Genomic DNA, 57,671 nt, shown 5'->3' with positions numbered 1-57,671 from the left:
CAACGGGCATTGCTGTATACGACATGTCGCCAAATAAACATTTAAAAGAGGAGTCTGAAAAATGAATGAAGCAGACGTAGTAAAACAAGCATTTGCCATGCCACTTACCAGTCCGTGTTATCCTCGTGGCCCTTACCGTTTCATTAATAGGGAATTTTTAATAATTACCTATGAAACCGATATCGAGTTACTACGCGAAGTGGTCCCTGAACCCTTAGAAGTAGTAGAACCAATAGTCAAATTTGAATTTATTCGCATGCCAGACTCAACAGGATTTGGGGACTATACCGAATCAGGTCAAGTCATCCCAGTATCCTATAAAGGTAAAAAGGGAAATTACACGCATGCTATGTTTTTAGATGATCTTCCTCCTATTGCGGGCGGACGAGAAATTTGGGGCTTTCCTAAAAAGCTGGCTCAGCCCAAACTGGAAGTAGTTCATGAAACCTTCTTGGGTACTCTAGAATATGGACCCATTAGAGTTGCCACAGCAACTATGGGTTATAAATACGAAGCGCTTGATGTAAAAAAAGTAGCTGAATCACTTGCTACCCCTAATTACTTACTTAAGATAATTCCTCATGTGGATGGCAGCGTTCGAGTTTGTGAGCTGGTTGAATATTATCTTGATAATGTAATCATCAAAGGTGCTTGGAATGGACCAGCCTCTTTAGAAATGAAACATCATGCATTAGCTCCTGTAGCAAATTTGCCCGTAAAGCGCATTGTAAATGGGGTACATTTATTAACGGATCTCACATTACCTTATGGTCGTGTTGTGCACGATTATTTAAAATAAAGACGATGCAAAGTTTTAAAAGGAATTTGGAGATCGTTTAAAAATGTTAATTTTAATTGGCTATGTTGTCATACTTCTCTGTGTTTTTGGGGGATTCGCTTTGGGTGGAGGCCACCTTGCTGCGGTCTTTCAACCCATTGAGTTGCTTATTATAGGTGGAGCGGCCATAGGCTCCTTGATTGTTGGGAATAGTGGTTCGGTATTAAAATCATTGTTGAAAGCGCTACCTAAGGTTTTTCGTGGGGAAAAATCCATTAAGGATACTTCCAGTAATCTATTAAGTCTGTTATACACGCTGCTAAATAAGGCACGCCAACAAGGACTTATGTCTTTAGAAACGGATATTGAAGCCCCTAAAGAAAGCGCTATTTTCAATGCCTATCCTTCAATTATGAAAAACCACCATATTATTGAGTTCATTTGTGATTACTTAAGATTAATCATCACATCAAACCTCCAACCTTTTCAACTGGAGGCTTTAATCGATATGGAAATTGAATCGCATCATGAGGAGGAAATGATTCCTGCTAATGCTTTATCCAAACTCGCTGATGCCATGCCCGCCTTTGGTATTGTTGCGGCAGTTCTTGGGGTAGTGCATACCATGGAATCGATCAATCTACCTCCACCAGAATTAGGCGTTCTCATTGCACATGCCCTGGTAGGTACCTTTTTGGGTATTTTAATCGGCTATGGGTTTGTTGGTCCTGTAGCTTCAGCAATGGAACAGCACGCCAATCAGGAGCAATTATTGCTGCAATGCATAAAGGCTACAATTTTGGCGAGTTTACACAATAACCCCCCTATTATTGCCGTTGAATTTGGACGCAAAGTATTGTTTTCCGCACAACGTCCCTCCTTTACCCAGCTCAATGAAGAAATCAAAAATTTCAAGCCGGGCGCATCCTCATCCAACTCAGAAGAAGGTTCTTCTGCGGAACCCACTCCGAGTTAATGAGGTTACAACATGAATGACAACAGCAATAAAGGAAAATCTGGCGCAACCCCGATTATTCGAAAAATAAAGAAAAATCAGCATAAGCATCATGGTGGATCATGGAAAATCGCTTTTGCTGATTTTGTAACCGCAATGATGGCCTTTTTCTTGCTAATGTGGTTGATTGCTTCTCTCAATAAAGCTCAAAAAGATGGGATCTCCGAGTATTTTAAACAACCAATGAAAATCACCTTTTTTGGTGGAGAAAATGTAGGTAATCAACAAATTAATCTTAAAGGCGGCGGACCTCAAATAAAAGACACTAATGGTCAAGTTTCAACAACAGATCACCCATCGGCTCCAAATAAAAAAGCCCAAGACATTCAAGTAATCCAATCAACTGAAGATGAAACCCAAAAACTTGAAGAATTAAAGTCCAAGATTAATTTAAGTATTAAAGAAGATCCTTCTCTTGCTGGTTTAAAAAATCAATTAATGATGGAAGTAGTAAAAAATGGATTGCGCATTCAATTAATCGACAATCAAAATAAACCGATGTTTGATGTAGGTTCAGACAAACTTAATCCGGACATGGAGCATGTCTTTGTCCAAATCGCAAAACTACTTAAGAACGTCCCCAATAAAATTACCATTGAAGGGCACACCGATGCTCATCCTTACCATAATCCTGATGAATTAGAATACACTAACTGGGAATTATCGGCCCAAAGAGCCAATGCCGCCCGTCGTGCATTGGTTAAGGCGGGTTTGGATCCCGATAGAGTCGTTCGTGTATCTGGTTTTTCATCAACTGTGCCTCTTAATCTAAAAGATCCATACAGTCCTGAAAACAGACGCATCAGCATCATTGTCATGAAGAAAAGCGCCGAAAAAGAAATGATTAAGAAGAAGTAAACAGATATAACCTGGGCTTACCCAGGTTAGGAGATGTATAAACCAAAGTTAAGAAATAGAAGCGTTCAACATCCAGCGTGCTTTTTCATGAGCCCCAATACGCTCACTAAGCAACGCAATTGTCCCTTCATCATCATGTTCTTGTGCGAGTTTAACCGCGGCGTTTAAATCTTTAACTAAACTCCCATTATCTTGAGCAAGCTCACTCACCATATGATTCGCATCAACATTGGAATCACCGTCTTTGATTGTTTTTAATTGATTCAATGCGGTAAAAGTAGCAGGAGCTTTATGCCCAAGAATTAAAATTCGTTCTGCAATTTCATCGATCGCTTCTGCCAATGCTGTATATTGCATTTCAAATAATTCATGCAAACTTTTAAACTGCGCTCCCTTAACATGCCAGTGATAATTTTGAGTTTTAAGATACAATGCGTACGTATCTGCTAAAACTACTTCTAACTTTTTAATCATTGCTCCCATCATGACTCCTGACTTTATTATTCCTCATCATTTTGGATGATACACGGCAAAAATTCCATTATTTTCAAATAAAAAACCCGCCATTAAGGCGGGTTTTTAAAGAAATAGGGATAGAGAGGGGCTTACATCATGCCGCCCATGCCTCCCATACCACCCATTCCACCCATGCCACCCATATCAGCAGCAGCTTCATCTTTCTTTGGTAAATCAGCAACCATACACTCAGTAGTCAGCATTAAACTTGCTACAGAAGCAGCATTTTGTAATGCCATACGAGTTACTTTAGTTGGATCCAAAATACCCATGTCAACCATGTCACCAAAATCACCAGTAGCAGCATTGAAACCATAGTTGTCTTTGTTTTCAGACACTTTGTTTACAACTACTGAAGCTTCATAACCAGCGTTTGATACGATCTGGCGCATTGGTGCTTCAATAGCACGACGTAGGATGTTGATACCCATGTTTTGATCGTCATTGTCGCCTTTTAAAGAATCCAGAGCTTTTTGTGCACGGATTAAAGCAACACCACCACCAGCTACGATACCTTCTTCTACAGCAGCACGAGTAGCGTGTAATGCATCTTCAACACGAGCTTTTTTCTCTTTCATTTCTACTTCAGTAGCAGCACCAACTTTGATAACTGCAACACCGCCAGAAAGTTTAGCAACACGCTCTTGTAATTTCTCACGATCGTAATCAGAAGTAGTTTCTTCGATTTGAGCGCGAATTTGACCAATACGTGCATTGATTTCAGCAGCTTTACCTTCACCATCAATAATTGTAGTGTTTTCTTTGGTAACTACAATACGTTTTGCAGTACCTAAGTCTTCTAAAGTAGCAGCTTCTAAGCTCTTACCAATTTCTTCAGAAATTACTTCACCATGAGTCAGAATTGCGATGTCTTGCAACATTGCTTTACGACGATCACCGAAGCCAGGAGCTTTAACAGCACATACTTTAACAATACCACGCATGTTGTTAACAACGAGAGTTGCTAATGCTTCACCTTCAACATCTTCAGCAATGATCAACAATGGACGGCCTGATTTTGCAACACCTTCCAATACAGACAACATGTCACGAATACTGGAGATTTTCTTGTCAACCAACAGAATGAATGGATGCTCAAGCTCACAAGTCATGTTTTGTTGATTGTTGATGAAGTATGGAGAAATATAACCACGATCAAACTGCATTCCCTCAACAACAGATAATTCATTTTCAAGACTGTTACCGTCTTCAACAGTGATAACACCTTCTTTACCTACTTTATCCATTGCACTCGCAATAATAGCGCCAATTGCTTCATCAGAGTTAGCAGAAATAGTTCCTACTTGAGCAATTGCTTTGTTGTCTTTGCAAGGCTTAGACATTGCTTGCAATTTTTTAGTAATTGCTGTAACTGCTTTGTCAATTCCGCGCTTCAGATCCATAGGATTCATGCCAGCAGCAATTGCTTTATAACCTTCAACTACAATCGCACGAGCCAATACAGTAGCTGTAGTAGTACCATCTCCAGCAGTATCAGAAGTTTTAGAAGCAACTTCTTTAACCATTTGTGCGCCCATGTTCATGAAGCGTTGATCAAATTCGATTTCTTTAGCAACAGATACACCGTCTTTAGTTACAGTTGGGGCACCATAAGCTTTTTCTAATACAACATTACGACCACGTGGGCCCATAGTTACTTGCACTGCATCAGCTAATGCATTAACACCAGCGAGCATTTGTAAACGCGCATCGTCACCAAAACGTAATTCTTTAGCCATTATCTCTCTCTCCTAATGAAACGATTACTTCTCAATTACACCCATGATGTCGTCTTCACGCATCACAACTAGTTCTTTACCGTCGATTTTCACTTCGGTACCTGAGTATTTGCCGAACAGGACAATATCACCCACTTTTACTGCTAACGCACGAACATCACCGTTGTCTAGGATTTTACCAACACCCACAGCAATGATTTCACCACGCATTGGTTTTTCAGTGGCGCTATCTGGAATAACAATACCACCAGCTGTGGTACGTTCCTCTTCCATACGACGAACAACAACTCGATCGTGTAAAGGACGAATTTTCATGCTTCTATCTCCTGATTAATTAAACTTTAAAGTCAAATTGCAATGTCACTGAATGCCATATGGGGACAAGAAAATGAGTTTCAAGGGTTAAAATAAAAAAAATTTTAGTGTTTAATTTTATTCACACTCCATGATGTTCTGATATAGTTACATATATGTATTTTAAGCTCCGCATAATAAAGGTTTTCAGAATGAGAAAATGGTTTTTATTGTTATTTAGCTGCATAACTACATTTGCTCTACATGCAAACCCACTTCCGGCTGCTCAAGTATTTCATGTGAATGTAAACAAGGTTGATCCTAATACATTTGCGATTAATTTCCAGATAAAACCCCATTATTTTCTTTATAGCGACCGTATTAAATTAACCACGAAAAAGAATGGCACATTTCATTTAGGAACTCTGCGGTTCCCTCCCTCAGAGAAAAAAGTAGATAAATTAGGACATGAGTTTTCTGTCTACCGTAATCAAGTCTCTATTCCCGTTGGAATTTTAGGGAATAACCCGGGGGATGCTTTAATTGATTTACATTATCAGGGCTGTTCTGATGATGGCTTTTGCTATGCTCCTGAGACTAAGACAATTCAATTGTCCATAGACAACGATTTGGCTTTAACACAGGCGAATCTGGAGCAATCCCCAAATACCCAGTCCGCAGTTATTGAAGAATCACAAAATGATGGGGTGACTAAAATCTTTTTGAGCAACGATTGGTTATTAATTCTCTTCTCATTTTATGGCTTTGGCTTACTTTTATCGTTCACTCCATGCATTCTACCAATGGTTCCCGTTTTATCAGGAATTATCGTGGGGCATGGGAAAGAAATTACGACCAGGAAAGCATTTTTCCTCTCGTTAAGCTACGTGCTTAGTATGTCGATTACCTATTCAATCATTGGGGCTGTAGTAGCTTTGCTTGGAGCCAATCTACAAATTAGCATGCAATCACCTTGGGCTGTGGGAGTATTTAGCCTGATTTTTATTCTGTTAGCTATCTCCATGTTTGGATTTTATGAATTTAAACTACCTCATTCTTGGCAAGCGAAAATACACGGTTCCAGTAATCAAAGAGGCGGACACTATCTTGGGGCCGCAATTATGGGGTGTTTATCCACTCTAATTCTCTCACCTTGTGTTACTGCGCCACTCATTGGAGTATTAACTTATATTGCCCAATCTGGGAATGTTCTTCTAGGCTGTCTGACTTTATTTGTCTTAAGTTTGGGGATGGGTACACCTCTTTTACTCATCGGTACTTCTGCTGGTAAATGGTTACCTGAAACAGGCAACTGGATGAATACCATCAAGTCCCTGTTTGGCATTATTTTTATTGCCGTTGCAATTACCCTTATCGCTCGAATAGCTCCCCCATTGGTCAGCATGCTCTTATGGGCAAGTTTACTTATTTTTTCAGGGATTTATAGTGGTGCCCTGACCTACTCTGTAACTCATCGTGAAAAATTCAATCAAGGAATAGGACTCATTCTTCTCGGCTATGGGTTTTTGATTTTGGTTGGCGCCAGTATGGGAGCAACCAATCCCTTGCAACCCTTAACCATACAATCAGCAAGCGCTGCACCAATTAAAATACAACAGCAACAGAGCTTGAGTACAATAAAACAAGCGATAGCGGATGCTCATGGTAAACCGGTGATGCTTGATTTTTATGCTGATTGGTGCACCTCCTGTAAAGTAATGGAAGCGACTACATTTAAAGACCCTCAGGTACAAGAGGCCTTAGCGCGATTTGTTGTAATTAAAATAGATGTCACAGAAAATAATGCAGAAAATAAAGCTCTGCTTAGTTACTTTCATGTGGTGGCGCCACCAACTTTTATCTTTCTAGATGCCCAAGGAAAAGAGCTCAATCATCTCAAACTGGTTGGGGAAATTTCCGCAAATAAATTTTTAAAAACCTTAAATCAAATAGAATAACCTTAAGGACCTACCTTAATTTCAACAAATAAAAATGCATTATCTCAAAGTTATTTTGCCTCAAATTGGGTCCTTCTTTCCCGCTATCCTAAACGGATCTTTATCAAGTTTTTTGAACCCCTAATTAAAATTATTTTTTATTCAACTGCCCCCAATATAATGGAAAACATTGGTCATTATGGTTATTGCTTGATTTTGTGATTATTATTTGACCGTCTTTTTTTATGAACTATAGTTAAATAGGCAATAAGAAACCTGAAGGGCGAAAACTCCGTCTAAGGAATAGATTATGGATAATCAACTGGTTGTAAAAAAAGAAGTTTCTGCAGCAATTCCTTCAAAATATGGGGCTTTTGAGCTTTCATTATTTACGACAAATCAAGATGATAAAGAGCACCTTTTACTCACCTATGGTGCGGTACATAATGGAGATGATATTTTAGTTCGAATTCATTCGGAATGTATGACCGGCGATATTTTAGGCTCTTTACGCTGTGATTGTGGCGAGCAATTACAAATAAGCATGAGTCAAATTGCTATTGAGGGTCGCGGGATTATTATTTATCTTCGTCAAGAAGGACGAGGAATTGGATTAATTGATAAATTACGCACTTATAATTTGCAAGATCAAGGGAAAGATACAGTCGATGCGAATTTAGCATTAGGTCATGGCGGCGATGAGCGTACTTATGAAGTAGCGGCCCATATCTTAAAAGAATTACAAATTAAATCGCTTCGTTTACTTACCAACAATCCTAAAAAGATAGAAGCGCTCAATCAGTACCAATTAAATGTTACCTCCAGAGTCCCTATAAAAGGCTCTATTCATCCTCATAATGCATTTTATTTGTTGACTAAAAACCAAAAAATGGATCATGTATTTGAAGAAGAAGATCTTAAAGAGTTATATGAAAAATGCTCTTCTTTCTTAAAAAAGAAGAAACCGGTGGTGACCCTGGCTTATGCTCAAAGCTTAGATGGATCCATTTCATTTCACCGCAAAAAAAGACTTATGTTAAGTTCTCAAGAATCGCTGGTAATGACGCACAAATTACGCTCTGAAAATGATGCCATATTGGTTGGAGTCGGTACTATTATTGCAGATGACCCTCTTCTAACAGTGCGACATTATAAAGGAAACAATCCACAAGTTGTTATTTTAGACAGCAAACTGCGCATTCCTTTAACCGCACGAGTTTTGAAAAACGCTAAGCCGCCTATAATTTTCACTACCGATCAAGCTGATCCTGAAAAACAAAAATTACTTACTGAAATGAATGCCACGATCGTCCGAGTTGACGCAACAGATGAAGGCCGGACTGATTTAAGCAAAACTTTAGAGAAATTATTTATTTTGGGCATTAAAACAGTAATGGTTGAGGGTGGAAGAGGCATTATCACCAATTTTATTAATGAAGATCATGTCGATAAAGTAATCATCACAGTAGCTCCAATTTTTGTGGGCGGAGTCTCTGTACTATCGAGGGAAATAAAGGAAAGCTTAGGTTTTCCTCAATTAAAAAATGTACTTCAGTATAAGCTCGGGAAGGATATTATTATCATGGCTGACATTGAAAGGAATCTACCTTGAAAAATCATGTACTGTATTTTAATAAACCCAACCAAGTTTCTGTCTTGGAAGAATTGGTTCCCAGACCAAAAACAGATGAAGTATTAGTGCAAAATGTCATTTCGGGAATCAGTGCAGGGACGGAAATGCTTTTTTATCGGGGTTTAATGCCCACGGCTCTCTGCATGGATGCAAGCATTCCTTCATTAAGGCACAAACTGAATTATCCATTCAAATATGGTTATTGTTCTGTGGGTAAAGTCATTGAAACAGGCAATAAAAAATTAAACCATTTATTAAACCAATGGGTTTTCGTATTCAATCCGCATGAAAGTTATTTTTGTGCAAAGGAACACCACCTAATCCTGTTACCCGAGCATATATCGCCTTATGATGCTTTGTTCTTACCCAATATGGAAACAGCAATTAACTTAACATTAGATGGGGCTCCTCTAATTGGAGAAAATGTGCTTATTTTAGGACTAGGTGTTGTAGGCATTCTTACCACTGCCTTACTGCAACAATTCCCGTTAACTACTCTTCTAGGAATCGATTTATATGAAAAAAGAAGAAACTTATGCAGGGAGTTAGGAGCAGAACATGTCTTTGATGCATCCCAATCCGATCTTCATATGCAATTAAACCAATACCTGGAACAGGCACAACAGAGCACGATTGATCTTATTTATGAATTAACCGGTAATCCTGATGCACTCAACACGGCAATTGAGTTTGCAGCTTATGAAGGACGCATCGTTCTAGGGTCGTGGTATGGCAGAAAATCGTGCTCTATCGATTTAGGGGGTAGATTTCATCGAAATCGAATTAAAGTCATTGCCAGTCAGGTCAGTACTATTGCTTCTGAACTTCAAGGCAGATGGACTAAAGCGCGACGCTTTGACGTTGCATTTAAAATGTTGGAAAAAATAAAACCCTCTCGTTTTATTTCGCATAACATTCATATTACGGAGGCGGATGCAGCGTATCAATTATTAGCTTCTAATCCTAATGATACTCTATTTATCACTTTAACTTATGAGGTGTAATAATGCATTGTCTAATGTTAAGAAAGAATTTCATTGCCCAACACTTCTTAATTGGAAAAGACTTTGGGGCAGAAAATAAATGTCACTCTCACCACTATAGTTTTGAGCTGGAAATTGAAGATACAAAACTGGATTCATACAATTTTCTTATTGATATTGTTGAAGTCAAAGCACGTATTGAACAATTAATATCCTATTTCCAGGATAAAACATTAAATGAGCTTCCAGAGTTCAAAGAGCAAAATCCAAGTCTTGAACTTTTTTCTAAAATCCTCTGGCAAAAATTTAATACTTATTTTGACCTCCCTCCCAGCAGCCAAATTACAGTGCGATTATGGGAAGATGAGATTGCTCAAGCCAGCTATCGAGAAGCAAAATGCGCGTAGGATTAATCGTATATGGCCCCTTAAGTACCACTACAGGTGGCTATATTTATGATTTCAAGTTAATCGAATATTTACGTGCTCAAGGAGTAATCGTTAAGATTTTTTCACAGCAAAAAAAAGGTTTTTTGCGATTAATAAGGGATAACTTTTCGAAAACACTTCTAAATGAAGTAATTGAGTTTTCTCCTGATGTTCTTTTAGAAGATGAGATGAATTTCAGTTCGTTATTTATTCTGAATAAAAAACTAAAAAAAATGGGGAGTTTCCCCATTATAAGTATTGTGCATTTGTTACAGGCAAACGTCTTACACCATTTTTGGAATAAATGGATAACTAAAAAAATCGAAGGCCTATACCTTAAATCAGTCGATGGTTTTATCTTCAATAGCATTTCTACAGAACGCTCCATTTTCAAAATTATTGGAACACACAAAAATTCATTGATTGCTTATCCTGGGAAAGATCGGCTGCGATTGGATCCTAAAAAAAATAATATTAGGTTTAAATGCCAAAACAATAAATTCATGATTATTTTTGTTGGTAATTTATTATATAACAAAGGGTTGCATCTATTACTGCAGGCTTTATCAGAAATAGATTATAACTCTTGGCAATTATCCATCGTCGGTAATTTCTATTTTGATTTAAAATACACCCAAAAAATATTCACGATGATTCGCACTTTAAAATTGGAGGCAAATATCAAAATACATGGCTTACTGGATATTGAACAATTAAAAAAAGAACTGCTCTCAAAGCATGTATTGATTGTTCCTTCATATTTTGAAAGTTATGGAATTGTTTATACCGAAGCAATGGGAGCTGGTATTCCCGTTATTGCAAGCAACATTGGAGGAGTACCAGAAATTGTCAATGATACGATTAATGGGTTCCTAATCGAGCCAGGGGATAGCACCATGCTTCGAAATTACATTCTCAAATTAATTAAAAATCGAGACCTGCTAATCAACATGAGTTTTTCTTCTCTTTCTACTTATCAGAACTTCCCATCATGGAATGAAACCATGGCCAATGTATATGCATTTTTAAACCAAAATAACCAGCTAAGTACCACAATCAAAAAATCATTTAAATCAAAGAATCTTGTCGACAATAAGACGCATTAAGAGGTATAATTCGTTCACTTTTTTTACAGTTAGAGTTTTATGAATCATAAAGTAGGTTTTGTTAGCCTGGGTTGTCCCAAAGCATTGGTCGATTCAGAACGCATCATTACCCAGCTGCGTGCTCAAGGATATGAATTGGTATCCAGTTATCAAGATGCAGGTGTGGTAGTCATTAATACCTGTGGGTTTATTGATAGCGCGGTCAAAGAATCATTGGATACTATAAAAGAAGCAATGGCAGAAAATGGACGAGTTATTGTCACTGGTTGCTTAGGTGCTAAAGCAGAGATCATTAAAGAAGCATGTCCCGATGTCCTGCATATTAGCGGCGCACATGCCTATGAAGAGGTAATTAATGCAGTTCACCAGCACTTGCCTCCGCCTGCAGATCCATTCACACAACTTATTCCTCCTCAAGGAATTAAATTAACTCCTCGCCATTATGCCTACTTGAAAATATCTGAGGGATGCAATCAAAAATGTACTTTTTGCATTATTCCTACCATGCGTGGAAAATTACAAAGTTACCCAATGACCCAGGTTTTAACTGAAGCCCAAAAATTAAAAGACGCTGGTGTTAACGAAATCTTGGTGATTTCTCAAGATACAAGTGCATATGGGGTAGATACACGCTATCAACCAATCACCTGGAAAGACAAAACAATTAACACGCGCTTTTATGATTTGTGCGAACAATTAGGTGAGTTAGGCATTTGGATTCGCCTGCATTATGTTTATCCTTATCCGCATGTGGATGAGATTATTCCTTTGATGCGCGATGGATTGATTCTTCCCTATTTAGATATTCCATTACAACATGCTAATTCGCGAATACTTAAAGCGATGAAACGCCCAGCTAGTAGTGAAAATACCTTATTACGCATTGCTTCTTGGCGAGAAATTTGCCCTGATATTACACTGCGTTCGACCTTTATTGTTGGTTTTCCTGGGGAAACAGAAGAAGAATTTGAAGAACTGCTCGACTTTCTCGAAGAAGCACAGTTGGATAGAGTGGGTTGTTTCAAATACTCTCCGGTTGAAGGGGCCAAAGCGAATGAATTAAGTGACCCCGTTCCAGAAGAAATAAAAGAAGAACGCTATCATCGCTTCATGCAATTACAAGCAGAAATTAGCCGCAATAAGCTGGAAAATAAGATAGGTAGCGTCCAAACTGTATTAATTGATGAAGTAAATGAAGAGCAGATTATCGCACGCAGCCAAAGTGATGCCCCGGAAATTGATGGTCTTGTTATCCTACCACCAACTCCTGGTATTAAAGTGGGATCTTTTGCGGAGGTTATGATTACAGATAGTGATGATTACGACCTTTATGCCGAATTCAACAAATAGCTTGCGGTGAAGCATCACGATTCGTTATCCTGAGGAGTTTACAACGAAGGATCTCCTGATTTTACTCTCCCCTTCTTCTGGAGATCCCTCACTACATTCGGGATGACAAATAGTGGTTCGGTATGACATATCCTACCGCTATGCTCCACCCAGGTTACAGGGAGCGATTATAAATTTCTTTGCACATTGCCAATATCTCATCCTGCATGCTTTTATTCTTTACAGCGCCTGGACGCAGTAAATTTTGATGCAACAACTGATGGTGTTTCTTATATGCTTTTTTAAAAAAAGTATACTGCTCTTTACTTAAAGCACCCACTAAAAACAAATGATCTAATTGGCTCAAGGTATTGGTGTACCGAGCAGAAGAAGACTCCCCTAGATGAAGCATTAAAAACTGGACTAAAAACTCCAAATCCAACAAACCACCAGATATAGAATTTCGATCTTGATACTGTTCCATTTTGGATCTCATCGCCAATACATCTTGCAGCAAAGTAGGTTTATCTCGGGTCAATAACAATACCGATTTTTTCAATTGTAAAAAGGTGTGTCGGATCCTTGCATTCCCTGTCAAAACACGTGCTTTTAATAATGCTTGATGTTCCCAAGTCCATGCCTGATTTTTTTGATACGCCACAAAAGCATCTACATGACTCACCAACAACCCCGCGGCACCAGAAGGCCTAAGACGTGTATCTACTGTATAAAGCACTCCTGACTGGGAACGAGTAGTCAACATGTGCAAAATTTTTTGCGTTAAACGAGTAATCAATGCCTCTTCAGAGTGTTTTGCCGAATGTAAAAATACCAAATCCAAATCCGAGGCATAATTCATTTCGCGACTTCCTAACTTCCCGTAGGCAATAATTACAAAATGTGATTTTGCTTGTTCCATTTCCGGATGTCGTAAATACAATTGCTCGCTTGCGATTACTAAAACCTGATTTACAATCACTTGCGCCACATCAGACAAAAATTGCCCAATACGCACCGCATTACAGAAACCATAAAGTTCGGCACGGGCAGCCATTAACCAGTTGGTCAGTTTAAATTGACGCAATAGTTCTTCTTGCACTTCAACATCAGGATGATGAGCCAGTTTTTCTACTAATTGTCTTTGTAATTGATGCAAGGATTGAGGTCGCCATTCTTCTCCTTGATCCAACAATACTTCCAACAAGAAAGGTTGGTTCACTAATAAGGAAGTAATAAATGGACTTTGGGCAAACCAAAACAACAACTCGGTTAAAACCTGCGGATTCTCGGTTAATAAAGCAAGATATGCGCTACGCCCCACAATATTTTCCAGCAAGTGCATTACTTGTAATAAAACTTCATCCGTTTTTTCAACATGAGTCAGTTCAGCAAGCAACATAACCATAAATCGGTCCAGACGCATGCGTGCCCCTTGTGTTAACCGACGACAACGAGGGCTATGACGGAAGGAATGAATCATTTGATAGCAATGGGTTGCATCTACAAAACCTAAACTCGTTAACAAATTAATTGCCATACTTGTTTCAACATGTCCTTGCCAAAGACTGGCTAATTGATTCGCTAATAATCTTTTCTCATCTTCATAATCTTTCACTGTACCAAGTACTGAATGGAACGCATAACTGATAATCCGTTGATATTGATGTAATTTATTAATTAAATCCTCCCAAGAAAGATATCCCATAGCGAGAGTAATTTGTGTTTGTTTCACCAAATCTTCAGGCAATGAGTGCGTCTGTTGATCATTTAAACTCTGGAGGATGTTTTCGAGTTTACGTAAAAAAAGATAAGCTTGTTTTAAAGCATCGGTATGAGGTAATAATTTCTCCTGTTTTAACACAGCAAGTGCCGTCAAAGCATTTTGCTCTTGTAATTGCGGCAAGCGACCGCCACGTATTAACTGAAAATTCTGAATAACAAACTCTACTTCCCTAATCCCACCTCGGCCCCGTTTTATATCATCCAATCGTGGATTTAATTGGACTTCTCGCTCAATCATGGCCTTCATACTACGCAATGATTCAATGACACTAAAATCTACGTAGCGGCGATATACAAAAGGAACGATTAAACGCTCAAACCAGGGTTGGACTTCATCCACCTTCTCAGTAATTACCCGCGTCTTAACCATGGCATAACGTTCCCAATCACGACCTTGCTCTTGGTAATAAGTTTCCATTGCAGCCAAGCTGGAAACCAGTGGACCGCTATCTCCATTTGGTCGTAATCTTAAATCGACTCGAAATACGAATCCATCCGCAGTTACATTTTGTAATGTCTGCACAAGTTGTTGAACCAAGCGACTAAAATAATGCTGATTATCAATGCACTCCTCGCCGTCCGTTTCTCCTACAACCGTATAAGCAAAAATAAGATCCACATCAGAAGAGTAATTTAGTTCCCTCCCCCCTAACTTCCCCATTGCCAACGTATATAACTCAACTTCATTGCCAGCGTCATCACGCGGAATGCCATAACGTACTGACAATTCTTGTTTGCAGTAATCAATTGAATGCAAAATCAGCGCATCAGCGCAATCAGACCATGAACGCATAATCTGTTCTGTATTGGCAATACCGGATAGCTCAAGAAGAAGTAAGCGTAAAAATTGAGTATTACGAAATTGACGCAAGGCTCGCAAATAAGTGGCTTGAGGCAGATGGAAGGACACACTCTTCAAAGTATGAAAGTACTCTTCACGTGACAGCAAGGAACAGCACTCATCTTCCATAAGTAATGTTTTTAATAATTGAATCTGTCGCGATGCATAATCACTAATAAGAAGTAACTTGATGGCACTTTCACGCAAAGGGTGGTGCAAATCGGATAGATGTTTTTCAATGAACCATGTTTTTGCTTGTAATAACTCAGGAATTTCTATTTGCATAAATTTCTTATTTTTCATTCCCAAAATTAATACTCTCGTTATATTATAATCTATAAAAGTCAATAACAATTCTATAGATTCAAAATGATTCGATTAATTCTGATTACATTTATTTGTTTCTCTTCTTCGCTCTTTGCTGAGGGTGAACCTTTAAATGTAGGGATTGAAAGTTTTGATCCCCCATTCGTCATGCAAGGAAGTCATAATGAAGCCTATGGTTTCGATGTTGATATGATGAACAGTCTATGCAAAATCATGAATAGAAAATGTGCCTTTCATGTGATGCGTTTTGCTCAATTAATTGATGCCGTTGCGAACAAAAAACTAGATGCGGCGGTCAGTTCGATAACGATTACGAGCGATCGCGCTAAACAAGTCAATTTCAGTTTACCTTATCTACTCAGTTATTCACGGTTTTTAGAGAGAAAAACCCTTTCCAAAGAACCTTTTAACCTGGATTTGTTAAATACTAAAACAATAGGACTGGAATCGGGGACCGTATTTTTAGACCAACTTTCACAGATGGGAGTAAAAAATCCCAATATTAAGGAATATCCTGGCATTGAAGACCAACTCTCGGCATTAGGTAGAGGCGATGTAGATATTATTCTGCTGGATAATGCAACTGCTGTTTATTGGGCATCTAATTCTGGAGACACATTTAAATTAATAGGTCCACCATACATGTACGGTAATGGCTATGGTATAGCCATTAATCCAGCGGATCAAGACTTATTAACAAAACTAAACCAAGCCCTCGTCCAATTCCAAAATTCAGAGGATTTTAAAGTAAATTATAATAAATATCTGTTTGAATTCTAAGCGTACCGGTGAATAAGTACAACTTGAGAAGTTTATTTTCTTAATGTAGAAAGCCTGTTCTCAGGCTTCTTGAGAAAATCATATTAATGTAATGTTTGTCCTTGAGTAAGGCAACGTGTAATGACTTGTCGCGTTACAAAATCGCCCTGACTTACCCCATACATTGAATTAAAATGTTTTGCTAAAGTGACAACCCATTCGGATAAACGGAAACTCATTTTTTTTTCTGTTTGGTCCACAACAATTTCAAAAAGACCTAATGAGTCACTTTCACGTTCACTCGCATATTCTTCCATAATCACACGGGCAGCTTGCAAATCTCTGTCTCTGGTAGGCCAGTTTTGACTCATATTATTCTCCCTAAAAAGCATGATTAGGTCTCTGTAATCTTGCATTATCTTGAGATAATTTTCAAAAATTACAAGAGCAGAAATAGAGTCATATTGTCTCATATTTTGACCAAATTTTCAAGATGCAAGGAGGCTTATAATGGGCTTGTTGGGTTCGGTGAGCACAATAAAATACAACACTATTGATACAACATCGTAGAATGTTTTCTCAAGACAGCATATGATATAGTACTTATCCAAATTAAAAAAACTACTCCTATGGCTTATCATATTTTACCTTCGATTTTATCTGCGGATCTCACGTGTCTGGGCAATGAAGTAGAATCCGTAATGAATGCGGGAGCAGATTTTATTCATTTCGATGTCATGGATAATCATTATGTACCCAATTTAACATTTGGACCGGCATTCTGTGAGGCTTTTCTCAAACGTTTTCCGAAACTCCCCATCGATGTCCATCTAATGGTTGAACCTGTTGATGCACTCATTGAATCATTCGCAAAAGCAGGAGCAAAGCGAATTAGTATTCATCCAGATGCCACCATACACCTAGATCGCAGTTTAAATCTTATTAAAGATTTAGGATGTGAAGCAGGTCTTGTATTAAATCCATCAACACCCATTGAGGTTTTGAGCTGGTGCGCTTATAAACTCGACTTTGTCCTGATCATGACCGTAAATCCCGGCTTTGGGGGACAAAAGATGATTACTGAAATTATTGATAAAATCCCACAAATTCGCAAACTCTATCCTAAACTTGATCTGTGTGTCGATGGAGGAGTAACCATAGATAATATTGCTACGTTGGCGCGCGCGGGTGCAAACCAATTTGTAGCCGGTGCGGCGGTTTTCAAGAGCAAAAATTATAAAGAAACAATTGATGCCATGCGAAAAGAATTAGCAAATATTCAAGAAAATTAAATAAGAATAGTTATGAAAAAAGTTATTTTACTCATATGTGGACTTATTAGTTCCCAGGTTTGCCTTGCCCTCTCGGGGGAAGCCTACATGGAACGTTTTAATACCTATCTATCCTTTACCCAAAATCTTCCATCAGCTGCAACACCCAGCGCAACTTTTTTGGATTTTATTAATGGTACAACTCCTTTATCTACAAAATTGCGTGAAAAGTGGCTGTATGAATTGGCTAAAAATAGAGATTGGACTCACTTCAGTCAATATTATCAGCCCTCTAATGATTTGAACCTCGTTTGCTATGAACAAATTGCAAACTACAATACAGGCAAAGAACAAGAGGCATTAAAAGCATCTATTCCATTATGGCTAAGCGGTGATTCAAGACCTCCTTCTTGCAACAGTTTGTTTGATTTGCTTCTTAAAGATAATAACTTTGATCAAAATTTAATTACTCAACGAATTGACTTAGCTTTGGAGCAACGCAATATCCAATTAGCGCGTTATTTATTAAAACAATATAAAACACCTCATACAGCTGAGTTAAATAATTTAAATGCCGTTCATCAAAATCCAGAGAACATCATTAAGTTATCTCCGGGTGGATTAAATAGCAGCATCTACCTTTATGGTCTCAAGCGTATGGTTTCGATTAATATGATTAAAGCGCTTAAGTTATGGCAACAAAGCAAAACGCAAAAAATGCTGAATCCAGCTCAGCAACAAGCATTTTTAGCTCATATTGCCCTTTATAAAGCCATGCGCAATCATGAGGATGCCTTACAATGGTTCAATAAAGTGAAACCACAGTACTACAATGATGTATTATTGGATTGGCAAATCCGCTTTGCTTTAAAAAGAAAAAACTGGACACAAGTCACTGAATTAATTAATGATTCGAAACGTAAAGATGAGCCCTGTTGGCAATACTGGCTTGCACGTTCCTTAGAGGAGCAAGGAAAAACAGCAGAAGCGCGAGCAATCTATGAGCCTTTAGCAAAAAATAGACAGTATTATGGATTTCTGGCCAGCCTTCACCTTAATAAAAAGCCCAGTTTTAGCAATGAAATACCCACAACAAACTTGGATGTATTGAACCCCTATCAAACATTTATTGATCAAATCCAAGCCCTCTACATGAGCAAACAAACGCTTCAAGCATCACGCTTGCTCAATGATTTCATTAGTGAATTACCTAAAGATGAGGCAAGCGCATTAGTCTACTGGATCGATCAAAAATTGCAATGGCATGGTAAATCGGTCTATTTAAGTAATAATGAAACCTTAAATAATCAACTTTCATTAAGGTTTCCGTTAGCTTATAAAGACAGTATTTCACTGTACTCTAAAAAATATGCTGTTGCGCCAGAATTTATATACGCCATTATTCGTCAGGAAAGTGGCTTTAGAGATGATGCTACTTCTTCGGTAGGAGCTCGAGGTCTAATGCAAGTCATGCCTTATACCGCGAGAGTGGTCTCAAAAGCAGACAAGATTCCCTATAATGATCAAAAGCAGTTGTTTCTATCTCAAAAGAACATCAATATTGGAGTGGCTTATTTAAAACAGCTTGCAAAGCGATTCGGCAATCACCCTATACTCATTGCTGCAGCCTATAATGCTGGGCCAAAACAAGTTGTTTATTGGTTAAAAACCCACCCACCTAAAGAAATTGATGTGTGGATAGAGACCTTGCCCTGGCAAGAAACCCGTAATTATTTAAAAAATATTATGGCGTTTTATATCGTATATCAATATCGCTTAGGGCAAAAACCTAATCTGGGGAATTTTTTAGAACCATTATAACTGAGCCTGGCACAATGCAGCGGAATCTAGATCCTTTTGCAGTAATTCCGACTGTAACGCTTCCAATTTACCTTAAGTTTTCTTGGCAGCCATTGAGCCTCCGTGCTGCTACTCGATCGCAGCATCCAGGAAAAAGGAGCTTAGCGCCTCAAATCCTTGGATCCCGCGGAAAAGCCGCGGGACGTGGGTATTGGTTATAAGCCAAAAAAAACTTAAGGTGAATTGTAAGGTGTAATGAGGGCTCTCCCACTGGGACTCTATCTTATGATAGGAGCTCCCTCGTTACTCTCGGAATGATGTGCTCAAATGCACTTTCACGGCTACAATGCTAAATAACTAAACGAATAATAAATTCATAGTCTGGGTACACACAAATAGAACTTAGGTTATTCAAATTATCAGAAAAAGCCAAACCTCAGCCCATCCACGTATAAAGCTAATCGCACAAATTCTAGACTAATTGATCTATAATTATACAAGTTCAAGCAAAAAGCTAATTCAACTTATGCTTTAAGGGCGATGTCTTATGATCAAGGAAACCCGCGCTGTTTGTCTCTTGGGAATGACGTTTATTCTCATTGGCTGTGCTCCGACAGCTTATGTGGTTGGAACAACAAATCAACCCATCCAATATACTTATGCCCCTGGGTATAATCCGCCACAAGTTGCTTATCCAGACGTGCCCGTAGATGCTGATACATCTATAGACAGCCCTGAAGTTATCCAGCAAGAACAAGAAATCAATGCTATCAATGATGCTCTTGCTATAAAAGAAAAACAAGATGAAGCTGCACGACAACAAGCAATTCAGTTGCAACTGAATGCTTTGCCAACACTTCAGTACCAGAGAAATTAAATGATTTCTCATGTGGTTAATAATTTGTTTAAATAACTTGAAGAATTAGTCCAACTTTTTAAACGTACTTCAATCAAGAAGAAGTACGTTGTATTTTTTTAAAAATTAGATTTGGAAAGGAAAGCAAACAGCGAATCTGTTTGCTCATTTATAACTTGCAGAAGGCGCGCAAATATTAGCAATAAAATGTTCCTCCAAAATTTCATTGAAGAGCTCAATATCTTCCTTGGAAACTGTATCGTTATCCAATAACTCTAACATTCGTTCCAGTTCTTCGTTTTCGAATTTCGTAATCAAAGGAAGACTGATCAATCTTTGGACAACTGCATCTTGCTCTAATATATTATTGGGCTGACAGATTTTTTCAATATTCTTAACATTTAACATACCTGCTAGTTGTAAATGTTTCATGAAATGAAATGCCCCAACACCTAACTTGCTTACCATGGATAAATCATCAGCACTATCAAGATCGACGAGTGATGCCTGGTGTAATAATAAAATATTTTTCGCAAAAACATTAGCATTTTGAGGGTTGTTCTCAACCAGCTCAAAATAGCTACACAAAGGGTAATGTTCTGCTACAAGCTTTTTAGCCCCTTCATAAATTTTGCTGATATATTTTTCTTGTCTTAAAAAAATGTCAATTGCATTAGTATAGTAGCTATCATTTTCCAGCATTAAATTTAGCAAATCGAGCGTAGCACCCATATGCTTTTTAGAAATTGAACTAGCCCAAAGTCTCTCGACAAGACTTTCAACATTGTAGGCATGTTCTTGAAGATTAATAAGCAATCGGGAAATTTCAAGAGATTGTTCTGGATAATCAAGCAGCAATTCAAAAGTAGCTAAATCAAGTACACGTTGTTGATGTAATTCGCGCGCACTTTGGGCTACGTTTGCATCAAATCGCGAAGCTTCAAATAAACGGTCTAATGAAATTGCTTGGGAATCAATATCTAATTCTTTTATCAATCCTAACAAATTGACGGCCCCACCGACACAGCTAATATTGTTGGAAATAATTAACTCAAGCTCACTAGTCATTGGAATTTTGACTGCTTTCAGCATCTTGAATAATGAAATTAGACGGTTACCATAATCAGGGTGGTCTGAAAGAAGTCTTATCATGCGCTCATCCACTCCCAAATTTAACCTTTTTAAACGGTTAACAAATTCAGTGGTTGACGCTGATGCTTTTGAATCGTTGGATAAAGCTTGCATCATCGATTGAGTGCTGTTATTTTCCACTGGCCCAGAATCTTGGCAATTAGTAGTGTCAGCCATAACTGTCCTTAAATTGTTCTCTAAGGCCAAAATATAACACAAAATGACAGCACTAAGCAAAAAATTTCATTATTTAGAGATTTGGTTTACTGCTGAATTGATGTTTTTGGATCATATCAATGAATTCATCTAAATAAATATCTGCACTTGTTTCTTTAGTAATTAAAGACAACATTTTTTCTAATTCTTCTCTATGGAATTCCTCAAATAAAGGAAGACTGGTAAACAATTCAATAACTTCAGGATGGGTAAGAATAGGATTGCTATATCGACAAACCTTTTTATAATTTTCAGCATCTAACATATCTGCTTGCTGCAAATGGGTCAAAAAATGAAACTCCCCTATTCCTAATTTGCTTGCTATTAATACATCTTCTGTTTTTTGATAATCAATTAATGATGCGTGATTTAATAACAAAATAATATTGGCAAGAATATTGGCATTTTTTGGATTCTTCTCAATAACCTCGAAATAACTTGGTGCAAGTTTCTCTTGCGCAACAAGCTTTTTAGCGCCCTCATAAATTTTATGTATATATTCTTGTTGCCTTAAAAAAATATCGAAACATTCAAAATAATAGAGGTTTTTACTTAAAAGCATCGTAAAGAGCTCGATTACTGTACTCATATTTTTGACGGAAAATTGATGGAGCTTTTTAATGATCTCCGCCGTTGGATAAGCGTGTTTTTGAAAATTAACGATTAAATCAGCAATTAATAAAGAGTCCTGAGGATAGGCGAACATAAGATTCAAACTTGCTAAATCAAGTGAATCATGAGTTTTCAGAATTTGCATCCCTTGTTTTAGAGTTGTTTCAGATTTTGCACTCGCCAATAAACGTTCTAGAGAAATAAATGCAGGATCGACCCCTTCTTCGTGCATAAATTCTAACAAGTCAACCACGGCTCCAGCATAAGCCACATTACTTGCAATGGCATTATGAAGCGTATCATTCAATTCAATCTTATATTTCTTTAATATACTGAATAAGGAAGTGAGACGATTGAGGTATTGGGGGTTCTCTTCAAGAGTTTTCATCATTCGAGCTTCAGGTTCTAGACCTAAATTAAATAGACGATTATTAATTTTATTTTGTGTTCCACCATTGAATTTAAGATATGCCATTTGCCGCCCTCGCTCTTACTATCCTGTGTTCATCTTATCTTTTTTTCTCAAACAAAAGACCAATAAAATTTATTGTGACCAAAAAAAGAGTCATCTAGCCACAAATATTAACAAAGAAAAGAAATTTAAAATACAATAAATAATAAAAATACAAATCCATCTTTTCTTCACTGTCATTGTATTATTAATTATACCCCCAAATGAACAATTTATTTTCAATGGAATCACTTAATAGTCACTTAATGTTTTTTTTGTATAATCCCTTCTATTAGGTAAATTGTGACCCACATTATCAAATAAGACTCACAATGACCTAACTTAAACTAATGTAAAAAAAGCATTCTTAAGGGGAGAATCATATGGGCGCAGAAAGTAAAATTGTTGGAAAACAAATTGACGATCTTAAAGATTACACCGATACCGTTGCAGCCGTTCACTTATTAAAAGAAGTTGTTACAAATGGAGCAGTAATTACAGTAGGCTCAGCGAAGAAACTTATTGATGTAGAAAACTCAAAGAAAGAACCAAAAATTGGAAATATCGTTAAAGCGATTTTAGCACAAGCAGGCAAACCCGGAGAGTCAAAAAGTCAATGGGTAGAAGAAGACAGCAAGTTACATCTTGAAGCCGCAATTACTATTGGTGGCGCTGTTTATACTGTTGATATGATTTATGATGGGCTCCATGACGATAAACAAGAATATACTGTAAATATCACCAGTAAATTAAATGCAGAAGTTAGCCGAGGAAAATTATTTTTTGACCCAACTCAGGCCGCATCTGTTAAATTAATTTACGACAAAGAAGGCGATCTTCATGCGGTAACTAAGAAAGGGCTATCCGTAGAAACCAAATCGTTTATTCCACATGCTTATCAAACTGAAATATTAGCCAAATTTTGCAACAGTCTGAAAAAAGGGGAAGAACAACGGCTCGCAGTTATGGGAACAGGTTCAGGTAAAAGTATTGTTATGGCAGGTATTGCTCAAGCTGTTGGACGCACAGTCATGATTGTTCCGGATAAAACCTTGGTTGATCAACAATCACTTGAAACACAAAAGATGCTTGGAGCAGGTGTCGTCAACGGTAATACGCATACGCCTAACGTTTTCACTTTAGAAACTCTTAAACGAAATGTCGACGTTGATTGGGATAGTCCGTTGACCGAATTGGATATTCAATCAATCAAAGAATATTTCGCAAAAGTGATTGCCGATGATTCTTCCGTGGAGCATTTTGATCAAATAATTTTACAGGCCGAGCATCCTTTATTCAAGTTTATTGCCGGTGAAATTAAAGATTCCATGGTGTTAATCGATGAAAGTCATCGTCATACATTTAATGAGGAAGATGCTCAAATTTTGCAAGGGTTAAAGGAACGCAATTCAATTCTTGCATTAACAGCGACACCGACTTCCAAATTGTATGATCTTTTCTCAGGCGAGCCTTTGGATGATTTAAGTCTTGGAGCTGCAATTGAGTTAGGAACCATTCGTCCAATTCATCCCGAAGTAGCTTATTTAGCAGAGAAAGATTTAGTTACCGAAGCGGTACTCCATTACTTTGATGATTATTATCTCACAGAAGGAATGAATGGTTATACTGATCCTGTTGAATTAAAAGAACAGATCAAGAAAAAGCATACAGGAATTGGAGATAATCTTGCTGAAGAAATGGCTATAGAGCAAGCGTTGGAAATGAACCGTATCCGTTGTCAACGCAATATGGCCTTTTCTGATGACAAAGCAACTCGTGAGAAAGTAGCTGCAACGTATCAGAAAATTGCAAACGGAGATGGAGCTACCATTGAACAATACCAAGCTAAAGTTGCTGAACTCAGAAGAGATTCTGAAATTGAAGCTAAACTGCAATTGGCTAAAAAATTCAATGGCGCGATTGCCAAGACAACAATAGAACAAGGAGTCCCTGTACGCGCAGTGGATTTAAAAATGGATATCGATAAAGAACAGCAAAAAGATATTCAAAGAACAATCAATAGCTTTGCACTTGCCCTTGTCTTTAATGAAAAGCCTACAGATCTTGCGGAGAAGGACCGAACTCATAAACTGGAAGAATATGTAAAAGACTGGGATCAACATATTGTGAAATATAAGATAAAAAATGACGATATCCATGAGATGTTTTTATCTAAGCTGCAAGGGTGTGAAGGAAAAAGCAGAATAAAATTAAATGAAGCGCTGAGCAAACTGGGAGCACCCATTTCCAAATTACCAGCAGAACAAAAGGATGCCATTACCAAATTGATTTTGGATAGAGCAGAAGAAATAGTGGCTAACATCAAAACCTCACAACCTATAGCGGATATTGTGGCTAAAGCTGCTCCAGTTGACTTAAAGGCATTAAAAGCAACTGAGAATTATGCCAGTGCCATTGATATGGGTACAAAGCAATCTTCAATTGATGACCAACTGGCTCAGATTGAAGTAGGTCTAAGAACGCATATCGTAGCGGACCAGGTCATTGCAACAGGAGTAAGTATCAGAGATATCTTAAACGTGCAAATTATAAATACTAATTCGCCAGTTATTGAATCTGATATAAATGTGATTAACGGAATTCTTTCAGGACCGCAGGCAACGGGTCGTTGTGTAAGAAACAAAGACGTTTCAGCTCGCGCTCAACAATACATTGATCAACGATATGAAGGTAAAGGTCTAATTCTTACTGTAGAAGAGATCATTCATCCTAAAGATTCGGCAGCAAAAACAAGAACAGTGATGTTGAACCGAGAAAAACAGGCAAAATTAGAAGAACAAGCCATTATTCGGATACAAAGTGTAGTAAGAGGCTATCAAGCTTCTAGGCTGTTTCAACAATATAAACCGTTACCTCAGGATATTGAGAAACTCAAGGAAGACTTGGATATAGCCAAAGGCACATTTAATGATACGCAAAAGGCCTTAGAAATCAAAGGAAAAATAAAAGACAAGCTCGTAGAGTTTGTTGAGGCAGAAAAAGAGTTATCACTTATTCCCGGAAGAAAAGTAGGAGGTAGTCTTCCACCGGAATTTGGTAGAAACCCATATTTCTATCTTCAGTGGGTAAGAGAAACTCTTTTGAGACCAACACTGGGAGTAGAAGAAGGTAAGACGTCGAAAGAGGCGATCGAGGGAATAGAACAACACATAGACGTAATAGACAAGGAAATAGAACAACTAAAAGTTAAGAATAGTGAGCTTGAAAAACTAATCCAACAAGGAAGCTTGTCATTGAAAAAAATGCAAGAAACAGCAGCGCAGTTGGAAGACAAACTTGGAATAAAACAAGAGATCACTTATTAATTAATGTTCTTTTACTTGATTAAACCTCCGCCTCGGCGGGGGTTTTTTTATATTTAGGATTAAAACCTGCTATAACTCAACCTAAAAAAATTCAAGACCAGAAGGACTCATTAATATATTATTGTCCCGTGGTATTTCTCACAAAGCGAAACAACACATGATCGGTGCGCATCGCAGATTCCTGCAGCGCTTCCTTTGGACTCAGAAGACCTGCAAACATTGCCTCTAAGACTTCATCGTTAATGCCACGAATCTGATTTTGTGGACCAAAACGTTGTAACGGTTGTTCATGTAATTCACCTGATAAATCCGTACGTGCCATTAATAAAGTAGGATGGGTACTGCTTTGCAAAATATCAGCATAGATCCCTTGTAAACCTATGGGAAGATAACCTGTATGCTCATGCCATCGCTTTTGTGTTTCAGGTTTTGCAATAAACGCAAAAAATTGCGCTATTCCTTTATAATGTTCTTTCGATTGCCCCGCTACGGCCCATAATGCAGCACCTCCTGCAACATTAGCGTGCCTTATCGGACTTACTGCAGTATCCAAAGGCATACTGGCGATGCCTAAACGGAAGGGTACCAAGGAGGATAAACTGTTATAAGCCCCAGAAGATTGACTAAATAATGGACAAGCACCACTCGTAAATAAAATGGTGGCATCATCCACCCTCCCTGCATATTTAAAATAATGCAGTGAATGCCAACGCTGCAAACGTTCAAAATGACTGGCTAATTGTGGTGTTGCATAAGCAGCACGTACAGGATTATCCTGTGTTAATGGTAATCCATGAATCGCCAAAAAGGATTCAAAAAGCACCCAGCCCGGATACGCGGTGGTATAAGTGCAATCATAACCCGCTTTTTTTAATTTTTTTGCCAACACCTCCATATCAGACCAAGTGCGGGGAAAATTAGCTTGGGAATAACCTACTTTGGCAAGAATATCTAAGTTGTAATACAAGGTAGCAACTGAGAGGTTAAAAGGCAAAGCCATCAATTGTCCATTTTTACTATAAAACTCGCGGACCGACGGGATAAAATCCTCTTTGGGTAAGCTCATTCCTTGTTCCCGCATCAATTCGTCTACCGGTTTGATTACTCCATTAGGTGACTCCATTATTGCAGTACCAACTTCAAAAATCTGCACGATTGCCGGCGAATGATGGGCTCTAAATGCGGCAGCAAAACTTGTTAGGGTTTCTACATAATTTCCTTTATAAACAGGTTTAATCAAGTATTCACTTTGACTTTGATTAAAATCATCAGCAAGTAATCTAACTTCATCACCCAAATGCCCTGCCATTCCATGCCAAAATACCAACTCAACCCGTTTTGCCTGGGCCGAGAAAGTTGAAAAGATAATGAATAAAAAAAGAAATAATTTTTTCATGCGAGTAAGTCAGGATAATCACTAAAAACCGCATCCACGCCCCAGCCAAATAACTTGTTAGCCAAACGTCTGCGATTCACTGTATAAGCACATAGAATATAACCCGCAGCTTTGATTGCCTTTACCCGCTGCTCAGTTAACACTCTCCGATTAAAATGAATAGAAAAACAATCTAATTGCTTTGCTTTTTGTAACCATTGCTCATCCCATTCATGCAGTAGCAAACCCAAGGGCATTTCCGGAGCAATACTTCGACATAACAAAAGAGCATCCCAGGAAAAACTTGACACTAAAGGTAACTCTTTACCTTGTGGCCAATAACGTTGAATATGACTCATCACCGCAACGGCTGTTTGTTCTTCTGCTCCTGGATAGGGTTTAATTTCTACATTGGCCTGTACGCCTGCAAAAGACAACCATTTCAATACTTCTTTAAAATGAGGAATAGACTCGCCTTTAAATTGCCGTGAAAACCATGAGCCTGCATCCAAAGATTGCAAATAACTAGCTTCAACCATGCCTACTTCGCCACGTCCGTTAGTGGTTCTTTTTAAATTATCGTCATGAATAACAAAAGGCTCTCCATCGGCACTACACATTACATCAAACTCAATGAAACGACATCCTAAAGTCAACGCTTTGTCAAATGAAGCCAATGTATTTTCAGGAGCATAAGCTGCAGCGCCTCGATGCCCAATAATTTTTTCAACAACCAACAAATTAATTCCCCTTGTTTAAATACTTGTTTTTTATATCAAGCTTGCCATTAGGTCTAACTACTAATCTTTTACGTTTCGCGGCTTGTCCGCGGGAGGTAGAAAGAACTTCAAATCAATGACAGTGCACTCATTGTCTATTGCTTGCGATTCGAAGCAACCTCAACCATCGCTGTTAATATCAACTCGTTACTGACGGTTAATGCTGGTGCTGAAGCTGATTCTCCTGCCATCATAGTATTCATTGTCTTAGCTTGATAAGGACGGGGTATAGAAGGATTATTTCCTTCAGCAAAATTTAAACTACTAAGGCTGTAATTTTGCCCTGGATAGGCTTTATTAATACGAGCAAGCTCATCATTCACTTGTTGATACAACCGCTCTCGAACTTGACTTAACACAGCCTGTGTTTCATCAAAACTTGGTTTAAAATCAACACTGGCTATTTCATATTTTGCCCCTGGTAAGCTTACATCTTTGGCATTTTTATAAATATCAGTTAATACGCTTTGGCTTACTCGTGCTTGTGCTTGTACAAACAACTTTTCAAGACCAGAGTTATCTTGTGAGCGATCGAATTCGGTCAAATGCCACTCCCCTTTTGCTATTTTATTCAATCGCTCCATAATGTCAGCTCGCGCCTTCACCAAATCAGCACTGCTTAACGTCACATTGATATTGACTCCTAATAAAGCAGTTTGAGTTGTCACCCACTGCTTTGCTGAAAGTTGAAAATCTATTTTATCAAGGACCAATTGAGGCCGTGGAATAGGTGGCGGTATAATCCCTTCAGCAAAGGCAAACGGCGTAACTAGCATTAAAGTCAGCATTCTAACAAATACTTGGCGCATAACACTCTCCAGTTTGATGAATAATCAAATAAGTGTATACCAGCATACCTAAAGACACCAAATTATTAACTGTACCATTGATTTAATCAAAAAATAGGAATATAACTTCTGCAAAATATTTGCAAGAGGAGCAAAAGCAATGATTTCTGTGGACAATATATCAAATACTAACCAAATAATAGCCGATGATGATTTCCTCGATTACGCCCTCTCTCATGGTTTTGGTGACTTACATTTCAAAGTAGATCCCATAACTGGAATGAAAGCAATAATCGCCATTCACAATACCAAATTAGGTCCTGCTTTAGGTGGTTGTCGTTTTATTGAATATCCTAGTACCTACGCTGCGATTCAAGATGCAATGCGCCTTGCCCGAGGAATGAGTTTCAAAGCAGCATCAGTGAATTTGCCTTTAGGCGGCGGTAAATCAGTCATTATAAAACCTAAGGGCCCATTTGACCGTGCTCAGTACATGCATCAATTTGGTCGGTTTGTTAACGAATTAAATGGCCGCTACATTACTGCTCTTGACAGCGGTACTGAATTACCAGATATGGACATCATTGCAGAACATACTCCTTATGTAGCCAGCTTATCTAAGTATGATGGCGATCCATCCCCTTCTACTGCTCGAGGTATTCTTCGCGGCATTCAAGCAGCAGTTGCGTTCAAACTAGGAAAAGAAAGCCTGAATGGAATTCATGTAGCCATCCAGGGCTTAGGACATGTTGGATTTTTACTGGCCAGACACTTACATGAATTAGGGGCTACTCTAACAGTTGCAGATGTATCTGCAGCCGCTGTCGAGCGCGCTGTAACCGAGTTGGGTGCTAAATCAGTAAGTACGGATCAAATTCACAAAGTTCCTTGTGATGTATTCGCTCCTTGTGCATTAGGTGCGATTATCAATGACATCACCATTTCTCAATTGCAAACTACAATTATCGCTGGTGCAGCCAATAACCAGTTAGCTCATACCTATCATGGAAAAAGATTACATGATAAAGGCATTTTGTTTGCAGTGGACTATGTCATTAATGCTGGAGGATTAATTTTTGCTGCATCTAAATACCTCCATACTCCCGAAGAACAAATTAACCAACAGATTGATGCGATTTATAGCCATCTAACTGAAATCTTCGCTTTGTCTGTTAAGGAAAATCTACCTACTAGCGAAATTGCAGATAATTTGGCAAAAGAGAAATTATCTTAAAAGAACGAACGATATGAAACACTTAAGCCTAACTTCTGAACTTTATGAGTACATGCTGGATAAATCTTTGCGTGAACACCCTTCCCTAACCGGGCTACGCAAAGTGACATCCACCATGGACCTGGCAAACATGCAAGTTGCACCGGAACAAGCACAATTTATGCAATTGCTTTTACGCTTAGTCCGCGCAAAAAATGTTTTGGAGTTAGGAACATTTACTGGTTATAGTGCTTTGGCCATGTCTTTAATGCTTCCTGATGATGGGAAACTGATTACCTGTGACATCAGCGCAGAATGGACAAGCAAGGCACATCCTTTCTGGAAAGAAGCCAAGCAAGATCATAAAATTGAATTACGACTTGGTCGAGCATTAGACACATTACATGCATTAATCGCTGAAGGTTGGGAGCAAAAATTCGATTTTATTTTTATAGACGCCGATAAAACCAATTACGTGAATTATTATGAACTGGCATTAAAACTGATTCAACCTCAGGGATTAATTGCTATTGATAATATATTCTGGGATGGTAAGGTAATCGATGAAAATGAAACGGGTGGACAAACCAGAGAAATCAGAAAACTTAATGAATTGATTAAAAATGATCCACGCGTATTTATTAGTTTGTTACCTATAGCTGATGGATTATTTTTAGTACAGCCATCTTAAAGACATAAGGTAGCCCGGGTGAAGTGCAACGAAACCCAGGTTTTCAAAATTCCTGGGCCTGCAGTGCAGCACCCAGGCTACGTGTCATGTTTTTCCCCTCTCTTGAGGAAAGGATTTTTATAAGTACCGAATACTTTTAAAGGAGCAATAAACAATGCAAACAAACAACAACCCTTGTGGATTAGATGGTTTTGCTTTCCTAGAATTTTCAGGTCCAGATAAAAAATGCCTACATCAACAATTCACCGATATGGGTTTCCAAGCAACTGCACTCCATAAAAACCAAGACATCACCTTATTTCAGCAAGGTGAGATTCAATTTATCGTCAATGCAGCAACAAATTGCCAAGCTGAAACACACAGCAAGACTCATGGATCGGGTGCCTGCGCCATGGGATTTAAAGTAAAAAATGCTAAAGCAGCTTTTGAATATGCACTACAACATGGAGCGATAGCCTTTGAAGATTGCACACACGCACATCATGGTTTACTTGGAATTCAAGCAATCGGCGGGAGTGTGATTTATTTTGTTGATGATCAACATCAACCCTTCTCCGGCCATTGGGAACACCAAGGTAATAAAAAGGTTGAGGGTAATGGTTTAGTGATGATCGATCATTTAACCCATAATGTATTCCGGGGCAATATGGATAAATGGGCTCAGTTCTACGAATCCATTTTTAACTTCCAGGAAATTCGTTATTTTAATATTAAAGGGAAAATGACTGGCTTGTTAAGTCGCGCCTTAGGTAGTCCTTGTGGAAAAATTAAAATCCCTTTAAATGAATCGAAAGATGATTTGTCACAAATTGAAGAGTTTCTTCATGAATACAAAGGCGAAGGCATCCAACATATCGCATTAACTACTGAAAATATTTACGATACGGTACATTCATTAAGAGAACAAGGCGTTAAATTCCTCGATGTTCCCGATACCTATTACGAAATGTTGCATGATCGTCTTCCTTGGCATCACGAACCAGTCAAGCAACTTCAAGAAGAAAAAATCTTGATCGATGGTGAGCAGGATCCGAAACATGGATTATTACTGCAGATCTTTACTGAAAATATTTTTGGTCCTGTATTTTTTGAAATTATTCATCGCAAAGGGAATCAAGGATTCGGTGAAGGTAATTTTCAGGCACTGTTTGAGGCTATTGAACGTGATCAGATCCGACGCGGTACCTTGAAAGAAACATCTGTTTAAGAAATGTGACCTGAAATACTTTGTAGCCTGGGTACAGCAAAATGCCACTACCCTTAAGTTAAGAACTTTATCATTCCCTCGAAGGCGGGAATGATAACCTCGCCTACACATGGACTTAATTTAAAGAAAGTGGCCCAAAACTCAACCTATGGTCAAAATTCGCATACATTTCACTGCCCCAAACACAACTACTAAAGAGGAGCTTATGAAACTTGCCAGTTTAAAATCAACATCATCCCGAGATGGAGAATTATGCCTAGTCAATCAAGCATTAACTCTTGCAATACGTGTTCCCCAGATTGCGCCCAACTTACAGTATGCTCTAGATCATTGGGATACAGTAAAGGAACAGTTACAAAATGTCTCACAACAACTTAATGAAGGCCATTTGCAAAACACCTTCAATTTTGATCCGCAACAATGCACATCGCCCTTACCGCGTGCGTATCAATGGGCGGATGGCAGCGCCTACGTGAACCACGTCGAACTCGTACGCAAAGCCCGAGGTGCAGTATTACCAGAGAATTTCTGGACCGATCCATTAATGTATCAAGGAGGTTCCGATTCGTTCCTGGGACCTAGAGATCCCATATTAGTTGCAGATGAGGCATTTGGCATCGACTTTGAAGCAGAGGTTGCAGTAATTACTGATGATGTCCCCATGGGGATAAACCATAAAAATGCAGCGCAACATATTAAACTGTTAATGCTGGTCAATGATGTTTCATTACGTAATTTGATACCGGATGAATTAGCAAAAGGTTTTGGTTTTTTCCATTCTAAACCTTCAAGTAGTTTTTCTCCCGTAGCAATTACCCCCGATGAATTAAGTACGGCTTGGGACGGACAACGAGTGCATTTACCTTTGTTGAGTCATCTGAACGGACAATTGTTTGGTCAACCCAATGCTGGAATTGACATGACGTTTTCTTTTCCAGAGTTGATTCAACATGCAGCAAAAACTAGAGTGCTAAGTGCAGGAACTATTATTGGTTCAGGTACTGTTTCGAATCTCGATCGCAGCAAAGGCTCTTCTTGTATTGCCGAAAGACGAATGCTGGAAATCATAGAACAAGGCCAAGCAAAAACCTCTTTTATGCATTTTGGAGATAGAATTCGTATCGAAATGCTCGACAAACAAGGGAAAAGCTTGTTTGGAGCCATTGATCAAGTTGTTAAACAGGTATAAGCCATGAAACTTTATGATTATTTTCGCTCCACAGCCTGTTATCGGGTGCGTATTGCTCTGAACCTAAAGGATATAACTTATGAAAAAATTGACATTCATTTAGTGAATCATGGTGGTGAGCAGCATAGTGCAGAGTACAAAGCAGTAAATCCGCAAGAATTAGTCCCTAGTTTAGAAATTAACGAACAGATTATTAGTCAATCACTTGCAATCATCGATTATCTTGATGAAACGTACCCAACCCCTGCATTATTGCCTCAAAATCCTTTGGATAAGGCAACGGTACGATCGCTAGCTTTAATCGTAGCATGTGATATGCACCCTCTGAATAATTTAAGAGTATTAAATCGTTTAAAAGAGCAGTTTCAAGCCAGTGAAACTCAAGTTACTGAATGGTATCACCACTGGCTTAAAGCTGGATTTGATGCTTTTGAAGCGAAGTTAATGAACCTCAAACGCAGCCAACCCTTTTGTTTTGGTGATGCTGTAACTTTAGCTGATCTTTGTCTTATACCTCAGGTCTATAATGCACACCGTTTTCATTTTGCAATGAATAACTATCCTCTCATTAATGAAATCAATGCTCATTGTTTGACTTTAGAGCAATTTAAAAAGGCAGCTCCTGAGCTTCTATAGTTCAATTTTATCCCTCATTTAATCGTGTAATCGTTTGACGGTTACACGAACTTGAACAAGGAATGAATCCGGACCTATTATTTTATCGTGTTCCTAGATAATAGTTCATCTCCTGTTTCTGGTGTTGGCTCATGATTGCTTGATGTAAAGAATAGGTGTTGGGAACGACCTCTTCGCTTCTGCTCTAATTCATCGCCCACTAGAGCTTCTTCATATAAGGAAACGGCTAGTAAACGATCACTTTCTTGTTGTTCTAGCTCTAATTTATTGACTATTTTCGGATTATATTGTTTTGCAAGCTCTCGATACTTCAATTGATCGTCTTTATCCTTTTGTGTAGCATTATCAATAGATCCTAAGACTTCAGATAAAGTTTCATTATATTCCCCTAATTTAGCCAAAATACGAATTTGCAAATCTGCATCATCATAATAATTTATTGCATCTGTTAATTTTTTTATATTTTCTTTCAATAATTGAATTTTTCTATGGGGAAGATAAACCGCAGAACTTTGTAATTGATTAAGTTCGTGTTCATTTTTAAGGAAACCAGAATCCTCAAATATTGTTTCTTGTTTTTCTTGCATATTTGATCCTTTATAAGTTTAAGTGCTTTAAAAACAAGAAATTTTCAGATTTTTTTATGACATAATCAACTAAAATTTTTATAAAATGAAAAATAAATAGGCTTACAGACAGAATATTTATCTTACTTTTAGAACCATGCTTTACTTAACTCTACAGTCACAACACCCTGGGGGGTTTTTTCAAGCATACTCCATACGTTTTTACATCGCTGTAAGTAGCCAACCAAGTAATTTTTATTGCTGCATTTATAACGCACTGGCATTTGGTCATAAATCTTTTCTGACTTTATCGCGTGGCACTGCTCACCATTGGTTAATTCGATTCCCCAAGGATAAGTGCGAGACATATCTAAGGTTATGTGTTGCTCATTATTCAAAGGCTCTTTAACTTTAATCCGCACGCTCTCTCCATTCCAAGGAGAGCGAGGGCATAAAGCTTCTGTCCTATTGGGACCGGCTTTAACAAAGCAAGGATCATACGTTTTTCCACCTGCAATACAACGCCAAGCATCTTCACGAACGATTAATTGAGATTGAGAATAACATTCACCCACAAGCTCCTTTTTCACTTGAGGGACTACCTGCTCTGATACATCACCATAAGGTCTATATAATTTTAATACCGTATCATTTGCTGCAGCTTCAACGGAACACAAAAACAAAGAGATGCAGAATATTGTACGCAACATGACGGTTCCTCAATAATTATATTGAATCAGGTAAAGTTTTGCCTTATGAATATCGCAATAGAATGAGAAAATCAATACGTTTTGGCACCAAGATAGTAGAAATGCGAATAACCCCAGTGTATCATCTGATTTTTGGTTAAAGGTATCTATACTCATGGGGTCGCAAATGCGATTTTGGCATATCCAGGCTCGCTAACCCAGACTAATTCTTCAATAGAAAAGCTTGATGTAACGCTACACCTGTGCTTTATCTCAATCAGCATATGCAGACTGATAGAATTTAATAAGTACTTAAAACATACCTTATAACCATGCAAAGTATACACAGAGTGAGGAGTTAAAAAATGACCGAAGTTTTTACCATAAAACAATGTTTGGATGGTGAAATCAACATTGATGAACACGTTACCGTAAGAGGTTGGGTAAAAACCCGGCGTGATTCCAAAACAGGCTTGTCTTTTATTAGCTTGCATGATGGTTCCTGTTTTGCTCCCATTCAAATCGTAGCTACCGATGGTTTAGACAATTATCATGAAGAGGTCACTAAACTTAACGCCGGCTGTTCTTTGATTGCTTCAGGAAAATTAGTTGCCTCCCAAGGGAAAGGCCAATCCTTTGAAATTCAAGCTGACTTTATTGAGGTCGTGGGTTGGGTTGAGAATCCAGATACTTATCCTATTCAGGCAAAACGTCATACACTGGAATTTCTACGTGAGGTGGCTCATCTACGTCCTCGTACAAACACAATTAGCGCCGTTACCCGAATCCGTCATTGTTTATCACAAGCCATTCATCGTTTTTTCCACGAACAAGGTTTTTTCTGGATTCATACACCTATTATCACCTCTAGTGATTGTGAGGGTGCGGGAGAAATGTTCCGTGTATCGACTTTAGATCTTTTAAATGTGCCTAAAAATCAATTCGGCCAAATTGACTATAGTAAGGATTTCTTTGGGAAAGAGACTTTTCTTACCGTTTCAGGACAATTAAATCTGGAAGCCTATTGTATGGCCATGTCAAAAGTATACACTTTTGGGCCAACATTCCGTGCTGAAAACTCAAATACAAGCCGCCATCTCGCTGAATTCTGGATGATTGAACCTGAAATCGCTTTTGCTACTTTGCAAGATATTTGTGATTTAAGTCAAAGGATGTTGCGCTATTTATGTAAAGCAGTCCTAGATGAGCGTACCGATGATATGGAGTTTTTCAATCAATTTGTTGCCCCAGGTTGTATTGAGCGTTTAGAGCATATAGCGAACTCAGACTTTGAAGTCATGACCTATACTGATGCGATTAAAATTTTGGAGCAATGCGGTCAAAAATTTGAATTCCCAGTAAGTTGGGGCTTGGATTTACAATCAGAGCATGAACGTTATCTGGCAGAAGTTCATTGTAAAAAACCAGTAATCCTGACTAATTATCCTCAAGAAATTAAAGGATTCTACATGCGCCTCAATGATGATGGTAAAACGGTTGCTGCTATGGATGTATTAGCACCAGGAATCGGTGAGATCATCGGCGGTAGTCAACGCGAAGAACGCCTTGATGTTCTAGATAGACGTATCGAAGAATGCAATCTGAGCAAAGAGAGTTATCAATGGTATCGCGATCTTCGTCGCTATGGTACTGTGCCACATGCTGGATTTGGTTTAGGTTTTGAACGTTTGGTAAGCTATGTTACCGGTTTAGCCAATGTACGAGACGTCATTCCGTTCCCCCGCACCCCAGGACATGCCGATTATTAAGCATTTGAATGAAGGGTCTTAAGAACCCTTCTTCACCCCAAACCCCAAAACGTCATCCCGAGCGAGGAATCTCCACCCTCTCCTCATATTCCCGCAGAGTTCCCATCAGAATGACGAAAAGAATTTCGGATTAGGACTTCGCCCAGATTTATCATGGATCAAAACCCCAAATTCTCCTTCATTTCACTCACGAATTTACAAGGTAATTGGGGGCTTTAAGGAGAAGCAGGATTTACCTCAAATGGCTCTTCATCCGAAATTTGCAAACCCTGGACAATAAACGGTGGAATCTGAGATTTCAATCGATTATATTGGTTTTTATACGATAAAAATGGATGAGGATTTATGGGGACACCAGTATCAATTAGATCATATTTCTTGGCGTCTTTCCTCGCTCCTTCAAGAAAATTCTTCATTAATTTAACTGAGGTAGCTTCCTGAGTATTACTGTGAATTAGATCTGCAGTTTTACTGACATTACCTGCTTTTTTCTTAAACATCCTTGTTAACTCCTCTGTTTGTTGATAATCCTTATCTGAAACAGTTCTAGCCTAGGACAGTATCTACATCATCTAACCTTCTGATAACATGCCCTCTCCTAGTACTAAGACTCTATCCATTTGCCTAGCTAATTGCTGATCATGAGTCACAATAACCAAAGCAGTGTTCCTTTTTCTATTCAACTCCAGCATTAACTCAAAAACTTTTGTAGCAGTAGTCTGATCCAAGTTCCCTGTAGGCTCATCAGCCAGGACACAATAGGGTTGGTGCACCAAGGCCCGAGCTATTGCAACCCTTTGCCGCTCTCCTCCGGAAAGCTGTGCAGGTTTATGAGTTTTTCTTTCTTTAAGCCCCACGTCATCTAGCATTTTACTCGCTTCCGCCTCTGCATCCTTCACTGGAATATTTGCTAGTAGTAGAGGCATGGAAACATTTTCAAGCGCAGTAAATTCCGGTAACAAATGATGAAATTGATAGATAAATCCCAAACCTTGATTACGTAATTTACAACGTTGTTTTTCATTTATCTTTTGCCAATTTGTATCCTTTATCCATACATCTCCGGTTGTGGGTTTGTCCAATCCACCCAACAAATGCAGTAAAGTACTTTTCCCAGAGCCAGAAGGACCAATAATTGCCAAACGCTCGCCTTTACCTATGGATAAGTCAATCCCGCGTAATACATTCACTTTAGAGGCACCGTCGCTGTAGGACTTACATAATTTATTAGCACTTAAAATAATATCACTCATAATGCAAAGCCTCCGCAATCACTGTTTTTGAGGCCCGCCATGCAGGATAAATTGTTGCAAAAAAACTCATTAATAATGCCATAACGCAAACTTTCCATAGATCGCTAAATAGAATTTTAGAGGGCAAATAATCAACGAAATAAATACTGGATGATAAGACTTTAACATGAAACCAGGACTGAAGATGATTCACTATTGTGGTCGCATTCTCTGCCAATATTAAACCACCAATCAAGCCAAAAATTGTACCTACTATTCCCACCATCATCCCTTGAACAATGAATGTCCACAAAATGGTAGAAGGTGTGGCACCAATAGTCCTTAATATAGCAATTTCTGCTTGTTTGTCATTAACAACCATTACCAGAGAAGAGACTAGATTAAACGCTGCTACGGCGATAATCAGTAATAGAATCATAAACATCATTGTTTTTTCCATTTTAACTGCTTGGAAAAACGCCCCATATTGCTGTGTCCAATTACCCACCTGATACTCATCACCTAATAATTGAGATAATCGAGAAGTTAATTCAGGTGCTTGATAGACGTTGTCTATTTTCATCTTGATCCCAGTTACTTCATCGCCCATCTGTAATAACTTTTGGGCATCTCCCATATTGATGAAGGCCAATTTGGTATCAAAATTAAATCCACTTCCAGCAGAAAATACCCCTACTACAGTGAACCGCTTAAAACGAGGAATCATTCCGGCAGGAGTAACCGTTGCCTGAGGAATCATGACGGTAACTTTATCTCCAATCATGGTTCCCATATTATCTGCAAGCCCTTTACCCAAAATAATGCCAAAATCCTTTAAATTACTTAGATTTCCAGCCAACAGTTTTTTTTGTAAATGGCTCATTTTTTCTTCTTTGTCAGGTAATACCCCAGTTAAAACAATAGGATACACCTGCCCCTCATGAACCATTAATCCTTGCCCACCAACATAGGGTGCCAGTGCTTTGATTTCGGGAACCGTTTGAATTTTTTTAGCCACATCAGGCCAATCACTGAGCCGTTCATTGGGTCCAGAAACCGTAATTTCAGGAGCCATTCCGAAAAATCGATTATGTATTTGCTGATCAAATCCATTCATTACCGATAAGACTGTAATAAGAACCATCACCCCTATGCCAATACCTAGCATCGAACTAAGCGAAATAAAAGAGACAAAATGATTTTTCTTTCTAGAACGCGTATAGCGTAACCCCATAAAAAGGGCTAATGGTTTATACATGTTTGCTTTTATTTTTAGTTAAAGTCTTATTGTAGAGAAAAAATCATCCAAGCGATACACCTTATACGGAGTTCTGCCATTATTATTTCTTCATCAGTTAACTCACACAGTTATCCACAGAATTTGTGGATATTTTACCGAGAAACGCGAAATTTGAATTGATTCTATGAACAAGAATAAGATGAAGATGCCCCCTAACTCCACTGGACACTCATATAAATGAGCCCGAAATAAGGGCTCTTCGAGGGCAAAATGACAATGATGGTCTAGGATTGAGGTTTTACTTCAACAACAAGCTTCGAACTAATTAAAAAACATGCTCTTTGTCTTTAACTGTCAATGTAAGCCCTACATAATCATTCATCCAGTAGAACGAAGCCCAAATTTGGGCTCATTAGTATGAAGCAACAGGTTACGTCTTAAGGCCGACTTTGAGCTCTCCTTACTGAGGGTTCCGTTTTGGGATTGAGTTTGGTGGAGAATAGACGGTTTGAGTTTAAGACTTTAGATTGAAGATCTATGGGTCGAAGAGATAAATTAAATACCCCTGGATTATCTGGATCTTCTTTACCAGCCCCCTGCGGTGATAGCTCCTTGACGACACGCCATACTGCCTGTTTGATCGGATGAATCTCGTCCCATGAACGACCAAATGGCCGATAATAAATCAACGAGTTACCTCCTTCAACAATGAACTTGGATCTATTAAAAAGTATGTATGGTATCCAAATAAAGCAATATCCTTCACTCTTAGTTGTTTCATCAGGTTTCGTAAAAAGCATTCAGTCAAAAAATTGACAATGATGATTGCAAAATGCACGCTTCCTCAATTAATATTATCTACTGCTACTACGCTTATCGGAGTTGGATAACAAAACCTCGATGGTGCAAAAAATCTAATTTTAACAGAAGGAATATTATGGCCTCCGAAAGGAATGTAAGAAAAATCCTCTTTAGCGATAAAATCACTGCTTTAGTTAATAAACCCGATGTGCATCTTGATGAGGTCGATGCTATGTTAGGTGAAGAACTTAGCTCAACTCCATCTGGAGGCGCTCTTGAACAACTCACTGAATTCATTCATCTTGTTTCTTTTATTAAAGCAAAACGTTTTTCTGATCCAATTCTGGCCCTACGTGTATTTACTGATAAAAATACAAACTTGGAAACACGAACAGCTCTAGTACACGCAATGAGGTTCGCACCTAAAGAGGATGATAAGATTTATGACCTCATTAGTTTTTTAGCGCAAAAAGACAAGCTTGTTCGTTATACTGAACTAAGCCGCATTGCTCCGGTTCGTTTTGCTATGGATAGAGGATATTCTGAGCCTGCATCTATGGAAGAATACAGTGAGTGGTATTTAATTTTTGATTTGTTTGGGCTTTGTAAATGCCTTCCTCACAAATTAATTCCGTTGCTAGCAGAATTATTAATAGAGGCCAATCCTTCAGTGGAAGATCTTCTCGCTCTTAGCACTTTTTTTAAATTCATCTACAAATTGGGTTTATTACAAAAAGAACTAATAGAACCCATGTTGCCTCAGCTAAGATATAAAACCAGTATCGAGAATCTTCAATCCCATCTGAGTTATTTACGGGATAATGGTTTGCTGAATCTTAATATTTTAGAACACACCTTACCTTTATTACATCAAGAAAACGCGGTTAAAAATTTTTTTGCTATTTATCTTAACGAACTGCAATCCTTGGATTATCAAGAAACATTAAAAAATTTAAATCTATATTGCCAACTGTCTCTGCATGACAAAGCCAGTTATGATGATGAAGTCCCCACAAATACTCCCTTACATCAGGCTATTATTGAACGCGCTCCATTTAAGCTGCAACAGGCATTGAGTTTAAGCAATTCAAATTTTCTTTTAGCAACTTCTTATGAAAATACAGCGCTATTATTGGCATGCAAACTGGCAGATAAAGAAGCGGCAAAACATATATTGAAAAAAATGCGTGAATTAGGTTGTACAGTAAATCACACCGACTCTCAAGGAATGACGGCACTTCATTGGGCCAAATTTTACCACTTTGATGATTTAAGTAGAGATCTGATTGCCGCCGGTGCCAAAGAAGAATTAAAAGCAGCCAATGGCAAAAAATGTGACTATTTTGCAAAACATCAATTTACTCTGAATGATTTTAAAATAGAAGGTCGTGAAATTATCGAGGATTTTTTCAAATTAACGAATAGGGTTTTGACTGATATCGCCTTCCATGCAGATAAAATTGCCTTAAATTTAAAATTAACCACATCAGAAGAAGTGATGTCTTTGTATCAACGTGATGAAGGAGCTAAGATTCGTTCATCCAATCGTTTCTATTTATTTTTTAAGACATTCCGTCCTCGATTAATTGAATGGCTAGAACGGCAAAGTGAGCTGGATCTTCAGTCCGATCAAGCAACAGTTGCACAAAGATCCATTCCTGGTTAAATAAAAATTGTAACTCGGGCTCCAAGGAGATACTCGGTAGTATTATTTTTATAAACTACCAGTTATCCTATATCACTAATATGTAAAACCTGCTCACAGGTAAGGTAATTTGTATGAATCCTAGCTCTTGGTACTACCCCTCGCTCATTGCTTTGTTTCTTTATGGTGCCTGGGGATATTGGGGTACAAGAGCATCAAGTTTTATTAATCCTCTATCCATCACTTTTTATTCAAGCATAGGCGTATTAATTTCCGGCATCATCGCATTGGTATTACTTGATTTTAAATTGGATCTTTGTCCTAAAGGAAGCACCTATGGGCTATTGAATGGTTTAGCCAGTGGTATTGCCTGCATTTTTTTCATTTTGGCGCTACGTAATGGGCCTACGATGCCGGTGGTACTTGTCACCTCAATGTATCCTATGATCACACTACTACTCAGCGTTGTGTTTCTTAAACAAGGATTAACATTAAAACATGGATTGGGTATGGTCTTTGCAATTCTTGCTTTGATCTTATTTGCTTCAGAATGATTGGTGATTGGTGCCCAGGGCCGGAATCGAACCGGCATGGAGTTTCCTCCGAGGGATTTTAAGTCCCTTGCGTCTACCTGTTTCGCCACCTGGGCATTTGATTTTGGAGGCTGAGGCCGGAATCGAACCGGCGTCCACGGCTTTGCAGGCCGCTGCATGACCACTCTGCCACACAGCCTCATTAATACTTCTTCTTTAAGCTCTAAAAAAAAAGCGACTTTTTTTGTCGCTTTAATTTGGAGCGGGAAACGAGACTCGAACTCGCGACCCCAACCTTGGCAAGGTTGTGCTCTACCAACTGAGCTATTCCCGCGTCTCTACGGGGTGTGATTCTACCGAAATTTAACACCCTGTCAATAATAAAATTAATTTTTTTTCGTTAATTCTGGCCATGCAATGGCCAAGTAAATAATCATCGACCAAATCGTTAAAATAGCTGCCACATAAAGAAGGACAAAACCAAAAATTCCTCCCCAAGTGTCTAAGGAATTAAATGCTAATAATAAAATCAAAGCGATCATTTGCAGAAAAGTTTTTATCTTTCCCACATATCCTACGGTAACACTTGCACGTCGACCAATTTCAGCCATCCACTCCCGTAACGCTGAAATAACAATTTCACGGCCCACAATCACAATCGCCGGAATAGTAATATAATTAATTTCTTTAGCTCCTACTAACAACAATAAACTCGTAGAGACCAGTAACTTGTCGGCGACAGGATCAAGAAAAGCACCAAAAGGAGACATCATTTTGAGCTTACGCGCCAAATATCCATCCAACCAATCAGTAAAGCTTGCTGCAGCAAAAATGCATGCCGCCAGCATATGTGCGAAAGAAAACGGTAAATAAAATACAATAACAAATACTGGTATCAAAACGATACGCAGTAAAGTTAATAAATTTGGCAAACTGGTTAATGTACTCAACGCTTGATACTCCCTTTACATAAGACGAAATAAAGCAACCCCCATCCTTTGAGTAGTCCAAAAATAAAATATAGCCTCAGCGAATTTGAGCTTACGAATTCTGGCTCGTTACTTTATTTCCTCACCCCGACTACAGACAACTGTATGTGTTTAACTACTCTTCGATAAATTTAAAAAATTTGCTATTTGTTCATAATCATCAAATACAACCACTGCACCGGCAGCCCTAAGTGCAGCCTCTTCTTGTTGATGATAAATATCTATTCCTACCGCAGTAACTTGAACACCTTTTGCCATTTCCATATCAGTAAGCGAATCGCCTATCATTAACGTGGTAGCTGCAGTCCCACCGTGCTCTTCAATAATTTCTTCCAACATTTGTGGACAAGGTTTAGCGGGAACCTGTCCTGCAGAGCGGGTTATTTTAAATATCTTATCAAGACCCGTAGTCTGCAAGGCGCGCAACAAGGATTGTTGTCCCTTATTGGTTGCAATCGCCAGTGTTATCTTAGCCTCATGCAATTTATAGATCAGTTCACGCACTCCAGGCATCAGACATACATCAGTTGATCGAGAATGCATCGCTAATTGTACAGCCTGTAATAACTGTTGATGTTGTGTTGTCGTCAAATGGGGATATGTTTTCCGCAAAGCTTGTACTAAACCCAACTCAACATATTTTCTCGCCTGGTAAGGATCAAAATTACCAAATCCCAGCAAATTCGCTTCTGTAGCAACTATATGTAAAACGATTCCTAAAGTATCCGCAATAGTACCTTCCCAGTCAAATACTACTAAATCATATGGATTGCTCATTGCTCACTACGCTCCTCGCACGTAACTGTTTTAGTGCGGTAGAAAAATGGTTATCTGCATCAGCTTGAAACAAATGCCTTGTACCATTCAATTCAAATTGAATGGATCGCGCATGTAAAAAAAGACGATGATGCTGATTATCTATCCCTTCTATTTCTCCTGCAAGTGATCCATATTTTTTATCGCCAACGATAACATGTCCTAAATGGGCGCTATGCACACGAATCTGATGTGTGCGTCCAGTTTTAGGACTAGCCTCAACCCAACAGGCCTGCTGATAGTTTTCCAGAAGCTTAAATCCTGTTTCTGAAGCTTTCCCTTCTTCTTTAACCGAAACAATACGTTCACCTGATTTTAAAATATTTTTTTCAAGTGCGGCACGAACAGTCACTTGCTTTTTACCTTCCCAGCGATGGGTCAGTAATGCCCAATAAGTCTTTTGTACCTCACGTGACTCAAGTAATGCATGCATTGCTCTTAAAGTACTCCTTTTTTTGGCTAATAAAAGACAACCTGAAGTTTCTTTATCAAGACGATGAATCAATTCTAAATAAGCTAAATCTTGTCTTGTTTTTCTCAATGCTTCGATCACACCCAGACTCAAACCACTTCCACCATGAACAGCGATACCTGCCGGCTTATTAAGAACCAAGAAACAAGAATCTTCAAAAATAATGCATTCATTTAGCCGTTTTGCCAAGGCATCACCTACAAACACCTCTTTTGATTCTGACAGGCGAATTGGAGGAATACGAACACTATCGCCCGCATACAATCTTGAATTAGCTTGTGCTCTTTTTTTATTAACTCGAACCTCACCACCACGAATAATTCTATAGATATGGCTTTTAGGAACACCTTTCAAAATACGAATCAGGTAATTATCTAGACGTTGTCCTTCTTCTTCATTACTGATTTCTTTATAACTAACTTCACTCATTGTCAATAAACCTGTTTGCTGGGCGTGATTTTTTTGGTATGATCGCCTGTAGCGTGGGAAAATTTCCATGCAACCGAATTATAACGCATTTAAATAAAAAAAGCGTGACTATTTACTTTAAGTATATGCTGAACATTAAGGAAATTGGGTCTTGACCCACCCTAAATGAGTGATTTACTTGTTAAATTATAGTTACATAAGAAATAGCGCTTCCATTTAAGCAGATATAAGGAAGCGACCCAATGCCAGAGATAAATTGAGCATATTTTTGACAGAAACCTACGCATGCCAGACATGCTTTATACCGATTACGAATTATTTCAGGGCTTTCGCACGCCTTTGGCTTCATATTTCAACCCGTTTGATTTGTAACCAGTATATTTCAGAGCATGCACCTATCCTTAGACCTCTTTCGAAACTCGCTGCAGGGAGACACTTGCTCGGGAAAACGAAGCACCGGACCGGAGCGTACTCCTCAGTACACGAAGATTCGAGCACCGTACCGACGACGCCGTTCTCCTCTGCAGTAGCGTTTCAAAAGAGGTCTATTGAACAGGGAACCTGCGTAAAGTCTGTTTACAAGGCCATGGGTTCGCTTAAAGATCACATCGCTTATCGTTCAATTCCAGGTGCTACTGACCCATTACCTTCTTGCGGTGAAACTCCAGGGTTTTCAAATATTGCAACAAAGCATACAAATGTGTGCATCGTAGCACAGAAAATCCAGATCTCCACCCAAAACGTAGAAATGTCAGTATATCCAATTGAACCTCTGAGGTATTTTGAGCCTTATACTATCTGAACTTAAATGACGGCGCCCTAATATGGGGTAATAGATGGAAAAAATGTTAATCAATGCGATGCAAACTGAAGAAGTTCGTGTTGCACTTATTAAAGATCGTTATTTATTTGACCTGGATATTGAATGTCCTGGTGAAGTGAAGAAAAAGGGTAATATTTATAAAGCAACCGTTACCCGACGGGAGCCAAGTCTCGATGCCGTTTTTGTAGAATACGGCTCTAAACGTCAAGGTTTCTTGCCACTTAAAGAAATTGCACCTGAATATTTAAGCAGAAATCCTGAAGATTTTGGCGATGAAAAGCCACCAATTACTTCATTAATTCGTGAAGGCCAGGAATTATTAGTTCAAGTAGATAAAGAAGAGCGTGGTAGCAAAGGTGCCGCACTCACCACCTATATCACCTTAGCAGGTTGCTATTTAGTTCTAATGCCAAACAATCCTCGCTCTGGCGGTATCTCCAGACGCATCGAGGGAGAAGAGCGTGATGAATTACGTGAAACACTTAACGCATTGACTCTTCCAGAAGATATGGGACTTATCATCCGCACAGCTGGCGTTGGCAAAAGCCAAGAAGAGTTGCAAGATGACCTGGATATGCTATGCAATCAATGGCAATCAATCAAACAGGCTTATAACACAGAACTTGCTCCTTGCTTGATTCACCAAGAAGGTGATGTCATCATTCGTTCCATTCGGGATAACTTACGCAAGTCAATCAGCGAAATCATCATTGATGATCAGATTTCCTATATTAAAGCCAAACAATATATTGAGCGAGTGAAGCCTGAATTCTTACCTAATTTGAAGCTTTACAACAGCAGTGTCCCCTTGTTTAATTTCTATCAAATTGAAAGCCAAATAGAAACGGCATATCAACGTCAAGTGATGTTGCCTTCTGGAGGTGCTTTAGTGATTGACCGCACCGAAGCTCTGGTTTCAATTGATGTGAACTCAGCCAAAGCAACAGGTGGAGCAGATATCGAAGCAACTGCCTTCAATACTAATATTGAAGCAGCTGATGAAATTGCACGTCAATTACGTCTACGTGATTTGGGTGGTCTGGTCGTTATCGATTTTATCGATATGAGTTCCAGTAAGAATCAACGTGACGTGGAAAATCGCTTGAAAGAAGCGTTACAAGCAGATAGAGCTCGGATTCAGGTTGGACGTATTTCTCGCTTTGGTCTATTAGAAATGTCTCGTCAACGCCTAAGATTATCATTAGGTGAAAGCGCTCAAGAAGTTTGCCCACGTTGTGAAGGACGGGGTACTGTTCGTAACATTCAGTCTCATGGACTCTCCATTACACGTCTTATCGAAGAAGAAGCATTAAAGGAAAAGACAGCTGAGATACAAGTACAACTTCCTGCAGAAATGGCAACGTTCATCATAAATGAGAAGCGTAATTTCATTAAGGACATTGAAAAAAGACATGGCGTTTCAGTAATCATTATCGCTAATCCTTATATGCACTTACCACAGTATACGATCACGCGCCTTAAAGAGGATAATGTAGGCAAGTCTAAAAAGCCCAGTTATTCTTTAATTCAACAGCCTGAATTACACGTTGCTGCGAGTGAGACAGAAGCTTCTTTACGTGATGAACCTGCAGTCAAGCCATTTACGGAACATCAACCCGCAAAAAGTGGCCAAAACAGTTTCATCAAACGTTTATGGTCAAGCTTATTTGGTGGACATACAGACTCTTCAGCTGCAGTGCCGCAAAGTCAAGCTAAGAAAATGCCAGGCCGTAATCAACCTCAAGCAAAATCGTCTAGAAGCTCCGGGGATAGAAGATCGCAAAACCGACGACGTCGGCCTAGCGGTAATCAACAACAGCGAGCCAATACAGGCAACAGTTCTCCTTCAAACCAGAATCGTAGAAAAACGGGTCAGCAACAGCAAGGAAATATCAAGGCCAATGCTGCCAAAGGAGAAAGCAATAAAAAAAGAGAACCAGCAATAAAGGAATAAAGTTAAACAATGTCGCCCGGGTGAAGGATAAGCCCTAACCCGGGAAATCATTACCAAAAAAACGAGTTTCACTTTCTATCTCCTCACCTCTAAATTCTAATTTGCCTGATAATCCCAGAAAATGAGTTAAGCACATGATAATTAATAAAAATATAATGTAACTCTCTGCAAGATATGTTAGAGTTCCCCAACTTTTTTATTCATTTTTAAAAATGATGTCTTTATATAAACTTATTGCGAACCACCTTAGCCAATCCGGTTTTCTTTACGAAGACCAGCAACTACATCAAACGGATATCATTGAATACATGGTGCTCGAATCAGCAGGTGCATTACATCCGTTACAAGGTCAACCTCTGAAATGTGTTTTTCGTGCAGGCCATACAAGTAATATTCGTTTTCAAGATGGTAAAAAGCATTCATCTCTGGAGTTCGGCCTTACTGTTAATTTTAAAAAGCCTTCATTTAGCGAAGAAGAACAAACACGTTTTATTCAAATTGTTAGAGGGATTGAACATAAATATCCAGAGAGTACTTTTGATAGTGAACATCATTGTTATAATACTTATAGGACACTGTATGCGGTTATTCTTCCAGACGAAAATATTGAAGATGCAATCAAATCCTCTTCTTTGTTTGTGGCAGCCGGTAACTTATTAGAACTTGATTTAGAATCACTTCTATTACTGAGAAAAAAACTTAAGCTTTATAAAATTGCTGATAATAATCTCTCCGTTCTAACAGACCGCTTAGTTGAAAAAGTTAATACCCATTTAACGGAGCATTTTGATCCAGCTTTGATTCAACAGACCTTACCTGAAGTAAAAAGAAAATTTTCAGCCATGCTGGCTATTACAAGAGAAGAACATAGGTTTAATCAGTTGCTGCATATGCTCAATTATAAATTGTATGAGCTGATTGATAAAGGAACGAAAACCTATGAATCTACCCTTTCCGATGAGCAGTACACTTTTGATAATTTTAGATTTGACCCAAATTACTCAATGGTAGCACCTATTGCCCAATTATTACGCACTTCCTTGGGTAATGCAGGTACTAATTTTTTCAATAATCCTATGTCACAAAACAGTCTTAACGAGTTCAAGACAACGTGTGAAAACGCCATAAAAGGTGCAAAAGACGAGTTTGCCAAATTTCGCGGTTGGGCCAAATGGTATAACGAATTGAATCCTATATTGAAATCAATCATTGTTTGTATAAAAACAATAGGTGGAATTATAGCTGGTTTAACTTTTGTTCCAGGACTATTGACAGAAATTTATTCTGAACAGGGGTATATAGGAACGTTTTTTAATACTAAAACAGACTCCCTCAAACAATTAGAAACCTTTGAAGATAAGCTTCTTTCTAAAGGTGGTATTTTTGCTGAACTAGATAAAGAAATTCCCCATTTAGGAATGACACGAGGTTAAGCTTATTCCCCCATACCAGCTTCTTCGACGTATCCCAGAGAGTTTTCACCTACATACTGTATGCTGTCTCACTCTACGTACCGCGCTTTATGCGCGGTATCCAGAACTTTGTTTTAAATAAGCACTTAAGAATATCTAAAAGATCATTCCAGATAAATTATAGAAAAACACTCTTAACTTCGTGTCATCACTCAATACAGGAGTTACAATCTAGATTTTTCTTGTGCTGGTATACATTAGGCAGCATAAGTCATAAACTCTTTAATAGTGCTACAGATTTTGCAGCACTGTCTGCAAAAGTTTAGCTTCCCCCGATTTGACACAACAAGGAGAGTTTTAATGATACCTGTAAAAGGCTATGCAGCTCAAAAAGGAAAAGCACCACTTGCCCCTTATTCATTTAGTCGTCGTGATGTTGGAAAAAATGATGTACTAATCGATATCCATTATTGTGGTATTTGTCATTCAGATATTCATCAGGTGAAAGATGAATGGGGGGGGTCTTTATTCCCAATGGTTCCTGGTCATGAAATTATTGGCATAGTCAGTCAAGTAGGGTCCTCCGTCAGTAAATTTAAAGTAGGAGACCATGTGGGTGTGGGGTGTTTTGTTGATTCTTGCCGACGATGCGAAAGCTGTCATGAAGGATTAGAGCAGTATTGCGAAGGAGGAATAACTTTAACCTATAACAATTATGAGCCCAATAGCAATAACCTAGCTCAAGGGGGCTATTCGACCAAAATCGTAGTTGATGAAAATTATATTCTAAGAATTCCAGAAAACTTACCTATGGATGCAGCAGCACCACTACTTTGTGCCGGAATAACGCTCTACTCGCCACTGAGACACTGGCATATTGGCCCTGGAAAACGCGTCGCTATTTTAGGCTTGGGAGGACTTGGGCATATGGGAGTCAAACTGGCTCATGCAATGGGTGCCGAAGTAAGTGTATTAAGTCATTCACGGAGTAAAGAAGAAGATGGTAAACGTATGGGGGCCGACCATTTTTTTGCTACTTCAGATTCCAACACTTTTCAAAAGTTAAAAAGCTATTTTGATCTCATTATCTGTACGGTTTCCGCCAATATTAATTGGGATGATTACATCAAACTACTCAAACGTGATGGCACTATGGTCGTTGTTGGTATTCCGGAAGAGTCTGTCCCGATTAATCCATTTCCCCTGATTGCTCAACGCAAAAACCTTGCTGGATCAATGATTGGAGGCATTAAGGAAACTCAGGAAATGCTCGATTTCTGTGGTAAACACAACATCGTATCTGATATTGAATTAATTCCTATCCAACAAGTTAATGAAGCCTATGAACGCGTCTTGAAAAGCGATGTCCGTTATCGTTTTGTTATTGATATTGCCTCTCTAGCATAACACCTCCTATTTATATCGAATCAATAATTGAGTTCGCCCTTCTCCCCCTAGGGAGAAGGTTATCGCATAAATGCGTTTTACGGTACTGCAGTAAGAGATGCCGTTCCAAATATAGCCAGAATTAAAAGAGTCAGGAAAATAATTATAAATAAAAAGAAAAGTACTTTAGCGATCCTGGCAGCTGTAGACGCAATACCACGAAAACCAAATAATCCCGCAACGATGGCGATTACCAAAAATATGAGCGCCCACTTTAACATAGTGATCTCCTTATCAGGATATTATTGTTTTTACTCTTTTGATTATAGCTTAAAAAATAAGCACAATAAGAAGAGCGCAGGAACTTGCAATATGTACTCAATCAATACGGGAGTTCCTGTCTATGGAAGTTCTTATCATGAATTGAGAAACCCCGTTATCCGCTTTGCTCCTTACGGGTTACTCGTGGTTCGCTTCAAATTGCGAAATCATAAACCTGTAGCAATAGGATTGATCCCAATATTAGGATTAATGCCGCAATCATCGAGGATTTTAAGCAAATTGTTGCCTTTTTTAGTGAGTCGCTTGATGCAGTATTCTTCAAGATAACTTTTCAAAATATATTCATAATCCGGCTGGGTTAAAATTTTAAGTATTTTTTCCGCCATCTCTAAGTGTCGCTCGTTTTCATAATTGAATGCTTGGAATAAAACACCCCCTAACATTGCCGCAATACTCGCTTTACGCACCGGATTAGCCAAATAAAAACGCTGGATGCATTCATCTATAGCTCGTTCCTTATCCCATGCGACCCATTCATTATAAAAGGTCATAGCAGGATCTGAATTTAAAAAACTGTTTTTTTCCAATCCTTGAATGGCATAAGCAACTGCTACAATGGCTTGTATATTAGCCCAAGAACAATTGCCACTAATTTGCGAACTAATGGGAATCTTTGCCACGGGTACCAAGCCTAATTGATGGTTGATTTTCTGATGGAAAAAATTTCTGGCTTGTTTTTTATAAAGAAAATTTTGTAAAAAATGAGCATTTAGCGCTTCAGGACGAGTAATTTTATAGATATTAACGCTTCCTTCCTGAAGGCTGTTTTCGCCGCGATCAATTTTAGCCCACCATTGGCCAAAGCGAATAAAGCCCATGGCATGCCCTCGACTTGCCGCTGGTAGAATTAACATAGGTACTTTTAATAAATCATCTAGCCTTTGCATGTGTTGTTCACTAAGAAAAGGCAAATGTTGATATTGTAACAGCTCTTCTGCCAGCGAAAACGCATCAATAATCACATGAGCTAATGAAAAATATTCACGTAAATGGCGTGTTGAATAACTATTGATAAAGCGTCTTAAAGCATCTCTTATTACTGCAACTGTAAACTCAAGAATGAACCCTTCATAGTCCAGTTCAATAAACTCACCTTTGGCATTAACTATATCTACATCACCTTGTAGTTCAAAACGATGTCCTACTAGTTTGGCATTAATAAAATCAAGGGCAAAATCGAGCTTCGCTCCATATTGATAGAGTAAATGTTTGAGCGTATCTTGATTACGTAATACAGGATAAACCAATATGGAAAGCCCATTGCGCGTATACGCATTGGGATCTGCGCCGTGCTCTAAAAGCAACTGCGCCAATGCAACATCATTATTATCAACAGCCCAATGTAAAGGAGTTCGTCCGGTCACATCTCCTTTATTGACATCAACCTTTCGAGCAATTAACTGTTCGGCAATTTCGATTTGACGTGTAATCGCACACTCAATTAAGGGTGTAAAACCATATTCATCAATATCATCCAACGATTCCCCTGCTCGAAGATAAGCTTCAAAATCAGGCATTCGATGGCTGATTATGTCACTTGCAATAGTCATTAATAAGGACCTCTAGGTTTAGGTGTGTTGTTAAATTTGGGCATGTTACCTAAACGCAATTGCTTTTCTTGCTCCTGATTGCGTAGTTCATTATCATACTCACGTCGGGCATCAGTATTTAAAGGTGGCTCAGGGTTTAACGGAGAGTCAACTCCATCATAACGCTGACTGTCTAACGCAGGATGTTGTAAAATATTATTTTGCAATTCCCCCTCAGGACCAGGCGCAGCTTCATAATCAGAATGTTCGCGTGCTTTCACTAACGCTATTCGTCGCTCGCCCTGCTGTTCGGCCAAACGCCTCTGTCGTTCCATTGACTTGGTTTCTGCAACCAAAAAAGAAGTACTTTTTTCTATACGAGTGGGTACGGGCAAATCCAGTGCTGTTCTTAGTAAAACATATACGGCACCAATGCCTCCATCTTTGGGCAGGGCACTATGAAAAGCAGTAACCTCTTTAATTTGCGGCAACCAGTGATTGATTAAATTCTTTAATACTGGCGGAGTATTTCTAGAACTTACGGTACCATGAGTTATGAGTAAGCAATGTTTATGCTGCTTTATCTGTTTTTGGATAAACTGCAACAAAGCGTTACGAGCTCCCTCTGATGATAAATCAGAAAGATCCAGTTTTGCCTCCCAGGCAATTTGTCCTGTTTTTAATTCATTGAAACGTTTACTAGAAACACTAGGAGTAGCATAAGATAAAATGCTGCTCGCAAGAACAGGCTCTTCAATATCATCAGTTAAATAATATTCATTTAGCATATTTTCAAAAATCCAATCGTATTAATCAAAGTATAACTTAGGTTATAAAAAGTAGGAGGATTTTTTTAGCGATCTGTTCGATCAAAATACTATGGTGGTATGATAAAGCTCCTTCTCTCACAAAGAGAGAAGGTACCGAAAAATCACTGAACTATAAATATTCTCGTTGCAAAATTTCAGCAATTTGCACTGCATTAGACGCCGCACCTTTACGAATGTTATCTGCAACAACCCATAAATTTAATCCATTTGGATGTGAAATGTCTTCGCGGATTCGCCCAACAAATACTTCATCTTTACCAACCGCATTTTTTATTGCAGTCGGATAACTTGTTTTACCTACGTTATCAACCACTTTAACGCCAGGCGCTTTAGAAAGAATTTGCCGTGCTTTTTCGGCCGTTAAAGGTTTTTTTAGTTCTAAATGAATGGCTTCGGAATGCCCATAAATGACAGGCACTCTAACTGCAGTAGGATTAACCATAATGCTGTCATCTTCCATTATTTTACGTGTTTCCCACACCATTTTCATTTCTTCACGGGTATAACCATTTTCTTCAAACTGATCGATATGCGGAATTGCATTAAAAGCGATCTGCTGCGGATAAACGTTGACATTAGCAGGTCTGCCATTTAAGAGGTCGCCTACTTGTGAAACCAATTCACTAATAGCTTTCTTTCCGGTTCCAGAAACAGATTGATAGGTCGCAACATTAATGCGTGTAATTCCTACAGCATCATACAAAGGCTTTAGAGCAACGACCATTTGGATGGTAGAGCAATTAGGGTTGGCAATAATACCTCTATTTTTATATTCAGCAATACGGTGTGCATTAACTTCTGGAACCACTAGAGGAATATCGTCTTCATAACGAAAACAAGAGCTATTATCAACAACCACACAGCCACTTGCTGCAGCCTTAGGCGCATATTCTTTAGAGACCGACCCACCTGCTGAAAATAAAGCAATATCTGCTTTGCTAAAATCAAATTCAGCGAGATCCAAAACATCCAATTGCCTGTTTTTAAATGTTACCGTTTTGCCAACTGAACGAGAACTAGCTAATGGATAAAGAGTCTTTATTGGAAACTTTCGCTCTTCCAATACGCTTAAAAACGTTTCGCCAACCGCACCAGTGACTCCAACTATGGCTACATTTAATTCTCTGCTCATTTTTGACCTCTTCTGTATTCTCAAGACCTATTAATGCGTACTCACTTCATACCATCCCCTCTCCCATTAATTGAAGAGGGTTGGGTGAGGATAGGATAGTATAGTAGCCCCACATCCGCCCTTTCGGGCCCCTTCTCTCCAAAGGAGAGAAGGGATTACTAATTCGTACAATCACCTCTCCCATTGATGGGAGAAGGTTAGGGCGAGAGTTCTTGGCATTTTCCAATTATGAATTAGGAATTAACGCCTTATATCTCAAATAATGATCCATTAAAACTAAAGCCATCATTGCTTCAGCGATAGGCACCGCTCTAATTCCCACGCAAGGATCATGTCGCCCTTTAGTTACTACGGTTACTTCATCACCAGAAACATTGAGCGTTTTTCCTGGAGTAGTAATACTCGAAGTAGGCTTTAATGCAATACTAACTTCTATATTCTGTCCGGTAGAAATACCACCCAAAATTCCTCCCGCATGATTGCTAAGAAACCCTTGGTGAGACATTTGATCACGATGCACAGAACCCAACTGATTCACAGCTGCAAATCCTGCACCTACTTCAACACCTTTAACTGCATTAATAGACATCATAGCATAAGCTAATGTAGCATCCAGTTTGTCGAATACAGGGTCTCCCAATCCTATAGGCACGTTTTTAGCAATGACATTTACGCGAGCGCCTACAGAATCCCCTTGTTTTCTTAAATGCTCAATCGCATCAGCAAGTTCCTGAATTTGAGTATTATTAGGACAGAAAAAAGAATTATTATTAATCTCTGATTCATCAGCAAAGTGCAAAACCAGATCACCCATTTGCTGCAAATATCCCACAATTTCCAGGTTTAAATGACGCTGCAAATACAAGCGAGCAATCGCGCCAGCCGCTACACGTGCTGCGGTCTCTCGTGCTGAAGAGCGCCCCCCTCCACGATAATCGCGATGACCATATTTATGATGATAGGTAAAATCTGCATGCCCAGGACGAAATAAATTTTTAATTTCTTCATAATCTCGCGAACGTTGATCCGTATTCTGAATCAACAGAGCGATAGGTGCCCCTGTCGTTTTGCCTTCGAAAACACCAGACAGGATCTGTACTTTATCCTCTTCTCGACGTTGTGTTGTATATTTGGATTGTCCTGGTTTGCGTTTGTCCAAAAAGGGTTGGATGTCTTCTTCTTTTAACAGTAATCCTGGTGGACAACCATCAACCACACAGCCAATAGCCGGGCCATGGCTTTCACCAAAAGTTGTTACTGTAAATAAAGTTCCAAATGTATTACCGGACATTAAAGTACTCTTTTAGTTGCTGCTTCGTTAATAAAAATATGCCATGTCCACCATAACTCATTTCAAGCCAAGTAAAAGGAACATGAGGATAAGCCTCACATAAAGCTGCTTCACTATTGCCTACTTCTACAATAAGAATACCCTCGTCATTTAAATAATCATGGGCGTTATGAAGAATTGTTTCAACAATGGCCAATCCGTTATTACTCGTTTCCAACGCCAGCACAGGCTCATGACGAAATTCGTCTGGTAAAGTTTGCATCTCTTCCTTGCCTACATATGGAGGATTGCTGACTATTAAATCATAGCCTACCTTGGGCACTTTAGAGAAACAATCTGATTCAATTAAATTGAGTTGTTCTTCCACACCGAGCTGTTCGCGATTAATCGCAGCAACCGCAAGTGCTTCACTGGAAATATCAACGGCATCAACCTGAGCTTCAGAAAAAGCATAGCAACATGCAATTGCAATGCATCCGCTACCTGTGCATAAATCTAAAATACGATGCACTTTATCAGGGTCGACCCAGGGAGAAAACTCATTTTTGATGAGTTCAGCTATAGGTGAACGAGGAATAAGAACACGTTCATCCACATAAAATGGAATATCACAAAAATAAGCTTCTTTAATTAAATAGGGTACGGGTACCCGTTGATTAATACGCTTTTCTAATTGCTGATGTAAATGTTTTTTCTCACTGGTGGTTAAGCGTGCATTAAGCCAATTTGATTCTAAATCGTAAGGCAAAGACAAACTTCTCAGAATCAATGAATGCATATCATCCCAAGCATTATCAGTGCCGTGACCATAATACAAATGTGCATCACTTGCACAGGACACACTAAAACGTAAAAAATCCAAAATGGTGTTTAATTCTTCCGTTTCTTTAAGTATATAATTGCTCATGGGATTTCGATTCTCATCCAGAAAAAGTACAAATTGTACCCTATGTTAATCAACAAATGTAGCCTAAGTACAATTCAGTTTTATTTAAGTATCAGAATTAGACCCTGGTTACACCCACTGCATTCAAATCAAAGGTACAAGCAGCACTACACCTGAGTTATACTTCAATTATTACTTAATCCTTTCTAGTAAAAAATGGCTGATGATTTTTTATCCGATGAAGACAAAGACCTGTTTCGCGAACATATGCGCTCGGTAAAACCATTGAATGAAAAAACCAAACGGGTAAAAACCTCGGAACCTAAGCCTTCAATTCCAAATAAAAAAGACAAACCCTCAGTAATACCACCAAAAAAGGAATATTACTTGTCCGATATGATTGTGGATACAGTACTTTCTGAAACAAAACTCTCCTATTCGCAATCAAGTATTTCTAACCAACGTCTTAAGGCATTACGAAATGGACAAATACCTTGGGAAGCCCGCTTGGATTTACATGGCTTAAAAAGTGAAAAAGCCCGAGACACCCTGTGTCAGTTCATTCAAACTCAGGCCGAGAATGGCAAAAGATGTCTACTAATTATTCACGGCAAAGGAGGCAACCTCGGTGCACCACCAGTAATTAAAAATTTACTCAATCGTTGGTTGCCCCAATTAGATGAAGTTTTAGCCTTTCATAGTGCCTTGCCCAAAGACGGCGGAAATGGGGCAGTTTATGTACTACTTAAAAAACAGAAATAACTGCGTCTCGCGGACAATCGGCAGAGTGTGGGCACAGATAGGATCAAGAGACAAACCCAGGCTACATTTATATAGTTCCGTTACTTGCGTTCATGCCTTATTCTGGGGATAATTCGCTACATTAATAAAATATCAAGAGAGAACATGGAACATTTAGGTCAATTTATCATAAATCATTGGCAATTATGGCTTGCACTTATCGTGGTTTTATCACTTATATTTATCAATGAGTTAATTACCCAGAAAAAGAAAGCAAAAGAACTCACTCCTCAGGCTG

Annotated in this window: 53 protein-coding genes and 3 tRNA genes (2 of these 56 cut by a window edge); 28 read left to right on the top strand and 28 right to left on the bottom strand. The window is 38.7% G+C overall.

Translation table 11 applies throughout. The annotated features are described in order from the left end of the window. The 4 genes in view from ACWTEW_RS20125 to motB are tightly spaced (at most 43 nt apart) and all read left to right on the top strand, a layout consistent with a single transcriptional unit that may run on beyond the window. On the top strand, positions 1-65 hold the final stretch of the coding sequence (locus ACWTEW_RS20125) for a patatin-like phospholipase family protein (RefSeq protein WP_454780288.1). The gene continues 1,099 nt to the left of window position 1, outside the view; 65 of the gene's 1,164 nt are visible here — the last part of the coding sequence; the start codon falls outside the window, past its left edge; its stop codon occupies positions 63-65. After that, complete coding sequence (locus tag ACWTEW_RS20120) at positions 62-799, top strand: acetoacetate decarboxylase (RefSeq protein ID WP_454780287.1); 738 nt, start codon at positions 62-64, stop codon at positions 797-799. Before ACWTEW_RS20125 ends, ACWTEW_RS20120 begins: the two co-directional genes overlap by 4 nt. Before the next feature lie 43 nt (positions 800-842). Further along, the gene (gene motA / locus ACWTEW_RS20115; protein WP_454780286.1) at positions 843-1,754 is read left to right on the top strand and encodes a flagellar motor stator protein MotA; all 912 of its coding nucleotides are present in this window, start codon (positions 843-845) and stop codon (positions 1,752-1,754) included. 12 nt (positions 1,755-1,766) lie between these two features. Continuing rightward, entirely contained in the window at positions 1,767-2,651 is an 885-nt protein-coding gene (gene motB, locus ACWTEW_RS20110; protein WP_454780285.1) for a flagellar motor protein MotB, read from the top strand. A 48-nt stretch (positions 2,652-2,699) separates the two neighbouring features. Here the strand turns inward: motB and ACWTEW_RS20105 are convergent, their stop codons facing one another. From ACWTEW_RS20105 to groES, 3 genes are all read right to left on the bottom strand, one after another. Next, positions 2,700-3,134, bottom strand: coding sequence for a Dps family protein (locus tag ACWTEW_RS20105; RefSeq protein WP_454780724.1), 435 nt, complete (start codon positions 3,132-3,134; stop codon positions 2,700-2,702). A 122-nt stretch (positions 3,135-3,256) separates the two neighbouring features. Next, positions 3,257-4,906, bottom strand: coding sequence for a chaperonin GroEL (gene groL / locus ACWTEW_RS20100; protein ID WP_454780284.1), 1,650 nt, complete (start codon positions 4,904-4,906; stop codon positions 3,257-3,259). Between the two features lie 24 nt (positions 4,907-4,930). Continuing rightward, the gene (gene groES / locus ACWTEW_RS20095; protein WP_454780283.1) at positions 4,931-5,221 is read right to left on the bottom strand and encodes a co-chaperone GroES; all 291 of its coding nucleotides are present in this window, start codon (positions 5,219-5,221) and stop codon (positions 4,931-4,933) included. 191 nt (positions 5,222-5,412) lie between these two features. Between groES and dsbD the strand changes: the two genes are divergently transcribed. The 6 genes from dsbD (at position 5,413) to rimO (ending at position 12,637) form a co-directional block, all read left to right on the top strand. Continuing rightward, positions 5,413-7,158 (top strand): protein-disulfide reductase DsbD, encoded by a 1,746-nt coding sequence (gene dsbD, locus ACWTEW_RS20090; RefSeq protein ID WP_454780282.1) that lies wholly within the window; start codon positions 5,413-5,415, stop codon positions 7,156-7,158. Positions 7,159-7,447: 289 nt separating this feature from the next. After that, on the top strand, positions 7,448-8,749 hold the full coding sequence (ribA, locus tag ACWTEW_RS20085) for a GTP cyclohydrolase II (protein ID WP_454780281.1): 1,302 nt from the start codon (positions 7,448-7,450) through the stop codon (positions 8,747-8,749). Continuing rightward, a complete protein-coding gene (locus ACWTEW_RS20080; protein ID WP_454780280.1) occupies positions 8,746-9,774 on the top strand; it encodes a zinc-dependent alcohol dehydrogenase in 1,029 nt (342 codons plus the stop codon). The genes ribA and ACWTEW_RS20080 overlap by 4 nt, the downstream gene beginning before the upstream one ends. A 14-nt stretch (positions 9,775-9,788) precedes the next feature. Beyond that, positions 9,789-10,160 carry a 6-pyruvoyl trahydropterin synthase family protein gene (locus ACWTEW_RS20075; RefSeq protein WP_483099556.1) on the top strand — a complete coding sequence of 124 codons (372 nt, stop codon included), beginning with the start codon at positions 9,789-9,791 and terminating at the stop codon, positions 10,158-10,160. After that, the gene (locus tag ACWTEW_RS20070) at positions 10,151-11,287 is read left to right on the top strand and encodes a glycosyltransferase family 4 protein (RefSeq protein ID WP_454780278.1); all 1,137 of its coding nucleotides are present in this window, start codon (positions 10,151-10,153) and stop codon (positions 11,285-11,287) included. The genes ACWTEW_RS20075 and ACWTEW_RS20070 overlap by 10 nt, the downstream gene beginning before the upstream one ends. 39 nt (positions 11,288-11,326) lie before the next feature. Further along, the gene (rimO, locus tag ACWTEW_RS20065) at positions 11,327-12,637 is read left to right on the top strand and encodes a 30S ribosomal protein S12 methylthiotransferase RimO (RefSeq protein WP_454780277.1); all 1,311 of its coding nucleotides are present in this window, start codon (positions 11,327-11,329) and stop codon (positions 12,635-12,637) included. A gap of 154 nt (positions 12,638-12,791) precedes the next feature. On the opposite strand, the gene glnE is transcribed toward rimO, so the two are convergent. After that, positions 12,792-15,524: a bifunctional [glutamate--ammonia ligase]-adenylyl-L-tyrosine phosphorylase/[glutamate--ammonia-ligase] adenylyltransferase gene (glnE, locus tag ACWTEW_RS20060; RefSeq protein ID WP_454780276.1), complete on the bottom strand. Its 2,733-nt coding sequence runs from the start codon at positions 15,522-15,524 to the stop codon at positions 12,792-12,794. 84 nt (positions 15,525-15,608) lie between these two features. Here glnE and ACWTEW_RS20055 point away from each other — a divergent pair, with 84 nt between their 5' ends. Beyond that, positions 15,609-16,346 (top strand): transporter substrate-binding domain-containing protein, encoded by a 738-nt coding sequence (locus tag ACWTEW_RS20055; RefSeq protein ID WP_454780275.1) that lies wholly within the window; start codon positions 15,609-15,611, stop codon positions 16,344-16,346. An 83-nt stretch (positions 16,347-16,429) separates the two neighbouring features. Here the strand turns inward: ACWTEW_RS20055 and ACWTEW_RS20050 are convergent, their stop codons facing one another. Next, positions 16,430-16,696 carry a hypothetical protein gene (locus ACWTEW_RS20050; RefSeq protein WP_454780274.1) on the bottom strand — a complete coding sequence of 89 codons (267 nt, stop codon included), beginning with the start codon at positions 16,694-16,696 and terminating at the stop codon, positions 16,430-16,432. A gap of 258 nt (positions 16,697-16,954) precedes the next feature. Here ACWTEW_RS20050 and rpe point away from each other — a divergent pair, with 258 nt between their 5' ends. The 3 genes from rpe to ACWTEW_RS20035 all read left to right on the top strand — a co-directional run bounded on the left by rpe (position 16,955) and on the right by ACWTEW_RS20035 (position 20,273). Then, on the top strand, positions 16,955-17,617 hold the full coding sequence (gene rpe / locus ACWTEW_RS20045) for a ribulose-phosphate 3-epimerase (protein WP_454780273.1): 663 nt from the start codon (positions 16,955-16,957) through the stop codon (positions 17,615-17,617). Between the two features lie 12 nt (positions 17,618-17,629). Continuing rightward, the gene (locus ACWTEW_RS20040) at positions 17,630-19,417 is read left to right on the top strand and encodes a transglycosylase SLT domain-containing protein (RefSeq protein ID WP_454780272.1); all 1,788 of its coding nucleotides are present in this window, start codon (positions 17,630-17,632) and stop codon (positions 19,415-19,417) included. A gap of 526 nt (positions 19,418-19,943) precedes the next feature. Continuing rightward, positions 19,944-20,273, top strand: a complete 330-nt coding sequence (locus tag ACWTEW_RS20035) for a hypothetical protein (protein WP_454780271.1) — start codon at positions 19,944-19,946, stop codon at positions 20,271-20,273. A 144-nt stretch (positions 20,274-20,417) separates the two neighbouring features. Here ACWTEW_RS20035 and ACWTEW_RS20030 read toward each other — a convergent pair whose 3' ends face one another. Together ACWTEW_RS20030 and ACWTEW_RS20025 are read right to left on the bottom strand one after the other, a co-directional pair. Then, on the bottom strand, positions 20,418-21,560 hold the full coding sequence (locus ACWTEW_RS20030) for a hypothetical protein (RefSeq protein ID WP_454780270.1): 1,143 nt from the start codon (positions 21,558-21,560) through the stop codon (positions 20,418-20,420). Between the two features lie 73 nt (positions 21,561-21,633). Further along, positions 21,634-22,686 (bottom strand): hypothetical protein, encoded by a 1,053-nt coding sequence (locus tag ACWTEW_RS20025; RefSeq protein WP_454780269.1) that lies wholly within the window; start codon positions 22,684-22,686, stop codon positions 21,634-21,636. Positions 22,687-23,045: 359 nt separating this feature from the next. On the opposite strand from ACWTEW_RS20025, the gene ACWTEW_RS20020 reads away from it, so the two are divergent. Beyond that, on the top strand, positions 23,046-25,988 hold the full coding sequence (locus ACWTEW_RS20020) for a DEAD/DEAH box helicase family protein (RefSeq protein WP_454780268.1): 2,943 nt from the start codon (positions 23,046-23,048) through the stop codon (positions 25,986-25,988). 118 nt (positions 25,989-26,106) lie between these two features. Here ACWTEW_RS20020 and ACWTEW_RS20015 read toward each other — a convergent pair whose 3' ends face one another. The 3 genes from ACWTEW_RS20015 to ACWTEW_RS20005 form a co-directional block, all read right to left on the bottom strand. Continuing rightward, positions 26,107-27,384 (bottom strand): extracellular solute-binding protein, encoded by a 1,278-nt coding sequence (locus ACWTEW_RS20015; protein WP_454780267.1) that lies wholly within the window; start codon positions 27,382-27,384, stop codon positions 26,107-26,109. Further along, positions 27,381-28,100, bottom strand: coding sequence for a glycerophosphodiester phosphodiesterase (ugpQ, locus tag ACWTEW_RS20010; RefSeq protein ID WP_454780723.1), 720 nt, complete (start codon positions 28,098-28,100; stop codon positions 27,381-27,383). Before ugpQ ends, ACWTEW_RS20015 begins: the two co-directional genes overlap by 4 nt. A gap of 137 nt (positions 28,101-28,237) precedes the next feature. Next, positions 28,238-28,951 (bottom strand): hypothetical protein, encoded by a 714-nt coding sequence (locus ACWTEW_RS20005; protein WP_454780266.1) that lies wholly within the window; start codon positions 28,949-28,951, stop codon positions 28,238-28,240. 139 nt (positions 28,952-29,090) lie between these two features. On the opposite strand from ACWTEW_RS20005, the gene ACWTEW_RS20000 reads away from it, so the two are divergent. The 5 genes from ACWTEW_RS20000 to maiA all read left to right on the top strand — a co-directional run bounded on the left by ACWTEW_RS20000 (position 29,091) and on the right by maiA (position 33,866). Next, positions 29,091-30,164, top strand: coding sequence for a Leu/Phe/Val dehydrogenase (locus ACWTEW_RS20000; RefSeq protein ID WP_454780265.1), 1,074 nt, complete (start codon positions 29,091-29,093; stop codon positions 30,162-30,164). Between the two features lie 13 nt (positions 30,165-30,177). Continuing rightward, positions 30,178-30,834, top strand: a complete 657-nt coding sequence (locus tag ACWTEW_RS19995) for a class I SAM-dependent methyltransferase (RefSeq protein WP_454780264.1) — start codon at positions 30,178-30,180, stop codon at positions 30,832-30,834. Between the two features lie 154 nt (positions 30,835-30,988). After that, complete coding sequence (gene hppD / locus ACWTEW_RS19990; protein ID WP_454780263.1) at positions 30,989-32,041, top strand: 4-hydroxyphenylpyruvate dioxygenase; 1,053 nt, start codon at positions 30,989-30,991, stop codon at positions 32,039-32,041. 205 nt (positions 32,042-32,246) lie between these two features. Beyond that, positions 32,247-33,230 carry a fumarylacetoacetate hydrolase family protein gene (locus ACWTEW_RS19985; RefSeq protein WP_454780262.1) on the top strand — a complete coding sequence of 328 codons (984 nt, stop codon included), beginning with the start codon at positions 32,247-32,249 and terminating at the stop codon, positions 33,228-33,230. A 3-nt stretch (positions 33,231-33,233) separates the two neighbouring features. Next, a complete protein-coding gene (gene maiA / locus ACWTEW_RS19980) occupies positions 33,234-33,866 on the top strand; it encodes a maleylacetoacetate isomerase (protein ID WP_454780261.1) in 633 nt (210 codons plus the stop codon). A gap of 77 nt (positions 33,867-33,943) precedes the next feature. Here maiA and ACWTEW_RS19975 read toward each other — a convergent pair whose 3' ends face one another. Together ACWTEW_RS19975 and ACWTEW_RS19970 are read right to left on the bottom strand one after the other, a co-directional pair. Next, on the bottom strand, positions 33,944-34,453 hold the full coding sequence (locus ACWTEW_RS19975; RefSeq protein ID WP_454780260.1) for a hypothetical protein: 510 nt from the start codon (positions 34,451-34,453) through the stop codon (positions 33,944-33,946). Between the two features lie 128 nt (positions 34,454-34,581). After that, positions 34,582-35,142 carry a hypothetical protein gene (locus ACWTEW_RS19970; protein WP_454780259.1) on the bottom strand — a complete coding sequence of 187 codons (561 nt, stop codon included), beginning with the start codon at positions 35,140-35,142 and terminating at the stop codon, positions 34,582-34,584. Between the two features lie 344 nt (positions 35,143-35,486). On the opposite strand from ACWTEW_RS19970, the gene asnS reads away from it, so the two are divergent. Further along, complete coding sequence (gene asnS, locus ACWTEW_RS19965; RefSeq protein WP_454780258.1) at positions 35,487-36,890, top strand: asparagine--tRNA ligase; 1,404 nt, start codon at positions 35,487-35,489, stop codon at positions 36,888-36,890. 215 nt (positions 36,891-37,105) lie between these two features. Here asnS and ACWTEW_RS19960 read toward each other — a convergent pair whose 3' ends face one another. The 4 genes from ACWTEW_RS19960 to ACWTEW_RS19945 form a co-directional block, all read right to left on the bottom strand. Further along, positions 37,106-37,390: a hypothetical protein gene (locus ACWTEW_RS19960; protein ID WP_454780257.1), complete on the bottom strand. Its 285-nt coding sequence runs from the start codon at positions 37,388-37,390 to the stop codon at positions 37,106-37,108. Positions 37,391-37,462: 72 nt separating this feature from the next. Continuing rightward, positions 37,463-38,143 (bottom strand): lipoprotein-releasing ABC transporter ATP-binding protein LolD, encoded by a 681-nt coding sequence (gene lolD, locus ACWTEW_RS19955; RefSeq protein ID WP_454780256.1) that lies wholly within the window; start codon positions 38,141-38,143, stop codon positions 37,463-37,465. Continuing rightward, positions 38,136-39,380 (bottom strand): lipoprotein-releasing ABC transporter permease subunit, encoded by a 1,245-nt coding sequence (locus tag ACWTEW_RS19950; RefSeq protein WP_454780255.1) that lies wholly within the window; start codon positions 39,378-39,380, stop codon positions 38,136-38,138. The genes lolD and ACWTEW_RS19950 overlap by 8 nt, the downstream gene beginning before the upstream one ends. Before the next feature lie 419 nt (positions 39,381-39,799). Next, positions 39,800-40,051, bottom strand: a complete 252-nt coding sequence (locus tag ACWTEW_RS19945; RefSeq protein ID WP_454780254.1) for a hypothetical protein — start codon at positions 40,049-40,051, stop codon at positions 39,800-39,802. 248 nt (positions 40,052-40,299) lie between these two features. Here ACWTEW_RS19945 and ankQ point away from each other — a divergent pair, with 248 nt between their 5' ends. Together ankQ and ACWTEW_RS19935 are read left to right on the top strand one after the other, a co-directional pair. Continuing rightward, the gene (gene ankQ / locus ACWTEW_RS19940; RefSeq protein ID WP_454780253.1) at positions 40,300-41,829 is read left to right on the top strand and encodes a Dot/Icm T4SS effector AnkQ/LegA10; all 1,530 of its coding nucleotides are present in this window, start codon (positions 40,300-40,302) and stop codon (positions 41,827-41,829) included. A 113-nt stretch (positions 41,830-41,942) separates the two neighbouring features. Continuing rightward, on the top strand, positions 41,943-42,362 hold the full coding sequence (locus ACWTEW_RS19935) for an EamA family transporter (RefSeq protein WP_454780252.1): 420 nt from the start codon (positions 41,943-41,945) through the stop codon (positions 42,360-42,362). An 8-nt stretch (positions 42,363-42,370) separates the two neighbouring features. On the opposite strand, the gene ACWTEW_RS19930 is transcribed toward ACWTEW_RS19935, so the two are convergent. The 6 genes from ACWTEW_RS19930 to ACWTEW_RS19905 form a co-directional block, all read right to left on the bottom strand. Continuing rightward, a tRNA-Leu gene (locus tag ACWTEW_RS19930) sits at positions 42,371-42,457 on the bottom strand. A 9-nt stretch (positions 42,458-42,466) separates the two neighbouring features. Further along, a tRNA-Cys gene (locus tag ACWTEW_RS19925) sits at positions 42,467-42,540 on the bottom strand. Positions 42,541-42,599: 59 nt separating this feature from the next. Further along, a tRNA-Gly gene (locus tag ACWTEW_RS19920) sits at positions 42,600-42,675 on the bottom strand. 52 nt (positions 42,676-42,727) lie between these two features. Continuing rightward, a complete protein-coding gene (gene pgsA, locus ACWTEW_RS19915) occupies positions 42,728-43,291 on the bottom strand; it encodes a CDP-diacylglycerol--glycerol-3-phosphate 3-phosphatidyltransferase (protein ID WP_454780251.1) in 564 nt (187 codons plus the stop codon). Positions 43,292-43,441: 150 nt separating this feature from the next. Continuing rightward, positions 43,442-44,107, bottom strand: a complete 666-nt coding sequence (locus ACWTEW_RS19910; RefSeq protein WP_454780250.1) for an HAD family hydrolase — start codon at positions 44,105-44,107, stop codon at positions 43,442-43,444. Continuing rightward, positions 44,091-45,047 (bottom strand): RluA family pseudouridine synthase, encoded by a 957-nt coding sequence (locus tag ACWTEW_RS19905; protein ID WP_454780249.1) that lies wholly within the window; start codon positions 45,045-45,047, stop codon positions 44,091-44,093. The genes ACWTEW_RS19910 and ACWTEW_RS19905 overlap by 17 nt, the downstream gene beginning before the upstream one ends. Before the next feature lie 836 nt (positions 45,048-45,883). Between ACWTEW_RS19905 and ACWTEW_RS19900 the strand changes: the two genes are divergently transcribed. The 3 genes from ACWTEW_RS19900 to ACWTEW_RS19890 all read left to right on the top strand — a co-directional run bounded on the left by ACWTEW_RS19900 (position 45,884) and on the right by ACWTEW_RS19890 (position 50,643). Continuing rightward, complete coding sequence (locus ACWTEW_RS19900; protein WP_454780248.1) at positions 45,884-47,824, top strand: Rne/Rng family ribonuclease; 1,941 nt, start codon at positions 45,884-45,886, stop codon at positions 47,822-47,824. A 212-nt stretch (positions 47,825-48,036) separates the two neighbouring features. After that, positions 48,037-49,257 carry a hypothetical protein gene (locus ACWTEW_RS19895; protein ID WP_454780247.1) on the top strand — a complete coding sequence of 407 codons (1,221 nt, stop codon included), beginning with the start codon at positions 48,037-48,039 and terminating at the stop codon, positions 49,255-49,257. 339 nt (positions 49,258-49,596) lie between these two features. Beyond that, entirely contained in the window at positions 49,597-50,643 is a 1,047-nt protein-coding gene (locus tag ACWTEW_RS19890; RefSeq protein WP_454780246.1) for an NAD(P)-dependent alcohol dehydrogenase, read from the top strand. Between the two features lie 77 nt (positions 50,644-50,720). Here ACWTEW_RS19890 and ACWTEW_RS19885 read toward each other — a convergent pair whose 3' ends face one another. The 6 genes from ACWTEW_RS19885 to prmB all read right to left on the bottom strand — a co-directional run bounded on the left by ACWTEW_RS19885 (position 50,721) and on the right by prmB (position 56,653). Continuing rightward, on the bottom strand, positions 50,721-50,903 hold the full coding sequence (locus ACWTEW_RS19885; protein WP_454780245.1) for a DUF1328 domain-containing protein: 183 nt from the start codon (positions 50,901-50,903) through the stop codon (positions 50,721-50,723). Positions 50,904-51,110: 207 nt separating this feature from the next. Next, the gene (ankH, locus tag ACWTEW_RS19880; protein WP_454780244.1) at positions 51,111-52,514 is read right to left on the bottom strand and encodes a Dot/Icm T4SS effector AnkH/LegA3; all 1,404 of its coding nucleotides are present in this window, start codon (positions 52,512-52,514) and stop codon (positions 51,111-51,113) included. After that, positions 52,514-53,281, bottom strand: a complete 768-nt coding sequence (locus tag ACWTEW_RS19875) for a Smr/MutS family protein (RefSeq protein WP_454780243.1) — start codon at positions 53,279-53,281, stop codon at positions 52,514-52,516. Before ACWTEW_RS19875 ends, ankH begins: the two co-directional genes overlap by 1 nt. A 151-nt stretch (positions 53,282-53,432) precedes the next feature. Then, the gene (locus tag ACWTEW_RS19870) at positions 53,433-54,455 is read right to left on the bottom strand and encodes an aspartate-semialdehyde dehydrogenase (RefSeq protein ID WP_454780242.1); all 1,023 of its coding nucleotides are present in this window, start codon (positions 54,453-54,455) and stop codon (positions 53,433-53,435) included. A gap of 226 nt (positions 54,456-54,681) precedes the next feature. Beyond that, positions 54,682-55,746, bottom strand: coding sequence for a chorismate synthase (aroC, locus tag ACWTEW_RS19865; RefSeq protein ID WP_454780241.1), 1,065 nt, complete (start codon positions 55,744-55,746; stop codon positions 54,682-54,684). After that, positions 55,736-56,653: a 50S ribosomal protein L3 N(5)-glutamine methyltransferase gene (prmB, locus tag ACWTEW_RS19860; protein ID WP_454780240.1), complete on the bottom strand. Its 918-nt coding sequence runs from the start codon at positions 56,651-56,653 to the stop codon at positions 55,736-55,738. The genes aroC and prmB overlap by 11 nt, the downstream gene beginning before the upstream one ends. A 195-nt stretch (positions 56,654-56,848) precedes the next feature. Between prmB and ACWTEW_RS19855 the strand changes: the two genes are divergently transcribed. Together ACWTEW_RS19855 and ACWTEW_RS19850 are read left to right on the top strand one after the other, a co-directional pair. Next, complete coding sequence (locus tag ACWTEW_RS19855) at positions 56,849-57,394, top strand: Smr/MutS family protein (protein WP_454780239.1); 546 nt, start codon at positions 56,849-56,851, stop codon at positions 57,392-57,394. Positions 57,395-57,538: 144 nt separating this feature from the next. Then, positions 57,539-57,671, top strand: partial view of a rhodanese-like domain-containing protein gene (locus ACWTEW_RS19850; protein ID WP_454780238.1) — the beginning only. Its footprint extends 287 nt past the window's final position; 133 of the gene's 420 nt are visible here — the first part of the coding sequence; the start codon lies at positions 57,539-57,541; the stop codon falls past the right edge of the window.

Source organism: Legionella stuttgartensis (assembly GCF_977063405.2).
Note: the sequence above shows the minus strand (reverse complement) of the source record. Positions and strands in the feature narration are given on the sequence as shown.

Excerpts from the sequence above, each read along its gene's own strand:
- ACWTEW_RS20120 (WP_454780287.1), top strand. The coding sequence starts at position 62 with ATGAATGAAGCAGACGTAGTAAAACAAGCATTTGCCATGCCACTTACC.
- motA (WP_454780286.1), top strand. The coding sequence starts at position 843 with ATGTTAATTTTAATTGGCTATGTTGTCATACTTCTCTGTGTTTTTGGG.
- motB (WP_454780285.1), top strand. The coding sequence starts at position 1,767 with ATGAATGACAACAGCAATAAAGGAAAATCTGGCGCAACCCCGATTATT.
- ACWTEW_RS20105 (WP_454780724.1), bottom strand. The coding sequence starts at position 3,134 with ATGGGAGCAATGATTAAAAAGTTAGAAGTAGTTTTAGCAGATACGTAC.
- groL (WP_454780284.1), bottom strand. The coding sequence starts at position 4,906 with ATGGCTAAAGAATTACGTTTTGGTGACGATGCGCGTTTACAAATGCTC.
- groES (WP_454780283.1), bottom strand. The coding sequence starts at position 5,221 with ATGAAAATTCGTCCTTTACACGATCGAGTTGTTGTTCGTCGTATGGAA.
- dsbD (WP_454780282.1), top strand. The coding sequence starts at position 5,413 with ATGAGAAAATGGTTTTTATTGTTATTTAGCTGCATAACTACATTTGCT.
- ribA (WP_454780281.1), top strand. The coding sequence starts at position 7,448 with ATGGATAATCAACTGGTTGTAAAAAAAGAAGTTTCTGCAGCAATTCCT.
- ACWTEW_RS20075 (WP_483099556.1), top strand. The coding sequence starts at position 9,789 with ATGTTAAGAAAGAATTTCATTGCCCAACACTTCTTAATTGGAAAAGAC.
- ACWTEW_RS20070 (WP_454780278.1), top strand. The coding sequence starts at position 10,151 with ATGCGCGTAGGATTAATCGTATATGGCCCCTTAAGTACCACTACAGGT.
- rimO (WP_454780277.1), top strand. The coding sequence starts at position 11,327 with ATGAATCATAAAGTAGGTTTTGTTAGCCTGGGTTGTCCCAAAGCATTG.
- glnE (WP_454780276.1), bottom strand. The coding sequence starts at position 15,524 with ATGCAAATAGAAATTCCTGAGTTATTACAAGCAAAAACATGGTTCATT.
- ACWTEW_RS20055 (WP_454780275.1), top strand. The coding sequence starts at position 15,609 with ATGATTCGATTAATTCTGATTACATTTATTTGTTTCTCTTCTTCGCTC.
- ACWTEW_RS20050 (WP_454780274.1), bottom strand. The coding sequence starts at position 16,696 with ATGAGTCAAAACTGGCCTACCAGAGACAGAGATTTGCAAGCTGCCCGT.
- rpe (WP_454780273.1), top strand. The coding sequence starts at position 16,955 with ATGGCTTATCATATTTTACCTTCGATTTTATCTGCGGATCTCACGTGT.
- ACWTEW_RS20040 (WP_454780272.1), top strand. The coding sequence starts at position 17,630 with ATGAAAAAAGTTATTTTACTCATATGTGGACTTATTAGTTCCCAGGTT.
- ACWTEW_RS20035 (WP_454780271.1), top strand. The coding sequence starts at position 19,944 with ATGATCAAGGAAACCCGCGCTGTTTGTCTCTTGGGAATGACGTTTATT.
- ACWTEW_RS20030 (WP_454780270.1), bottom strand. The coding sequence starts at position 21,560 with ATGGCTGACACTACTAATTGCCAAGATTCTGGGCCAGTGGAAAATAAC.
- ACWTEW_RS20025 (WP_454780269.1), bottom strand. The coding sequence starts at position 22,686 with ATGGCATATCTTAAATTCAATGGTGGAACACAAAATAAAATTAATAAT.
- ACWTEW_RS20020 (WP_454780268.1), top strand. The coding sequence starts at position 23,046 with ATGGGCGCAGAAAGTAAAATTGTTGGAAAACAAATTGACGATCTTAAA.
- ACWTEW_RS20015 (WP_454780267.1), bottom strand. The coding sequence starts at position 27,384 with ATGAAAAAATTATTTCTTTTTTTATTCATTATCTTTTCAACTTTCTCG.
- ACWTEW_RS20005 (WP_454780266.1), bottom strand. The coding sequence starts at position 28,951 with ATGCGCCAAGTATTTGTTAGAATGCTGACTTTAATGCTAGTTACGCCG.
- ACWTEW_RS20000 (WP_454780265.1), top strand. The coding sequence starts at position 29,091 with ATGATTTCTGTGGACAATATATCAAATACTAACCAAATAATAGCCGAT.
- ACWTEW_RS19995 (WP_454780264.1), top strand. The coding sequence starts at position 30,178 with ATGAAACACTTAAGCCTAACTTCTGAACTTTATGAGTACATGCTGGAT.
- hppD (WP_454780263.1), top strand. The coding sequence starts at position 30,989 with ATGCAAACAAACAACAACCCTTGTGGATTAGATGGTTTTGCTTTCCTA.
- ACWTEW_RS19985 (WP_454780262.1), top strand. The coding sequence starts at position 32,247 with ATGAAACTTGCCAGTTTAAAATCAACATCATCCCGAGATGGAGAATTA.
- maiA (WP_454780261.1), top strand. The coding sequence starts at position 33,234 with ATGAAACTTTATGATTATTTTCGCTCCACAGCCTGTTATCGGGTGCGT.
- ACWTEW_RS19975 (WP_454780260.1), bottom strand. The coding sequence starts at position 34,453 with ATGCAAGAAAAACAAGAAACAATATTTGAGGATTCTGGTTTCCTTAAA.
- ACWTEW_RS19970 (WP_454780259.1), bottom strand. The coding sequence starts at position 35,142 with ATGTTGCGTACAATATTCTGCATCTCTTTGTTTTTGTGTTCCGTTGAA.
- asnS (WP_454780258.1), top strand. The coding sequence starts at position 35,487 with ATGACCGAAGTTTTTACCATAAAACAATGTTTGGATGGTGAAATCAAC.
- ACWTEW_RS19960 (WP_454780257.1), bottom strand. The coding sequence starts at position 37,390 with ATGTTTAAGAAAAAAGCAGGTAATGTCAGTAAAACTGCAGATCTAATT.
- lolD (WP_454780256.1), bottom strand. The coding sequence starts at position 38,143 with ATGAGTGATATTATTTTAAGTGCTAATAAATTATGTAAGTCCTACAGC.
- ACWTEW_RS19950 (WP_454780255.1), bottom strand. The coding sequence starts at position 39,380 with ATGTATAAACCATTAGCCCTTTTTATGGGGTTACGCTATACGCGTTCT.
- ankQ (WP_454780253.1), top strand. The coding sequence starts at position 40,300 with ATGGCCTCCGAAAGGAATGTAAGAAAAATCCTCTTTAGCGATAAAATC.
- ACWTEW_RS19935 (WP_454780252.1), top strand. The coding sequence starts at position 41,943 with ATGAATCCTAGCTCTTGGTACTACCCCTCGCTCATTGCTTTGTTTCTT.
- ACWTEW_RS19910 (WP_454780250.1), bottom strand. The coding sequence starts at position 44,107 with ATGAGCAATCCATATGATTTAGTAGTATTTGACTGGGAAGGTACTATT.
- ACWTEW_RS19905 (WP_454780249.1), bottom strand. The coding sequence starts at position 45,047 with ATGAGTGAAGTTAGTTATAAAGAAATCAGTAATGAAGAAGAAGGACAA.
- ACWTEW_RS19900 (WP_454780248.1), top strand. The coding sequence starts at position 45,884 with ATGGAAAAAATGTTAATCAATGCGATGCAAACTGAAGAAGTTCGTGTT.
- ACWTEW_RS19895 (WP_454780247.1), top strand. The coding sequence starts at position 48,037 with ATGATGTCTTTATATAAACTTATTGCGAACCACCTTAGCCAATCCGGT.
- ACWTEW_RS19890 (WP_454780246.1), top strand. The coding sequence starts at position 49,597 with ATGATACCTGTAAAAGGCTATGCAGCTCAAAAAGGAAAAGCACCACTT.
- ACWTEW_RS19885 (WP_454780245.1), bottom strand. The coding sequence starts at position 50,903 with ATGTTAAAGTGGGCGCTCATATTTTTGGTAATCGCCATCGTTGCGGGA.
- ankH (WP_454780244.1), bottom strand. The coding sequence starts at position 52,514 with ATGACTATTGCAAGTGACATAATCAGCCATCGAATGCCTGATTTTGAA.
- ACWTEW_RS19875 (WP_454780243.1), bottom strand. The coding sequence starts at position 53,281 with ATGCTAAATGAATATTATTTAACTGATGATATTGAAGAGCCTGTTCTT.
- ACWTEW_RS19870 (WP_454780242.1), bottom strand. The coding sequence starts at position 54,455 with ATGAGCAGAGAATTAAATGTAGCCATAGTTGGAGTCACTGGTGCGGTT.
- aroC (WP_454780241.1), bottom strand. The coding sequence starts at position 55,746 with ATGTCCGGTAATACATTTGGAACTTTATTTACAGTAACAACTTTTGGT.
- prmB (WP_454780240.1), bottom strand. The coding sequence starts at position 56,653 with ATGAGCAATTATATACTTAAAGAAACGGAAGAATTAAACACCATTTTG.
- ACWTEW_RS19855 (WP_454780239.1), top strand. The coding sequence starts at position 56,849 with ATGGCTGATGATTTTTTATCCGATGAAGACAAAGACCTGTTTCGCGAA.